Origin of the sequence: Streptomyces sp. NPDC006551 (assembly GCF_040611675.1) — a bacterium.
In the GTDB taxonomy this organism is placed as follows: Bacteria; Actinomycetota; Actinomycetes; order Streptomycetales; family Streptomycetaceae; genus Streptomyces.
Genome location: NZ_JBEXOT010000005.1, coordinates 1 through 55562, shown reverse-complemented (window position 1 = coordinate 55562; position 55562 = coordinate 1). Strand labels below are relative to the sequence as shown.

At 71.8% G+C, this 55562-nt stretch carries 56 protein-coding genes and 1 pseudogene (1 of these 57 running past the window's edge); 15 read left to right on the top strand and 42 right to left on the bottom strand.

The window, feature by feature from the left end; all coding sequences use genetic code 11:
• From ABZY12_RS07775 to ABZY12_RS07750, 6 genes are all read right to left on the bottom strand, one after another.
• A protein-coding gene (locus tag ABZY12_RS07775; RefSeq protein ID WP_356888260.1) for an aspartate kinase crosses the window boundary here: on the bottom strand, positions 1 to 396 show its start. It extends 876 nt beyond the left edge of the window; only the first 396 of its 1272 coding nucleotides appear in the window; it begins with the start codon at positions 394 to 396; its stop codon lies off the left edge, out of view.
• Positions 397 to 500: 104 nt separating this feature from the next.
• On the bottom strand, positions 501 to 2534 hold the full coding sequence (locus ABZY12_RS07770; protein ID WP_356888258.1) for a tetratricopeptide repeat protein: 2034 nt from the start codon (positions 2532 to 2534) through the stop codon (positions 501 to 503).
• On the bottom strand, positions 2531 to 2983 hold the full coding sequence (locus tag ABZY12_RS07765) for a hypothetical protein (RefSeq protein WP_356888256.1): 453 nt from the start codon (positions 2981 to 2983) through the stop codon (positions 2531 to 2533). Before ABZY12_RS07765 ends, ABZY12_RS07770 begins: the two co-directional genes overlap by 4 nt.
• Positions 2984 to 3073: 90 nt before the next feature.
• Positions 3074 to 3736, bottom strand: coding sequence for a DUF5063 domain-containing protein (locus tag ABZY12_RS07760; RefSeq protein ID WP_356888254.1), 663 nt, complete (start codon positions 3734 to 3736; stop codon positions 3074 to 3076).
• Between the two features lie 56 nt (positions 3737 to 3792).
• Positions 3793 to 4392, bottom strand: coding sequence for a recombination mediator RecR (recR, locus tag ABZY12_RS07755; protein ID WP_356888252.1), 600 nt, complete (start codon positions 4390 to 4392; stop codon positions 3793 to 3795).
• Positions 4393 to 4476: 84 nt separating this feature from the next.
• Entirely contained in the window at positions 4477 to 4812 is a 336-nt protein-coding gene (locus ABZY12_RS07750) for a YbaB/EbfC family nucleoid-associated protein (RefSeq protein WP_356888579.1), read from the bottom strand.
• A 267-nt stretch (positions 4813 to 5079) separates the two neighbouring features.
• On the opposite strand from ABZY12_RS07750, the gene ABZY12_RS07745 reads away from it, so the two are divergent.
• Complete coding sequence (locus tag ABZY12_RS07745) at positions 5080 to 5787, top strand: SLATT domain-containing protein (RefSeq protein ID WP_356888578.1); 708 nt, start codon at positions 5080 to 5082, stop codon at positions 5785 to 5787.
• Between the two features lie 151 nt (positions 5788 to 5938).
• Here ABZY12_RS07745 and ABZY12_RS07740 read toward each other — a convergent pair whose 3' ends face one another.
• The 3 genes from ABZY12_RS07740 to ABZY12_RS07730 form a co-directional block, all read right to left on the bottom strand.
• Complete coding sequence (locus ABZY12_RS07740; RefSeq protein ID WP_356888250.1) at positions 5939 to 6589, bottom strand: hypothetical protein; 651 nt, start codon at positions 6587 to 6589, stop codon at positions 5939 to 5941.
• A 137-nt stretch (positions 6590 to 6726) separates the two neighbouring features.
• The gene (locus ABZY12_RS07735) at positions 6727 to 7449 is read right to left on the bottom strand and encodes a GntR family transcriptional regulator (RefSeq protein ID WP_356888248.1); all 723 of its coding nucleotides are present in this window, start codon (positions 7447 to 7449) and stop codon (positions 6727 to 6729) included.
• A 69-nt stretch (positions 7450 to 7518) separates the two neighbouring features.
• Positions 7519 to 7914: a DUF6463 family protein gene (locus ABZY12_RS07730; RefSeq protein WP_356888246.1), complete on the bottom strand. Its 396-nt coding sequence runs from the start codon at positions 7912 to 7914 to the stop codon at positions 7519 to 7521.
• Between the two features lie 61 nt (positions 7915 to 7975).
• Here ABZY12_RS07730 and ABZY12_RS07725 point away from each other — a divergent pair, with 61 nt between their 5' ends.
• Entirely contained in the window at positions 7976 to 8635 is a 660-nt protein-coding gene (locus ABZY12_RS07725; protein ID WP_356888244.1) for a TetR/AcrR family transcriptional regulator, read from the top strand.
• Positions 8636 to 8674: 39 nt separating this feature from the next.
• Here the strand turns inward: ABZY12_RS07725 and ABZY12_RS07720 are convergent, their stop codons facing one another.
• Complete coding sequence (locus ABZY12_RS07720; protein WP_356888242.1) at positions 8675 to 10036, bottom strand: aspartate aminotransferase family protein; 1362 nt, start codon at positions 10034 to 10036, stop codon at positions 8675 to 8677.
• A 169-nt stretch (positions 10037 to 10205) separates the two neighbouring features.
• Between ABZY12_RS07720 and ABZY12_RS07715 the strand changes: the two genes are divergently transcribed.
• The 3 genes from ABZY12_RS07715 to ABZY12_RS07705 all read left to right on the top strand — a co-directional run bounded on the left by ABZY12_RS07715 (position 10206) and on the right by ABZY12_RS07705 (position 11790).
• A complete protein-coding gene (locus ABZY12_RS07715; protein ID WP_356888240.1) occupies positions 10206 to 10814 on the top strand; it encodes a DJ-1/PfpI family protein in 609 nt (202 codons plus the stop codon).
• A complete protein-coding gene (locus ABZY12_RS07710; RefSeq protein WP_356888238.1) occupies positions 10811 to 11314 on the top strand; it encodes a MarR family transcriptional regulator in 504 nt (167 codons plus the stop codon). Before ABZY12_RS07715 ends, ABZY12_RS07710 begins: the two co-directional genes overlap by 4 nt.
• A gap of 176 nt (positions 11315 to 11490) precedes the next feature.
• Entirely contained in the window at positions 11491 to 11790 is a 300-nt protein-coding gene (locus tag ABZY12_RS07705; protein WP_356888236.1) for a hypothetical protein, read from the top strand.
• A 69-nt stretch (positions 11791 to 11859) separates the two neighbouring features.
• Here the strand turns inward: ABZY12_RS07705 and ABZY12_RS07700 are convergent, their stop codons facing one another.
• Both ABZY12_RS07700 and ABZY12_RS07695 read right to left on the bottom strand, forming a co-directional pair.
• Complete coding sequence (locus ABZY12_RS07700) at positions 11860 to 12747, bottom strand: glycoside hydrolase family 19 protein (protein WP_356888234.1); 888 nt, start codon at positions 12745 to 12747, stop codon at positions 11860 to 11862.
• Positions 12748 to 12844: 97 nt separating this feature from the next.
• Entirely contained in the window at positions 12845 to 13312 is a 468-nt protein-coding gene (locus ABZY12_RS07695; protein WP_356888232.1) for a MarR family transcriptional regulator, read from the bottom strand.
• Between the two features lie 146 nt (positions 13313 to 13458).
• Here ABZY12_RS07695 and ABZY12_RS07690 point away from each other — a divergent pair, with 146 nt between their 5' ends.
• Positions 13459 to 16878 carry a hypothetical protein gene (locus ABZY12_RS07690; protein WP_356888230.1) on the top strand — a complete coding sequence of 1140 codons (3420 nt, stop codon included), beginning with the start codon at positions 13459 to 13461 and terminating at the stop codon, positions 16876 to 16878.
• A gap of 128 nt (positions 16879 to 17006) precedes the next feature.
• On the opposite strand, the gene ABZY12_RS07685 is transcribed toward ABZY12_RS07690, so the two are convergent.
• Positions 17007 to 17951 carry an NADP-dependent oxidoreductase gene (locus ABZY12_RS07685; protein WP_356888228.1) on the bottom strand — a complete coding sequence of 315 codons (945 nt, stop codon included), beginning with the start codon at positions 17949 to 17951 and terminating at the stop codon, positions 17007 to 17009.
• Between the two features lie 155 nt (positions 17952 to 18106).
• Here ABZY12_RS07685 and ABZY12_RS07680 point away from each other — a divergent pair, with 155 nt between their 5' ends.
• Positions 18107 to 19630, top strand: coding sequence for a substrate-binding domain-containing protein (locus tag ABZY12_RS07680; protein ID WP_356888226.1), 1524 nt, complete (start codon positions 18107 to 18109; stop codon positions 19628 to 19630).
• A gap of 59 nt (positions 19631 to 19689) precedes the next feature.
• Positions 19690 to 21609: a serine/threonine-protein kinase gene (locus ABZY12_RS07675; RefSeq protein WP_356888224.1), complete on the top strand. Its 1920-nt coding sequence runs from the start codon at positions 19690 to 19692 to the stop codon at positions 21607 to 21609.
• Positions 21610 to 21615: 6 nt separating this feature from the next.
• Here ABZY12_RS07675 and ABZY12_RS07670 read toward each other — a convergent pair whose 3' ends face one another.
• The 3 genes from ABZY12_RS07670 to ABZY12_RS07660 form a co-directional block, all read right to left on the bottom strand.
• The gene (locus tag ABZY12_RS07670) at positions 21616 to 21975 is read right to left on the bottom strand and encodes a hypothetical protein (RefSeq protein ID WP_356888222.1); all 360 of its coding nucleotides are present in this window, start codon (positions 21973 to 21975) and stop codon (positions 21616 to 21618) included.
• Positions 21972 to 22592, bottom strand: coding sequence for a DUF6232 family protein (locus ABZY12_RS07665; RefSeq protein WP_356888220.1), 621 nt, complete (start codon positions 22590 to 22592; stop codon positions 21972 to 21974). The genes ABZY12_RS07670 and ABZY12_RS07665 overlap by 4 nt, the downstream gene beginning before the upstream one ends.
• Before the next feature lie 85 nt (positions 22593 to 22677).
• Positions 22678 to 23595 (bottom strand): LysR family transcriptional regulator, encoded by a 918-nt coding sequence (locus ABZY12_RS07660; protein WP_356888218.1) that lies wholly within the window; start codon positions 23593 to 23595, stop codon positions 22678 to 22680.
• 93 nt (positions 23596 to 23688) lie between these two features.
• Between ABZY12_RS07660 and ABZY12_RS07655 the strand changes: the two genes are divergently transcribed.
• Entirely contained in the window at positions 23689 to 24519 is an 831-nt protein-coding gene (locus tag ABZY12_RS07655; RefSeq protein ID WP_356888216.1) for an oxidoreductase, read from the top strand.
• 82 nt (positions 24520 to 24601) lie between these two features.
• Here ABZY12_RS07655 and ABZY12_RS07650 read toward each other — a convergent pair whose 3' ends face one another.
• On the bottom strand, positions 24602 to 25885 hold the full coding sequence (locus ABZY12_RS07650) for an adenylosuccinate synthase (RefSeq protein WP_356888214.1): 1284 nt from the start codon (positions 25883 to 25885) through the stop codon (positions 24602 to 24604).
• Positions 25886 to 26027: 142 nt separating this feature from the next.
• Here ABZY12_RS07650 and ABZY12_RS07645 point away from each other — a divergent pair, with 142 nt between their 5' ends.
• Entirely contained in the window at positions 26028 to 26831 is an 804-nt protein-coding gene (locus ABZY12_RS07645; RefSeq protein ID WP_356888212.1) for a diacylglycerol kinase, read from the top strand.
• Positions 26832 to 26899: 68 nt separating this feature from the next.
• Here the strand turns inward: ABZY12_RS07645 and ABZY12_RS07640 are convergent, their stop codons facing one another.
• The 17 genes from ABZY12_RS07640 to ABZY12_RS07560 form a co-directional block, all read right to left on the bottom strand.
• Entirely contained in the window at positions 26900 to 28105 is a 1206-nt protein-coding gene (locus ABZY12_RS07640) for a cytochrome P450 (RefSeq protein WP_356888210.1), read from the bottom strand.
• Positions 28106 to 28123: 18 nt separating this feature from the next.
• A complete protein-coding gene (locus ABZY12_RS07635; protein ID WP_356888208.1) occupies positions 28124 to 28783 on the bottom strand; it encodes a response regulator transcription factor in 660 nt (219 codons plus the stop codon).
• Positions 28780 to 30144 carry a histidine kinase gene (locus ABZY12_RS07630; RefSeq protein WP_356888206.1) on the bottom strand — a complete coding sequence of 455 codons (1365 nt, stop codon included), beginning with the start codon at positions 30142 to 30144 and terminating at the stop codon, positions 28780 to 28782. Before ABZY12_RS07630 ends, ABZY12_RS07635 begins: the two co-directional genes overlap by 4 nt.
• A 102-nt stretch (positions 30145 to 30246) precedes the next feature.
• Entirely contained in the window at positions 30247 to 31116 is an 870-nt protein-coding gene (locus ABZY12_RS07625) for an alpha/beta hydrolase (RefSeq protein WP_356888204.1), read from the bottom strand.
• Positions 31117 to 31219: 103 nt separating this feature from the next.
• Positions 31220 to 32422 carry a kynureninase gene (gene kynU / locus ABZY12_RS07620; protein ID WP_356888202.1) on the bottom strand — a complete coding sequence of 401 codons (1203 nt, stop codon included), beginning with the start codon at positions 32420 to 32422 and terminating at the stop codon, positions 31220 to 31222.
• Positions 32415 to 33263 (bottom strand): tryptophan 2,3-dioxygenase, encoded by an 849-nt coding sequence (locus ABZY12_RS07615; RefSeq protein WP_356888200.1) that lies wholly within the window; start codon positions 33261 to 33263, stop codon positions 32415 to 32417. Before ABZY12_RS07615 ends, kynU begins: the two co-directional genes overlap by 8 nt.
• A 109-nt stretch (positions 33264 to 33372) precedes the next feature.
• Positions 33373 to 34188, bottom strand: a complete 816-nt coding sequence (locus ABZY12_RS07610) for a DUF3152 domain-containing protein (RefSeq protein ID WP_356888198.1) — start codon at positions 34186 to 34188, stop codon at positions 33373 to 33375.
• Positions 34189 to 34496: 308 nt separating this feature from the next.
• Positions 34497 to 34910, bottom strand: coding sequence for a DUF3151 domain-containing protein (locus ABZY12_RS07605; protein WP_356888196.1), 414 nt, complete (start codon positions 34908 to 34910; stop codon positions 34497 to 34499).
• 63 nt (positions 34911 to 34973) lie between these two features.
• The gene (locus ABZY12_RS07600; RefSeq protein ID WP_356888194.1) at positions 34974 to 36428 is read right to left on the bottom strand and encodes an MFS transporter; all 1455 of its coding nucleotides are present in this window, start codon (positions 36426 to 36428) and stop codon (positions 34974 to 34976) included.
• A gap of 137 nt (positions 36429 to 36565) precedes the next feature.
• On the bottom strand, positions 36566 to 37732 hold the full coding sequence (locus tag ABZY12_RS07595; protein WP_356888192.1) for a MalY/PatB family protein: 1167 nt from the start codon (positions 37730 to 37732) through the stop codon (positions 36566 to 36568).
• A 91-nt stretch (positions 37733 to 37823) separates the two neighbouring features.
• Complete coding sequence (gene fbaA / locus ABZY12_RS07590; RefSeq protein WP_356888190.1) at positions 37824 to 38846, bottom strand: class II fructose-bisphosphate aldolase; 1023 nt, start codon at positions 38844 to 38846, stop codon at positions 37824 to 37826.
• A 223-nt stretch (positions 38847 to 39069) separates the two neighbouring features.
• Positions 39070 to 39609, bottom strand: coding sequence for an orotate phosphoribosyltransferase (gene pyrE, locus ABZY12_RS07585; RefSeq protein ID WP_356888188.1), 540 nt, complete (start codon positions 39607 to 39609; stop codon positions 39070 to 39072).
• Between the two features lie 36 nt (positions 39610 to 39645).
• Positions 39646 to 40437 carry an aldose 1-epimerase gene (locus ABZY12_RS07580; RefSeq protein ID WP_356888186.1) on the bottom strand — a complete coding sequence of 264 codons (792 nt, stop codon included), beginning with the start codon at positions 40435 to 40437 and terminating at the stop codon, positions 39646 to 39648.
• Between the two features lie 45 nt (positions 40438 to 40482).
• Positions 40483 to 41346: an SRPBCC family protein gene (locus ABZY12_RS07575; protein ID WP_356888184.1), complete on the bottom strand. Its 864-nt coding sequence runs from the start codon at positions 41344 to 41346 to the stop codon at positions 40483 to 40485.
• 86 nt (positions 41347 to 41432) lie between these two features.
• Positions 41433 to 43091, bottom strand: coding sequence for a polyamine aminopropyltransferase (locus ABZY12_RS07570; RefSeq protein WP_356888577.1), 1659 nt, complete (start codon positions 43089 to 43091; stop codon positions 41433 to 41435).
• 96 nt (positions 43092 to 43187) lie between these two features.
• The gene (locus ABZY12_RS07565) at positions 43188 to 43706 is read right to left on the bottom strand and encodes a DUF2617 family protein (protein WP_356888182.1); all 519 of its coding nucleotides are present in this window, start codon (positions 43704 to 43706) and stop codon (positions 43188 to 43190) included.
• A gap of 328 nt (positions 43707 to 44034) precedes the next feature.
• Positions 44035 to 44229, bottom strand: coding sequence for a hypothetical protein (locus ABZY12_RS07560; RefSeq protein WP_356888180.1), 195 nt, complete (start codon positions 44227 to 44229; stop codon positions 44035 to 44037).
• Positions 44230 to 44330: 101 nt separating this feature from the next.
• On the opposite strand from ABZY12_RS07560, the gene ABZY12_RS07555 reads away from it, so the two are divergent.
• Positions 44331 to 45503: a pyridoxal phosphate-dependent aminotransferase gene (locus ABZY12_RS07555; RefSeq protein ID WP_356888178.1), complete on the top strand. Its 1173-nt coding sequence runs from the start codon at positions 44331 to 44333 to the stop codon at positions 45501 to 45503.
• A gap of 198 nt (positions 45504 to 45701) precedes the next feature.
• Positions 45702 to 46808, top strand: a complete 1107-nt coding sequence (locus ABZY12_RS07550) for a glycosyltransferase family 39 protein (RefSeq protein ID WP_356888576.1) — start codon at positions 45702 to 45704, stop codon at positions 46806 to 46808.
• A gap of 13 nt (positions 46809 to 46821) precedes the next feature.
• On the opposite strand, the gene ABZY12_RS07545 is transcribed toward ABZY12_RS07550, so the two are convergent.
• Entirely contained in the window at positions 46822 to 47355 is a 534-nt protein-coding gene (locus ABZY12_RS07545) for a YbjN domain-containing protein (RefSeq protein ID WP_356888176.1), read from the bottom strand.
• Positions 47356 to 47571: 216 nt separating this feature from the next.
• Entirely contained in the window at positions 47572 to 50160 is a 2589-nt protein-coding gene (clpB, locus tag ABZY12_RS07540) for an ATP-dependent chaperone ClpB (protein WP_356888174.1), read from the bottom strand.
• A 97-nt stretch (positions 50161 to 50257) separates the two neighbouring features.
• On the opposite strand from clpB, the gene ABZY12_RS07535 reads away from it, so the two are divergent.
• Positions 50258 to 50671, top strand: a complete 414-nt coding sequence (locus ABZY12_RS07535) for a pyridoxamine 5'-phosphate oxidase family protein (RefSeq protein WP_356888172.1) — start codon at positions 50258 to 50260, stop codon at positions 50669 to 50671.
• 148 nt (positions 50672 to 50819) lie between these two features.
• On the opposite strand, the gene ABZY12_RS07530 is transcribed toward ABZY12_RS07535, so the two are convergent.
• Together ABZY12_RS07530 and ABZY12_RS07525 are read right to left on the bottom strand one after the other, a co-directional pair.
• Positions 50820 to 51137 carry a (2Fe-2S)-binding protein gene (locus ABZY12_RS07530; RefSeq protein ID WP_356888170.1) on the bottom strand — a complete coding sequence of 106 codons (318 nt, stop codon included), beginning with the start codon at positions 51135 to 51137 and terminating at the stop codon, positions 50820 to 50822.
• Positions 51134 to 51376, bottom strand: a complete 243-nt coding sequence (locus ABZY12_RS07525) for a hypothetical protein (protein ID WP_356888168.1) — start codon at positions 51374 to 51376, stop codon at positions 51134 to 51136. Before ABZY12_RS07525 ends, ABZY12_RS07530 begins: the two co-directional genes overlap by 4 nt.
• Positions 51377 to 51508: 132 nt before the next feature.
• On the opposite strand from ABZY12_RS07525, the gene ABZY12_RS07520 reads away from it, so the two are divergent.
• Both ABZY12_RS07520 and ABZY12_RS07515 read left to right on the top strand, forming a co-directional pair.
• Entirely contained in the window at positions 51509 to 52489 is a 981-nt protein-coding gene (locus ABZY12_RS07520; protein WP_356888166.1) for a helix-turn-helix transcriptional regulator, read from the top strand.
• 2 nt (positions 52490 to 52491) lie between these two features.
• On the top strand, positions 52492 to 52965 hold the full coding sequence (locus tag ABZY12_RS07515; RefSeq protein WP_356888164.1) for a hypothetical protein: 474 nt from the start codon (positions 52492 to 52494) through the stop codon (positions 52963 to 52965).
• A 65-nt stretch (positions 52966 to 53030) separates the two neighbouring features.
• Here ABZY12_RS07515 and ABZY12_RS07510 read toward each other — a convergent pair whose 3' ends face one another.
• From ABZY12_RS07510 to dnaK, 4 genes and pseudogenes are all read right to left on the bottom strand, one after another.
• Positions 53031 to 53483 carry a helix-turn-helix domain-containing protein gene (locus ABZY12_RS07510; protein WP_356888162.1) on the bottom strand — a complete coding sequence of 151 codons (453 nt, stop codon included), beginning with the start codon at positions 53481 to 53483 and terminating at the stop codon, positions 53031 to 53033.
• Positions 53484 to 53487: 4 nt separating this feature from the next.
• Positions 53488 to 54672: a molecular chaperone DnaJ gene (gene dnaJ / locus ABZY12_RS07505; protein ID WP_356888160.1), complete on the bottom strand. Its 1185-nt coding sequence runs from the start codon at positions 54670 to 54672 to the stop codon at positions 53488 to 53490.
• Positions 54673 to 54702: 30 nt separating this feature from the next.
• Positions 54703 to 55353, bottom strand: coding sequence for a nucleotide exchange factor GrpE (gene grpE / locus ABZY12_RS07500; protein ID WP_356888158.1), 651 nt, complete (start codon positions 55351 to 55353; stop codon positions 54703 to 54705).
• Positions 55353 to 55562 (bottom strand): annotated as a pseudogene (gene dnaK / locus ABZY12_RS07495) (molecular chaperone DnaK); the annotation flags it as partial. The gene grpE and the pseudogene dnaK, both read right to left, overlap by 1 nt.

The window sequence follows — 55562 nt, the reverse complement described above, 5'->3', positions numbered from 1 at the left end:
GATCGCGATGTTGCCCTCGTCGAGGGCGGTACGGATCCGGCCCGGCGTGACATCGATGATGCGCGCTTTGTTGTGGACCGAGTCGGTGATGACACCGGCCTGGCTGCCCGTGAACGACTGGGCTTCGTGGCCCAGGTTTTTGATCGCCATGGCCAGCAGGGCCATGGAGATCCGCTCTCCGGCGGTCAGCAGCATGTCGAATTCACGCCCGGCAGGGATCGGGGATACCTGCTCGGCGAGATCGATCAACTCGTCCGTCGTGTCGCCCATCGCGGAAACCACGACGACCACCTGGTGGCCGTTCTTCTTGGCATCCACGATCCGCTTGGCGACGCGCTTGATGCCTTCGGCATCGGCAACGGAGGAGCCTCCGTACTTCTGCACGACAAGGCCCACGTGCGCTCCTCGCTCGGTCTCTGCCGCAGTCATCACTGCGGTCGGCTCAGTTTAACGAGCAGCCCGGAATCGCCGACCGTATATCACATCCTGAGATGTCCCGCTCAATCAGTGATCTCGGCCGTTGGCCCGGACTGCCCGTGGTCGACCCCCTGCCCCAGGGGCGGCGCTGTACGCGGAGTTGTGGGAGGGGTCACATGCAGAAGGTGCGCGGTGAACGGGTGCTCGTGCCCCAACTCCCGGACGCTGTCGGCCACCACCGCGTCGAAGTCCGCCGCCGCCCGCTCCGTCCGGCCCACCGCCGCGTACAACCCGACCAGGTTCAGCCGCGAGGTGAGCGTCTCCGGATGGGCCGGGCCGAGCAGCTCCGTGCGCGCACCCAGCGTCCGCTCGTGCAGGGTGATCGCCTCCTCCAGGCGACCGGCGTCCTGGTAGGCGACCGCCAGGTTGTTCCGCAGCCGCAGGGTGTCGCGGTGGGCGGCCCCCAGCACCCGTTCCAGCCCCGCCAGCGCGCCCTCCAGGAGCGCGACCGCCCCGTCCTTGTCCCCCAGGTGGCGCCAGGTGACCGCGAGCCGCCCCCGGGCGACATGCGTCTCGGCCCGGTCCTCGCCGAGCCCCCGCTCCAGATCGGCGACGACCCGCGCCTGGAGGTCCGCCGAGGCCTCCAGGTGCCACGCGATGGCCCAGCACTCGGCGAGGCCCTCGCGGCTGCCCGCGGTCCGCGGATGGTCGTCGCCGAGGACACGCTCCCGGCACGCGACGGCCCGCTCGAACCAGAGCGCCGCCTGGTACGTGTCGGTCTGCTCCAGCAGGAACCAGGCCGCCGCGTCCAGCAGCGCGGCCGTGCCGGCCGTGTCCGCCGAGGGGTCGGTGTGCTGGGCGTACGCCTCGACGTGCGGGAGCAGCTCACGCCACGCGCCCCACTCGGCCACGCCCCCGGCTCCCTTCGGCGTGGCTGCCGCCAGCGTCTCCTCGGCGACCACCCGGGCGGCGTCGATGTCCTCCACCCGCCGATGCGGATCGCTCTCGTCCGCCGTACGCGCGACCGCCTGCACCAGCCGGTGCACGGACACGGCCCCGTCCTCGTGCAGCGTGACCATGCTGTGCGCCGCGAGCCGGCCCACCGCGCGCCGCACCGAGAACGCGGGGCCGAGCCGTTCCAGCAGCGGGCGGGGGATCCGGTCCGGGCCCCACCAGGCGAGGACCCGCAGGATCGTCCCCGTGAGCGGATCGGCGGCCACGAGCCGGTCCAGGGTCAGCCGCCAGGTCCACGCGACCGCCTGCCCGCCCTCGGTGGTCCGCTCGACCGGGATCTCGTACACCTCGCCGGGGTAGCGCCGTAGCTGGTCGAGGTACTCGCCCGGTGTCGTACGGGTCTCGGCGCAGTAGGCCGCGGCCTGGGCCACGGCGAGCGGCAGATGTCCCAGCGTCCCGCAGAGGGTCCACACCTCGGCCGTGTCCCTTGGCCCGAGGTGGGTGACGGCCCGCGTGAACATCTCGGCCGAATCCTCGCGGCCGGGGACCGTCAGCTCCATGACCTCCGCGATCCCGTCCCACCCGCCCGCCTGCCGCGTGGTGATCAGGATCCGCCCCCGGACGACCCGCGCGAGCAGCGCCTCGACGTCGGCCGCTTCGGTGACGTTGTCGAGTACGAGCAGCCAGTCGTCGTGAGCCGCCAGCCACTGCAACGCCTTCTCGCGCAGCGCCTCGCGCGGCAGTACGTCGATCAGCGCGGGCTGCATGGCGCCGGCGAGGGCCGCGAGCCCGGCGTCGAGATCGGCCCGGGTCTCGGCGGTGATCCACCAGACCGGGTTGTGGTCGTCGGTGCGCCGGGACGCCCAGTGGGCGGCGAGCGTCGACTTGCCGACGCCTCCGAGTCCCCGGACGGCGACGACACGGTGGGCCCGTATGTCGAAGGCGTCGTCCAGCCACCGGGTTTCACGGTCACGCCCGACGAACCGCACGGCCTTGCGCGGTATTTTGACGAGCCCCTCCGGGCACCACGCCGGCGCCAGAGCCTCCGGTGGCAGCAGGACCGCCCGCTCCACCTGGGTGAGATGGTCCCCGGTGTTGACGTTGCCGATGCTTCCGCCGGCCGCGACCGACCGCTCCCCGGCGGCCTCCACGCCGTCGCTCACGCGTCGCCCGTCGACACGCTGCCGATGTCACCACCGGCGGCGACGGACCGGTCCCCGGAGGCGGTCACGGGGCCACCCGGCTCCCGCGAGGCCGCAGGCGTCGAGGCCGTGGGCGTCGAAGGGGCGGGCATCGAGGGCGCGGGCGTCGCAGGCGCGGGCATCGAGGGCGCGGGACCGGCTTGCGCACCGTTTCCCGTGGTGACGGACCCGATGTTCCCGCCGGCCGCGACGGAGCCCGCGCCGGACGCGGTCACCCCGCCGGCCCGCCCGAACTGCCCCCACAGCGAGAGCCCGAGGCCCACGGCGGCCAGCACGGCGCCGACGACGCTCGCGATCTGATCGGCCTTGCCCAGATCTGCGACGGCCACGACGACAAGGGCGACGGCTCCGGCCGCCCCGACACCGACGCCGGTCCACAGCAACGCTCTCGACTCCCCCTGGACGGTCATGACGCCATCATGGCAGGGGCCATGGCTCCGGACCGGGGGTTTCGGGCCGGGGGGTTTCCGACCCGGGGTTCGAGCGCCGCCCCCGTCTTCCTACTTCTTCAGCGATCCGAGGCCCAGCGGGCCCGCGATCTCCGCCGCCATGACGCGGCCCGCCTCCTCCGCGAGGTCGTCCTCCGTCAGGTCCTCGTCCGTGTCGAGTCCGTCCAGCGCGGCCAGCGGCTGGTCGAGGCGGACGTGGGAGACCAGCGACTGCAGGGCGCGCAGGGTCCCGGAAGCCGTCGGGCCCCAGTTGGAGAAGTAGGAGAACTGCCACCACCACAGCGCCTCGCTCGTCCGGCCGGCCCGGTAGTGGGCCAGGCCGTGGCGCAGATCCATGACGATGTCGGCGAGGTTGTCGGAGATGCGGCACGGCACCGGCGCCTTGCGCGGCTCGTACGGGTCGAAGACCTCCGAGAACACGTCCACCGGCTCCAGGAGCGCCGCGAACCGCATGCGCAGGTCGTCGACGTCCAGGTCGGGGCCCGTGTCCGGCTCGTAGCGCTCGTCCGGGACGATGTCCTCGTGCGCGCCGAGCCGCCCGCCCGCGAGCAGCAGCTGCGAGATCTCCAGGAGCAGGAAGGGCACCGCGCTGTCGGGCTCGTCGCCCTTGGCCACTTCCGTGGTGGCCACGATGAAGGACTCGATCGAGTCGGCGATCTGGACCGCGAAGTCGTCCGGGTCCTGCATGATGGAGTGCAGCGTGGGGTCAGACATCGAGGGTGCCTCCCTTGAGCTCACGAGCGAGCGCACGAGCCGTGTCGGCCCTGTCGTCATACATCTAGCAGGCGCCGCCCCTCGAAGGCACGGCCGAGGGTGACCTCGTCGGCGTACTCCAGATCACCGCCGACCGGCAGGCCGCTCGCGAGACGCGTGACCTTCAGTCCCATGGGCTTGATCATCCGCGCCAGGTACGTCGCGGTGGCCTCGCCCTCCAGGTTCGGATCGGTCGCCAGGATCAGCTCGGTGACCGTGCCGTCCGCGAGCCGCGCGAGCAGCTCCCGGATGCGCAGATCGTCCGGGCCGACGCCCTCGATCGGACTGATGGCGCCGCCGAGCACGTGGTACCGCCCACGGAACTCGCGCGTCCGCTCGATCGCCACGACGTCCTTCGGCTCCTCGACCACACAGATGACCGACAGGTCCCGGCGCGGGTCGCGGCAGATGTTGCACTGCTCCTGCTGTGCCACGTTGCCGCAGACCGCGCAGAACCTGACCTTCTCCTTGACCTCCAGCAGCGCGTGCGCGAGCCGGCGTACGTCGGTCGGCTCGGCCTGGAGGATGTGGAAGGCGATCCGCTGCGCGCTCTTGGGACCGACGCCGGGCAGCCTGCCCAGTTCGTCGATGAGGTCCTGAACCACGCCTTCGTACAACGGAACGCCCTTCTCGGGTCTGCTTGATTCTTACGGTAGTGGCTGAAGCGATGCCTTAGAAGCCCGGGGACGCGAGCGCGGGGCTCAGAAGCCCAGGCCCGGCATGCCGCCCAGGCCCTGCGTCAGCGGGCCCAGCTTGGCCTGCTGCAGCTCCTGGGCGTTGTCGTTGGCGGCCTTGACCGCGGCCACGACCAGATCGGCCAGCGTCTCGGTGTCCTCGGGGTCGACGGCCTTGGGGTCGATCACCAGGCCGCGCAGCTCGCCGGAGCCGGTCACCGTCGCCGTGACCAGGCCACCGCCCGCCTGTCCCTCGACCTCCGTCGCGGCGAGCTCCTCCTGGGCGCGCGCGAGGTCCTGCTGCATCTTCTGGGCCTGCTGGAGGAGCTGCTGCATGTTGGGCTGACCACCACCGGGAATCACGGTCACTCCTGGCATTTCGACGACTGATGTTCGGTACGCCGAGCCTACGTGGTCCCCGCACGAGCCGCCGCCACAACTCTTTCGAGTGAGAAACTGCGGGCTCCTCTACCTGATCAAGACCCTCTTGCGGGCGGAAATCCCGGGATTCCGGGCCCACAGCCCACCATTCGGCGGTAGGAAGGGCAGGCACCACGTGCACCGCATGTCACAGAAGGACACGAGCGCTGAGCTGAACAGAGGAGTCCCCCGGTGAGCCAGCAGCCGGAGATGCAGCCGCCGCCGGGGCAGCCCGAGAGGCCGGTCCGCCGTGATCTGACCGGGACGCCCTTCCCGCTCGGCGACTGGGGCGAGCCCGCGGAACGGCTGGACGAGCTGTACCGCTGGGTCGAGTCCAACGCGCTGCGCACGGCGGAGTGGTATCTGTCCGACCGCGTCTGGAAGCGCCGCTGCGCGCGGGCGCTGCGGCTCGGTACGGCGCTGGGCGTCATCGCGGGCGCCGCGCTGCCGCTGCTCGACCTGACGGAGGTCGCGGACGGGGCGGCGGGGTGGGGGTACCTGTCCCTGCTGCTCGGCGCGGCCTGCATGGCGTGCGACCGGTACTTCGGGCTGACGTCCGGCTGGATAAGGGACGTGGCGACGGCACAGGCGGTGCAGCGCCGGCTGCAGACGCTGCAGTTCGACTGGGCGTCGGAGAGCGTACGCGAGGTCCTCGGGCCGACGGAGGGGACGGCGAGCGAGGCCGCGGAGCGGTGCCTGGGGGTGCTGCGGCGCTTCTCGGAGGACGTGACGGAGCTGGTACGGGCGGAGACCGCGGACTGGATGGTCGAGTTCCGCTCCGGCCCGGCGCCGCCGGCCCTCCAGGCGGTGGGCACCCCCGCGCCCCGTCAGGAGGCCGGCCAGCCCCCGGCCCGCTTCCCGCTGCCCCCGGGCACCCGCCCGAACATGCCGAGACAGCGCCCGCCGGAGCCGCGCTGACCAGGCCGAAGCGGCGGTGCTCCCGGCGGAGCCGCGCTGAACAAGCCCGAGCCGCGCTGACCCCGGCGCGGCCGTGCTGAACAGGCGCGAGCCGCGCTGACCCCGTTCCGTGGAGGGCGACGAGGAGCGAGCCGCCCTCCACGGCGAAGGCTCAGCTGAGGATGATCATCGAGCCCTGTCCGAGGCTCCGGGTCGCCGCCGCGTGCAGCCCCAGCCACACATGACGCTCCCGCGCGAACGGACTGTCGTCGTACGGAATGGGTCCCGCCGGTTCCTCCAGCTCGGTCGGCCGCTCCGGTGGCAGCGGCGCGGCCGGCGGGTTGGCCGGGTCGATCCCGATCGCGGGCGCGACGAACTCCAGCTCCCGCAGCAGCCCGTGCGAGGACCCGAGCGGGCCGCCACCCTCCAGGAGTTCGTCGTTGGAGAGCGGGGCGGGGAAGTCCACGGGGACGTACGCACCGGCGTGGTCGTAGTGCCAGACGAGGTGGGACTGCTGGGCGGTCGCCTCGAACATCTCCAGGAGCTGCTCGTAGTCCCCGCCGAGCTCGTCGACCGGTTCGACGGGGAGACCGCAGATCCGCAGCAGATAGGCGCGGCGCAGGAAGTGCAGGGCGTCGTAGTCGAACCCGGCGACGGGCGCCACGTCACCGGAGAGCCCCGGCATGTAGGCGAAGACGGGCACGGTGGGCAGACCGGACTCGGTGAGGGCCTGGTCGTAGGCGGCGATCTCTTCGGCGAAGGGATTGTCGGGGCTGTGGCACAGCACGTCGACAAGGGGGACCAGCCACAGGTCACAGGCCAAGGGAGGCTCGCTCTCCGTCAGTTGCAGGGACGGCCAGGGTAATCGGCGCGGTCCGCGTCGCACACCCGCTGGTGACCTGCCCGCCGGCGTCCCCGGTCAACCCGGGCTCCGCTCGGTCCGGCTCCGCTCAGCCCCGCTCAGACCCGCGCCGCCCGGCCGCCGCCGGGCCGCTCCAGCCGGTCCGCCCACTCCAGCGACTGCGTGTTGTACGCCCGTACGACGGCGACCGCCGCCTCCGGGTCCCCGAGCGTGATCGCGTCGACCAGGTCCACGTGGCCGCTCCACAGCCAGCCCCGCAGATCCGGGTCGGAGCGCAGATACGGCACGGAGAAGACCCACGCCTGGATCCGCAGCCGGTGGAGGAAGTCGGCGATGTAGTCGTTGGCGGACACCAGCCGGCCCAGCTCGCGCCAGTAGCGGATGTCGTAGCCGATGAGGATGTCCAGGTCCCCGGCACGGGCCGCCCGCGCGGCCGCCTCGCCCCGGCGCCGTACGGAGACGAGCGCGACCCCGAGCCCCACGTCCGGCACGGCGGCCGCGAGCGGGGCCGGGGCGGGCGCGTGCCGGCGGAAGATGCCGTCGACGACGAGCATGCGGGCCTCGACCATCCCGCGGTAGTCGTCGACCGAGAACTCGTGGACACGGAAACCGCGGTGCTGGTCGGAGTCGAGAAGCCCCTGCGCGGACAGGTCGACGAGGGCTTCGCGTACCGGCGTCGCCGACACCCCGTACTGCTCGGCTATCTGCTTGACGGTGAATTCCTGTCCGGGCTGGAGACGCCCGGCGAGCACTTCGTCACGCAGCGCGTCCGCGATCTGCTGTCGCAGGGTGTTGCGGGTGACGGCTCCGCTCGCGGGCATGATGGTCGGCTCCCCCTCCGTCCGGTTCCGGACACCCTAGTCCAGCGGGGAACGGGGCCGGTCGGAGCGCTACGCCGCCTTCGGGCCGGCGACCGACGTCTTCTGGTTCTGCCGGATCAGCATCACCGCCGGAACGAGGACCAGCGGCATCGGCGTGGGAACGACGACCACCGCGCAGACGGCACACCACAGCGCGAGCCCCCAGCCGATGGAGGGCGGCACCGGCACGCCCGCCTTTCCGAGGTACGAGACCAGGAGCCCGAGGAGCAGCAGGGGCAGGGCGAAGCTCCCCAGCGAGATCCAGAAGGCGCTCGCCGCGCCGGTCGGCTCGAAGAACGCGTCTCCCTTCAGGAACCACATGGCCCCGCCGAACCAGTCGTCGAGGCGTCCGGCGCTCATCGCCAGGAGCAGGACGAGATGCAGCGTGCCGAGAAAGACCAGGATGCGCCCCGCGCGTACGACCATGACCGTGCCCCCACTTTCGAAACCAACAGTTTCGGAACTGTGGGTACCGTAACATGGGGTCATGGCAGCCGGAACAGGACGACCACGGGATGCTCGGGTGGACGCGGCGATCCTCGACGCCACACGCGAACTCCTCGCCAGGGACGGGTACGCCCGGCTCACCATGGACGCGGTGGCCGAGCGCGCGGGAGTCGGCAAGGCCGCGATCTACCGACGCCACGCCACCAAGCAGGAGATGGTCTTCGCCGCCACGGTCCACGCGGCGGAACCGCTCGATCCGGCCGACACGGGCAGCCTCGTCGGCGATCTCACCGCGCTCGTCGAGGAGATCGCGGTCACGCTGAGCAGCCCGGCGTCCTCCGCCGCGGCGCTGGGGCTACTGGCGGACATGAGGCCGGACACCAGCCTGGGGGCCCGTTTCCGTGAGCGGTTCCTCGTCGGCGAACTGGCCGGTGTCGAGCGGCTGCTGGACCGCGCGGTCGCCCGAGGCGAACTTCCGCCACCGCCGGACCGCCCGGACGTCCACGTCGTCCACGCCTTGGTGACCGGGCCGATCTTCACCACGCTGTTCCTTCAACACCGCGACCCGCTGGGGCTGGCGGAGCCGTTGGGCGGTCTGATCGCGGCCGCACTGACCGCGCCGCGCCAGGCGGCGACCGGGTCCGCGACCGCGACCGCACAGCGAAGGGGCCGTCCGGGACACAGTCCGGACGACCCCTGAGACCACTGCGACCTCGGAGACCTCTGACGGTCTACGCCGTCACACCGTGTGCTCGTCGGCCGCGCTCAGCGCGGCGTCCAGGGCGGCGAGGCCCTCCTTGACCTCCGCCTCGGAGACGTTGCAGGCGGGGACGGCATGGGTGCGGTTCATGTTGATGAAGGGCCACAGGCCGTGCTTCTTGGCCGCCGCGCCGAAGGCCGCCATGGGGGCGTTGGCCTCACCGGCCGCGTTGTACGGCACGAGCGGCTCGCGCGTCTCCTTGTTCTTGACGAGGTCGAGCGCCCAGAACACTCCCAGGCCGCGCACCTCCCCGACCGACGGGTGGCGCTCGGCGAGCTCGCGCAGACCGGGCCCGAGGACGGTCTCGCCGATGTGTGCGGCGTGCTCGACGACCTTCTCGTCCTCCATCACCTGGATCGTGGCGACGGCGGCGGCGCAGGCCAGCGGGTGCCCGGAGTAGGTCAGACCGCCCGGGTAGGGGCGCTTGTCGAACGTCGCGGCGATCTCGGCGCTGATCGCGACACCGCCGAGGGGGACGTAACCGGAGTTCACGCCCTTGGCGAAGGTCATCAGATCGGGCACGACGCCGAAGTGGTCGGCGGCGAACCACGCGCCCGTACGGCCGAAACCGGCCATGACCTCGTCGAGGACGAAGACGATCCCGTACCTGTCGCAGATCTCGCGGACGCCGGCGAGGTAGCCGGGTGGCGGGGTCATGATGCCGGCGGTGCCGGGGACGGTCTCCAGGATGATCGCGGCGATGGTGGCCGGACCCTCGAAGGCGATGGTGTCCTCCAGGTGCGCGAGCGCCCGCTCGCACTCCTGCCGCTCGTTCTCGGCGTAGAACGGCGAGCGGTAGAGGAACGGCGCCCAGAAGCGCACGACGCCCGCGGAGCCGGTGTCGGACGCCCAGCGGCGCGGGTCGCCGGTGAGGTTGATCGCGGTGGAGGTGCCGCCGTGGTACGAGCGGTAGGCACTCAGGATCTTGTGACGGCCCGTGTGCAGACGGGCCATCCGGACGGCGTTCTCGACGGCCTCGGCACCGCCGTTGGTGAAGAAGATCTTGTCCAGGTCACCCGGCGTGCGCTCGGCGATGAGGCGTGCGGCCTCGGAGCGTACGTCGAGGGCGAAGGCGGGCGCGAAGGTGGTGAGCTTCGCGGCCTGCTCCTGGATGGCGGCGACGACCTTCGGGTGCTGGTAGCCGATGTTGGTGTAGACGAGGCCGCTGGTGAAGTCGAGGTAGCGGTTGCCGTCGTAGTCCCAGAAGTACGAACCTTCGGCGCCGGCGACGGCGAGGGGGTCGATCAGGCCCTGGGCGGACCAGGAGTGGAACACGTGCGCACGGTCGGCGGCCTTCACGGCCGCGCCGGCCTGGGGGTCGGGTTCGACATGAGGGGTCATGTCGCCAGGGTAGGTACGCGCAGGTCGGAGCGGCCATGACCATCTTGTCCACCGAGACCCGGAGGGACCCGACACGTTGCCGGGGCCGTATCACCATTGACAGCACTCTGTCGTCATGACAGCCTTCTGTCATACAGGGAACGGCACCGACACGAGCAGGAGGCCCGTCATGGCCCGCACCGTCCACCTCGCCGTCTACGACACCCTCGCCGACTGGGAGCCCGGCCACGCCACCGCCTGGCTCGCCCGTGCGGGCCACGAGATCCGCACCGTCGGGCCGACCACCGACCCCGTCACCACCATCGGCGGGATGCGGATCGTCCCCGACCTCGCCCTGGAGGACCTCCGGCCCGAGGACAGCGCGCTCCTGATCCTGCCGGGCGGCGACCTCTGGGACACGGGCGACGACCTCGCCCCCTTCGCGGCCGCGGCGCGCCGCTTCCTCGACGCGGGCGTCCCCGTCGCCGCCATCTGCGGCGCCACGGCGGGACTGGCCCGCGAGGGCCTCCTCGACGACCGCGCGCACACCAGCGCCGTCTCGTTCTACCTGGCCGCGACCGGCTACAAGGGCGGCGAGCACTACGTCGACGCGGACGCGGTCACCGACAAGGGCGCCGACGGCGCCGGCGACCTGATCACGGCCGGACCGACCGAGCCGGTGGCCTTCGCCCGCGAGGTGCTCGGACGGATGGGCGCCTTCGAGGGCGCCCGACTGGACGCCTGGTACCGCCTCTTCCACGACTCGGACCCGGCGGCGTACGAAGAGCTCAACTCGTGAACCGCGAGCAGCAGGACGCCCTCACCCGCACGGCGCTCGGCGTCTTCCGTCTGAACGGCCAGTTCCTCGCCGTCTCCGAGGAGCTGGCCCGCCCGGTCGGCCTCACCGCCGCCTGGTGGCAGGTCCTCGGAGCCGTACTGCGCGACCCCCAGCCGGTCGCCGGCATCGCCCGCACCATGGGCATCACCCGCCAGAGCGTGCAGCGCGTCGCCGACCTCCTGGTGGAGCGTGGCCTCGCGGTGTACGAGCCCAATCCGGCCCACCGCCGCGCCAAGCTCCTGACCCCGACGGCCGACGGCCGCGCGGCCGTCGAACGCCTCGACCCGGGCCACGCGGCCCTCGCGGCCCGCCTCGCGAACGCCCTCGGCGGCCAGGCGGAGTTCGAGGAGACCGTACGGGTCCTGGAGCGGCTCTCCCGGGCACTGGAGAAGGTCAGCGGGAGCGACCCCGCTCCCCCGGTCGGTTCGTGGCCCCCCGCGCGTACGCCCTCGCCCGAGTGAACACCGGGTCCCGACGCACAGGAGGGCGTCCCGGACAGGTTCGGGGCGTGTCCGGGACGCCGTCGTGGATGTCCCGGACGGGGAAGGGCCTTTCGCCCGCTTCCGTCGGGCGGCCAGAGTGGCGCCGCGTCGGGCCCCGGAACGCCGGGGCCCAAGCGACGGAGGAGTCACTCAGCATGATGGTTCGCACGTTGTTCGCGAGCGCGGGGGTGGGTGCCATGCTCGCGGTGGGCGCCATGGCCGCTCCCGCGTCGGCCGCGCCGGCACAGGCGTCGGTGGCCGATGTCGTGATCATGTCCTGCCCGCCCCCGCCCACCTCACCGACGCCTCGAGCGGGCTACCGCTGCCTGTCGTCGTACTGGAGCGAGGCCGAGTGCGATGCCGGCGTCCGGCGTCACATCGCCGCCACTCCCGCGACCTCGGGCTACTGCCAGAGGAGCGGCGCGAGCTGGTGGGGCTTCGTCAACAAGTACTGACGAACACTGCGGTTCCCGGGACCCTCCGCCAAGGGCCCCGGGAACCGACGTCGTACGCGGTCGTGCGGCTCAGCAGTACAGGTTCGAACCCGTCGGAACGCCCAGGAGCTGGGCGAACTGCTGGTACTTGCTCACCCGGCTCTGGACCTGCGCCGGGTTCTTGCCGTCGCACTCCAGCGCGCCGTTGATCGAGCGGATCGTCTGGCCGAAGCCCGCGCCGTTGACCATGGCGTTGTGGCCGGTCATCGTGCCGGGGCCGTTCTGGGTGTTCCAGTACCAGAGGCCGGTCTTCCAGGCGACGGCCGCCTCGCGCTCGACGCGGTACGGGTTGTTGAGGAGGTCGATGCCGAGGGCGTCACCGGCGGCCTTGTAGTTGAAGTTCCAGGAGAGCTGGATGGGGCCGCGGCCGTAGTAGGCGGCCCGGCCGGCGGGGCAGCCGTAGGGCTGGCCGCTGTCGCAGTAGTGGGGGTAGTTGGCGGTGTTCTGCTCGACGATGTGGACCAGGCCGCCGGTCTCGTGGCTGACGTTGGCGAGGAAGGCCGCGGCCTCCTGCTTCTTCACGGTGTCGCTGCCGGTGTTCGCGAAGGCCGGGTAGGCGCTGAGGGCCGCCGTCAGACCGCTGTACGTGTAGAAGGAGTTCCGGCTCGGGAACATCTGGTTGAACTGGCCTTCGGTGACGACGAATCCGGAGGACGGAGGCGGCGTCGTACCGCCACCGCCGCCGCACGTGCCCTCGTCGCGCCAGACGTCGGCGGTGCCGGGGCGTTCGTTCTGCGTCCACCACTTCGCGTACCAGTTGTGGCCGTTGTACGAAGCGGTCATGCCGCCCGTGTAGACGCTGGAGGAGTTCCAGCCCGCCACACAGGCGGGGGCCGCGCCCGCGTTCGCGGGGAGGAGTACGGCGAGACCGATCGCCGCGCAGAGGGCGGCCATGAGAGTGAGCAGGCGTCGCAGCATGCGCTCGTCCTTCCGTGGGGGAAGGCCAGGGAAGCGCCTTTGGTCTGGACCTGTCAAGGTCTAGACCAGCTTTTGTGACACGCGTGGCCAGACGCCCTCAGCGGTGGAGCAGGCGCTCCAACAGGCTTGTCAGCACGGCGCGTTCGGCCTGGGAGAGCGGCTCCAGCAGCTCGTCCTGGACCTCGGCGAGGATCCGGTCGAGGCGTTCGAGATGCTCCCGGCCCCGCGCGGTGAGTGTGACGACGTTGCGGCGGCGGTCCTCCGGGTCCGTGGTGCGCTCGACATGGCCGCGTTCGGCGAGTTCGTTGATGACGGCGACCAGGTCGCTGCGGTAGATGCCGGTGCGACGGCTCAGGCCGGCCTGACTGGTCGGGCCGAAGTCGTCGAGGGAGACGAGCACCGCGTAGTGCCACTTGCGGGCGTCCTCGCCCGCGAGTCCGGCACTGACGAGGCGGTCCGCCCGCGCGGCGGTCAGGGCGAGCAGACGGCTCGGCAGCGCGCGAAGGCGGGCCGGGGTCTGCCGCTCGTCCGTCTCGTGGGCATGGTCCCCGGCCTCTGCGCTCATGTCGCGACTCATGCCGCGCAGATTACGGCCTCATCCTTTGAACGGGTTCGAAACACCGACAGATTCGTCTGATCTGGCTGTTACGCTCCCCTGACCTGCACGGGGGGCCGGAGCAGGGGGAACGGGGAAACGGGGAGGGAACTCAGTTGGTTCGTCATACCCTCGCGCGGGGCGCGCTCGCCGCCGCGCTGGGCATCGGCTGCACCATGGGCGGTGTGGTGCCGCTCGCGACATCGGCCGCCGCGGACACACCGGTGCCGCAGGAGGTCGTGGTGCCGGCGGCCCACCACAAGGACCCGCGGGAGGCGAAGTTCTTCCGCGCCGGGAGCGCCGTGTCCGGTGACGCCGACTCCGTCGGCGTGGAGGGCGTCTTCCATTCGGAGGCGGGGACCCAGGGCACCCTGTGGACCCGATTCTCGGACGGGAAAAGCTTCCCGGTCACCGCGCCGGAGGGGGGCACCGTCAGGGGCACCGGTACCGACGCCCTGGCGTACGTCCATCCCGACCGCGTCGAACTGCGGCACGCGGACGGCTCCGTCCGCACCGTCGCCGTGCCGGCCGGCCGGACCGGAGTAAAGGTCTACGGCTCCACCGTCGTCGCCTTCGACACCACGGCGAAGACCGCGCACCTGCTGACGCCCAAGGCCGACGGTACGACCGCCGACGTGGAGATCGAGGAGCTTCGGGGCTTCGACTACACGACGGCCGTGGCGGGTGACGCCGAGTCGATCGTGCTGCCGGGCCCCGCCGGCAACGGGAAGCACCGCTTCGTCGTGGTCTCCGCCGTCACCGGCAGGATCCAGGGGCTCACCCCCGAGGTGTACTCGTGGGACACCGACGTGCTCCTCTCGCCCAAGTACATCGCGATGTACGACGGCACCCGGGGCAGCAGCGTCGAGATCGCCTCCCGCACCGACCTGTCGGCACCGCTCATCACGAAGTACCTGAGCAGCGCCCGCACGCCGATGGACCACCTGGGCATCGTCGGCGACCGGCTGACCTTCAACGCTTCGGGCAAGGACTCGTTCAACCTCAGTTCCGTGCCCATCAAGGGCACCGGCCTGGTCGAGCTGATCAAGGACAGCTACCGGTCGGCCGTCGGGCCCGACGGCACGGTCGTCGCCGTGGGTGGTACGGGACCGGCCGACTGGGGCATCCGGCGCGTCACGGCCGGAGTCGACGGCAAGCCTGTCGTGTCGCTGGTGAAGAAGCTGCCGCCTCACACGGCGCGCATCGAGAGTCTCGCCCTCGCCCAGGGAGAGCTCTCGGTCCTCGACCACAGCGACTCCTTCAGCTGGCAGACCGCCGCCACCCCCAGCCGGTGGAACCGGCTGGTCAGCACGACCGGGCCCTTGAGCTACGGCGAGCGCAAGCAACAGCACAGCATGTCCCTGTGCTTCGCGGGCAAAGTCGTGTGCTCCGAGTACTGGGCCACCGGCGACGGACGATTCGTCTCACGCTCCGGCGGCATGTTCTTCCTCAGCGGTCCTGACGTCTCCAGCTACACGCGCCAGGACGACACCGCCCGGCTGCGGGACGTCAACGGCCCGTACCTGATCGTGGACACCACCGTGGGATCGGTCCCCACGCAGCGCGTCCTGCACCTCGCGGAAGGTGCCGGTGACGGCACCGGCGCCGGCACCGTCCTGGAGGAGCGCGCACCGGTCGCCGCCGCCCTGTGGGGCTCCGTGCTGTGGAGCGCCGAGAAGGAGAAGGGCGCGGTCACGGCCAAAGACCTGAAGACCGGTCAGACCGTCGAGACGGTGAACACGGGCGCCCCGTGCGTCCCCGAGGAGCTCCAGAGCACCGGCCGTTGGCTCTACTGGAGCTGCGGCGGGAACGGGCCCGCCGGGGTCTACGACCGTACCGCGAAGTCCTCCCAGGCCGTCCCTTCGGACGAGGCCCTGCTCGGCGACGGCTACGTCGTCACCCACGACAAGGCCGCCGGCAAGCTCGTCCTCACCGGCACCGACGCCGCCCACCCGGTCAGCCGCGTCGTCGGCGACCTGCCCGACACCGGCGTCTCCCAGCGGCGCGCCCGCTGGACCGTGGACAAGTTCGGCGGCCACATCGCCTACGCGGACGCCGAGGAGCAGGTGCATCTCGTCCGGAGCGGCATCGCGCCTCAGCCCCTCCAGGTCCTCTCCCGGCAGGACTCCCCCCTCACGCTCCCGGGCAACAACACGCCGCTGACCGCGGTGACGGCGTCGCGGCCCTTCGGGGACTGGTCCCTGACGGCCCGCCACCTCCTCACCGGCAAGGTCAGCGTGCTGGCCTCCGGGACCGACGCTCACTACCTGCGGCCGATCTGGACGGGCTACGACAAGGACTGGAACCACCTGGCCAACGGCGAGTACGCCTGGACCCTGACCGCGCGGCCCGCCGACGGCGTCGGCGGCGACGTGAAGCTGACCGGCACCACCATCCTGCGCGGGGGCAGCTCGCCCGCGAGCGATTCGTTCACGAGCCTGCCGACCCGGCGCGTGATGGACACCCGCGACGGCACCGGAGTCTCCAAGGCCAAGCTCGGCCCCCGGGGCACGGTCACGCTGGACCTGACGGACCTCCCGGGCATCAGCGAGTACACCACCGAGGCCGTGGCGCTGCACGTCACCGCCACCAACGCGACCGCGGGCACGTTCGTGTCCGCATACCCCGCCCACACGACCCGCTCCAGTGCGTCGAACCTGAACGTGCCGGCCGGCGAGACGGTCTCCAACCTGGTCGTGGTTCCCCTCACGTACGGGAAGGCGACCTTCTACAACCACGGCGGCACGGTCGACCTCATCGCCGACCTCGCCGGCGCGTACGCCCATTCCGACGAGGAGGGCTCCCTCTACCGGCCGATGACGCCCTGGCGGGCCCTGGACACCCGCAGCGGCCTGGGCGTGCCCAAGGCGAAGGTGCAGGGCGGCTCGCGGGCACATCTGTCCTTCAAGGGCACCGCCGTGGGCGGCGAGGACGTGACCGCGGTCGTGCTGAACCTGACGGCGACCAACGTGACGAAGCCGACCTTCGTCGCCGCCCTGCGCACCGGTGACCCGGTCGTCGGTTCGCACCTGAACCCGAGCGCGGGCGAGACCCGCTCGAACCTCGTGGTCGTGCCGGTCAAGGACGGCGGGATCGACCTGTACAACCACAACGGGGCGGTCGACCTGATCGCCGATTTGGCGGGGTACTACACCGGCGCGAACCTGGGCTCGCTCTACGAGCCGCTGGCCCCGACCCGGCTGATGGACACCCGTGACGGCACCGGTGTCGCCAAGGCGAAGGCAGGCGCGAAGGGCACCGTCACGCTGAGCGTCGCCGGGAAGGCGGGCATTCCGGCCACCGGGGTCACCGCTGTCACCCTGAACGTGACCGCGACCAACGCGACCGCGTCCACGTTCGTCTCCGTCTACCCGTACAACACCACCCGCACCAGCGCGTCCAATCTGAACGTGCCGGCCGGGGGGACCGTGTCCAACCTGGTGACCGTGCCCGTGAAGGACGGGAAGGTCACCCTCTACAACCACGCGGGCAGCGTCGACCTGATCGCCGACGTCCAGGGCTTCCACGCCCTCTGACCCCGCCGTGAGGCCGGTCCGGCCGGGCGCTCCTCAGAGCGGCCCGGCCGGGCTCCTCAGGGCCGAGCCTCTCAGGCCGGGCTCCTCGGAGCGGCTTCTCAGGGCAGGCTTCTCACAGGCCGGGCTTCTCAGACCAGCAGCACCAGACGGCCGGGGCGGTGGCCCGCCTCCACCCTGCGGTGGGCCTCGGCCGCCTCTTCCAGGGGCATGACGTCCGCAACGCGGGTGATCAGCTTCCTGGCCGCCACCTGCTCCAGCATCTCCTTCAACCGCGCCTGGTCCGGCCTGCCCCGTACCGCCGAGACCGAGATGCCCCGCTCGGCGGTGGGCATCCGCTCCTGCGAGGCCGAGACGAAGACACCGTCGTCCTTCAGCACCGACAGCAGCGGGGGGCCGAGCAGTGCCGCGTCGAAGATGCCGTCCACGGGTTCCGGGAGGGACGTGAGCACTCCCGTGATCTCGGCCGGCGACGCGCCCCGGGGCACCGGCAGAACGTGCGCGGCGCCGAGCACACCGAGTTCGTACTCGTCGCCCGGGAGGCCGAGAGCGATCACCCGCAGGCCGTCCGCCACCGCGTGCTGCACCGCGAACCGCCCCACCACACCACTCGCACCCGTGATGAGCACGGTCGAGCCCGAGGGGAGCCCCAGTTGGTCGACCGCCTGCCGGGCGGTCACGGAGGACAGCGGCAGCGACGCCGCCGCGGTGTAGTCCACGTCGTCCGGGATCGGGGCGAGCCACTCCGGCTCGACCAGGATGATCTCGGCGTACGTGCCCTGGCCGCCCGTCTCCATCCAGGGCACGAACCCGGCCACGCGGGTTCCCGTCGGCATTCCGGGCGCCGGGTCGAGGAGGGTGCCCGCGAAGTCGGAGCCGAGGACGAGCGGCGGAGCGAGGGCGCCTAGGGCGGCGGCCCGCGCGCCGGAGCGGATCTTCAGGTCCTCCTGGTTCACGGAGGCCGCCTTGAGACGCACCCGTACCCGGCCCGGGACGTCGCCGGGCTCCGGCTCGGGCCGGCGGGCGATCCTCAGGACCTCAGGGCCGCCGTAGGCGGTCACTTCGACGACACGCATGGGGTTCCTCTCCGACGGCGCCCCCTCGTGGCCATTACACCCACGCTCCCCACCCCCAGCAACAGAAGCGCCGCCACCTGAAGGAAGGGAGAATTCCCGGTGGCGGGCCGCGACACCGCCCCCCGAGGCGCACAGGCGTCCGTACCGTCGCGGCCATGGAGTGGATAACCGCAGAGAACGTCATCGCGGTGGTCACCGCGCTCGTCGGTGTCCTCGTCTCGGCGGGCGTCGTCGCGTACGAACGCTTCATGCAGCGGGGCAGCCGGCTCGGCTACCGCGTCCAGCTCAACACGCCCCTTCGCGACGGGGACCAGACCGTCGGCGACCTGACCGTGCGGGTCGGCGAGGTCGGCGGCACCGAGGGCTCCACCCTCGTCCTGCTCCGGATCGAGAACGACGGCCTGCGCGACATCACCCACGCGGACTACGACCGGTCCGACGGCTTCGAGGGGCTGAAGGTCACCTTCGACGACAAGACCGTGCAGGCCGTCGTCGCCACCGTCCCCCAGGCCTTCGAGCGGGTCAAGCGCCACCTGGAGGCGGAGCCCGGGCTGCGCAGGGAGGGCAACGCCGTCCTGATGCCCAAGGTGTCGCTCGGGCGCAAGCAGTACTTCAAGCTGCTCGTCCTGCTCTCCGGCAGAGTCGCCCTCGACGAGATCGAGCTCACGGGCACGCTCAGGGAGACCGACGTCCACCGCAACCACAGCCGGAGCGTGGACGACAGGACGCCGACGTTCAGCCCCGCGGCCCGCAACATCGCCCTCGTCCTCGCCGCCTGCGTGGTGACCCTCGCCGCGATCATCGTCCGGGACGAGACCCCGCCGCCCATGGGCTGCGCCCGGGGCACGCTCACCGTCACCGGATCGACGGCGTTCGCCCCCGTCGTACGGGAGCTGGCGGAGAAGTACGAGCAGGAGTGCGAGGGCGCCACCGTCCTCGTGGACGCGCACGGCTCGACGGCGGGCATACGGGAGCTGGCCGCGGCCGGAGCCAGGAGCGGGAAGGGCTCCCCGGCCGTCATCGCGCTCTCCGACGGGCGCAAGCCGGGCGGCTACCCCCAGCTGCGCGAGAGCATGGTCGCCGTCTCCCTCTTCACCCTCGTCCTCAACGACGAGGTACCGATCGAGAACCTCTCCCTCGAGGACGTCCGCCGCCTCTACCGGGGCGAGATCACCGACTGGAGCCGGCTCGGGGGCGGCCCCGCCCGGCGGGTCCTGCTGGTGAGCAGGGACGCCAACTCCGGGACCCGGGAGGTCTTCCAGCGACGGGTGCTCGGCCGCAACGAGCCCGCGAACTCCTCGCGCGACTGCGAGACCCGGGACGACCCGGAGGCGCCCGTCCTGCGCTGCGAACTCGACAGCACCGAGCAGGTGCTGTCGACGGTCGCCCGGCTGCCCGGGGCCATCGGCTACGCCGAACTCCGCGCCGCGAGCGGCCTGAAGGGCCTGCACCGGGTCGCCATCGACGGCCGGGTGCCGAACGTGGACGAGATCGGCGAGTCGACGTACCCGTACCGGGAGATCGAGTACGCCTACACCTGGGGGCAGCCGCCGGCCGACTCGCTGACCTCCAGCTTTCTCACCTATCTGAGCCGGGGCGGCGGCCAGGACATCATCCGTACGCATGGCCATCTGCCGTGCGCGACGCCCAAGGGCCTGCGGATCTGCGGGGAGGGATGACCGGCGGGACGCCCCGAGGGTGAGAACCGGCTGCGGGCCGTCTGGCATCCTCTTTCGACGTGGAGCCATTGAACGCGGAAGACCCGGTCAGCATCGGCCCGTTCCGCCTGCTCGGCCGTCTGGGGGTCGGGGGGATGGGACGGGTGTTCCTGGCGCGTTCGGCCGGCGGCCGTACGGTCGCGGTGAAGGTCGTGCACGCGGAACTGGCCGCGCAGGAGGAGTTCCGGCGCCGGTTCGCCCGCGAGGTCGCCGCCCTGGAGCGGGTCGGCGGCACGGGGACGACTCCGGTGCTCGGCTCGGACACGGCGGCCGAACCGCCCTGGGTCGCGATCGGCTACGTCCCGGGCCCCTCGCTGCGGGAGGTCGTGGGCGAGGAGTCGGGGCCCCTGCCGCCCGCGAGCGTACGGGCGCTGGCGGCCGGGCTCGCCCGGGCGCTCACCCATGTGCACACCGCCGGGCTGGTCCACCGCGATCTCAAGCCCTCCAACGTCCTGCTCACCGTCGACGGCCCGCAGATCATCGACTTCGGCATCGCGCGCGCCGTGGACACGGTCACCGACGGCGGGCTGACCAGCACCGGCGCGGTGGTCGGATCGCCCGGCTTCATGTCGCCCGAGCAGGTACGCGGAGAGAAGCTGACCCCGGCCTCGGACATCTTCTCGCTCGGCTCGGTCCTCGCCTACGCGGCCACGGGCCGCTCCCCGTTCGGCACGGCGGACAGCGGCGTCCACGCCACCATGTTCCGCATCGCCCACGACGAGCCGGACCTGACCGGACTCGCGCCCGAACTCGCCGGGCTCGTACGGGCCTGTCTCGCCAAGGATCCGGCCGGACGGCCCGCGGCGACGGAGCTGGTCGAGACGATCACGGTCGCCGAGCCCTGGCTCCCCGCCGATCTGCTGGCCCGCCTCGGCCGGCACGCGGCGCGGCTCCTGGAGACGGAGACGATGGCGGCGGCGGAAGCGGGGACGGAACCGAAGGCGGGGGCGGCCCGAGCGGACTCCCGGACCGGTGGCGCCCTCCCCGTCGGCACCGGCTCCGCGGGCGACCCCACTCCCGTACCCGCTCCGAAACCACCGCGCCACCGCCGCACCGGTCCGGTCCTCGCCGCCGCCACCGCGCTCGTCGTCGCGGTGGCAGCTTCCCTCACGTATGTCTTCTGGCCGGACTCGGCCACCGGTGCCGACGAGCCGAAGAACCGCGCCCGGGGCGAGACCGGCGATGTCTCCGCCCGCCCGGCCGGCATCGTGCCGGCCGCGTTCCTCGGCGCCTGGGAGGGCGCGCTGCGGGGCTCCGCCGACCACCCCCGCGAGACCTCCCGGATCGAGATCGCCCAGGGCGCGGCGGGGGCGAAGAACGTCGTCTACGTCCATGTCACCGAGGAGCGGCTGTGCATGGGGCGCTCCCGGCTGGTCTCCGCCGACGAGGACAAGGTCGTCCTCGGCGAGTCGGACGTGACGACGAGCGTGCCCGCCCAGCGCTGCACCGCCGCCGCCCACCAGACCCTCACCCTGCGCTCGCCGGACGTCCTGGAGTGGAGCTCGGGGGCCGCGAGGGCCACGTTCCGCAAGGCGAAGGCCGGCGCGGAGGTCGTCCCGGCGGGGTTCGTCGGCGTCTGGAAGACCGAGCCGGACCCGGTGGTGTACGGGCCGAACGCCGACCGCTACTCCGACGAGGTGACCGTCACCCAGGGCCCTGTAGGGGCTCCCCTCTTCCATTTCCAGCGCGGCTTCCCGCGCCTGGACGAAGAGGGCAATCCCACGGCAGACGCGGTCAACTGCTCCTCCACGGCCCTTCTCGCCGGCGCCGGCACCCCGCTGATCATCGGCCCGGCGACGTCCGACCCGGACTCCTCGGACCGCGACTGCGATCAGGCCGGCACGTCCGGCTATGTGATGGTGGACCGCTTCAAGGGTCGAGAGCGGCTGCTCGTCTACCCGATGTTCGACGGGGAGCCGGGCGAGTACTACCGCCGCTGACGGCCGTCAGGCGCCGATGAGTTCGAGGACCGCGCGGACGGAGTCGAGGACGGGCTGGCCGATCGCCCCGGCCGTCGCGGCGATGCCCGCGACGGTCATGAGCGCGCGGCGCCGGTCCTCCGGCGGTGCCTCGGAGGCGGGCGCGGCGAGGGCCGGGAGCGCCTCGTCGATGGACTGCGCCGTCACCGGCGTCACGTTGCTCCGCAGCTCCTGGAGCAGTTGGATCAGCTCCCGCACGGCCGCCTCCAGCGCGGGCGAGGAGGCCTGAGCCCCGACCGTCCCCGACTGGTGATTGACCATGCCGATATTGCCCGTCCCGCCGTGCATGTTGACGGTGTTGCCGTAGTAGTGGTTGTTCTCGCTCATGCGCCCGCCATCCCCACGTTGCCCGATCCGCCGTACATGTTGACGTTGTCGCCGAAGTAGTAGTTGGTGGGATTGATCGTCAGGGTCTCCACCCGCACCTGGAACTCCGTCTCCGGATGCTCGATGGCGTGGGTGATGGAGTGGACGAGCTGCCGCAGCTGCTCGGGGTTCTGGGCGGTGACCAGGGCGGTCGACGCGCCGGACGTCTCGACGGCCAGCACGAAGTGGGACTGCGCCGACAGCACGGTGATCATCTCGACGAGGGCGTAGATCATGACGCCGAAGGCGACGAACCAGACCCAGGTGAGGATCGTCTCCCCGCCCTCGCTGCCCATGGTCGCCAGACCGCCGAGCAGGGTGAGCACGGCCGCCACCGCGAGCGTGAGGGCCACCCTCTTCAGGAAGAGCAGGACGGCTTCCTTGCGTCGGGGGCGCAGCGTGAAGGTGTAGACCCGGGCGATGTTGTGGAGCGGGTACGCCGCTCCACCCACCCACAGAATGCGCTTGCTGATGGTCAGGTCGATACCCCTCGCGGGCGCCGCCGGAGTGAAGGGGGCGTGCTGCGGTGGAGGTGGCGGCGGTGGTGGTGGCGGTAATGCCGACCCGGTGGCTTCCATGATTCCCCCTCGAGGTGAACCGCTTCGTCGAATGAAGCCACTATTAAGTACCTGACATGATCTCAGCACAAGTTCCGCTCACGCCTCAAGCGGGTTGCCGGCTATCTGAGTTGACGCCATGCGCTACCGCGCGGGAGTAGTCGCGAACCAGTTCGCTGGGGTCGTCCGCGCGCCAGGCGAGGGCGAAGCGGCTCGGCATCACCCCGTGGACGGGGAGCGTGACGACGCCGCCGCGCGTGAGCAGGGGCGCGTTGCCGGCGGCCACCAGACAGATGCCGAGGCCGTCGACGAGCGCCTCGTAGGTCTCGTCCGTACTGGCGATCTCACCTCCGACGACCGGGGGACGACCGTCCCGGGCGTCGATCGCCAGCCAGTGGTCGCGCAGTTCGGGTGTGCTCGCCGGCAGGGCGAGGAAGGGTTCGTCGAGCAGCTCGGTGAAGTCGACGCTCGCACGGCCCGCGAGCCGGTGCGTCTCCGGGAGGGCCACCAGCCGTGGCTCGGTGGCCACCACGATCCAGCGGAACCGTTCGGGAGCGGCGAGCGGCAGCCAGACGAACGCCACGTCGCTCGTTCCGTCGGCGAGGCCGGCGGTCGGGTCCTCCCAGCCCACCTGGCGCAGCTTCAGCCGGGCCTCGGGGCGCAGCGCGGTGAAGCGTGAGCGGATGGCGGGCAGCAGCCCGCCCCGGCCCGGGCTGGTGCTCATCCCGACGACGAGGGTGGCGCTCGCGGCCTCCCCGGCGCGCCGGGCCGCCGCCCACGCCTCGTCCCAGGCGGCGAGCACCGCGCGGGCGTGCGGCAGCAGGGCCGTACCGACGGCGGTGAGCCGCACGCCGTGCCGGTCGCGGTCGAAGAGGGGCGCGCCGAGCTGCCGCTCCAGGACCCGGATCTGCTTGCTCACCGCCGGCTGGGAGACGAACAGCCGGTCGGCGGCCCGGGTGAAGTGGAGCTCCTCGGCGACGGCGACGAAGTACCGCAGCTCCCGCCCGTGCACGTCCATGGTCATGACCATGGGTTATCACGACAGATCTTGGACGCACAACGCCTTCGTGCCACAGGCTGGTTGAGCCACCGAGGGAACGAACGAGGGAGTACGGACATGAGCAAGGTCTGGCTGATCACGGGCGCCAACAGCGGCTTCGGGCGCGCCTTCGCCGAGGTGGCGATCGCCGCCGGCGACGTCGTCGTCGCCGCTGCCCGCCGCGTCGAGACGCTGGACGACCTGGTCGCCGCCCACCCCGACCAGGTCGACGCGGTCACTCTGGACGTCACGGACGGCGCGGCGATCGACACGGTCGTCCGGGAGGTCGCCGAGCGGCACGGCCGGATCGACGTCCTGGTGAACAACGCCGGCCGCACGCACGTCGGCTCGGTCGAGGAGACCGGCGACGCCGAGCTGCGTTCCCTCTTCGACCTGCATGTCTTCGGCCCGTGGGCGCTGACCCGCGCGGTCCTCCCCCACATGCGGGCCCGCCGCTCGGGCGCGATCGTGCAGCTCAGCAGCGTCGGCGGACAGATGTCGATGGCCGGCTTCGGCGCCTACAGCGCCACCAAGTTCGCCCTGGAGGGCATGTCGGAGGCGCTGGCCGACGAGGTGCGCCCGCTGGGCATCGACGTCCTGATCGTGGAGCCGGGCGCCTTCCGCACCAGCCTGTTCGGCAACCACAGCATGAGCGAGGACGGCATCCCGGACTACGCGGAGTCGGTCGGTGCGACCCGCCGCTATGTGGAGACCGGCGGCGGCACCCAGGCCGGTGACCCGGTGAAGGCGGCGCAGGCGGTCCTGGCGGCGCTGAACGCGGAGAAGACCCCGCTGCGCCTCGCGCTGGGCGACGACTCGATCGACACGATCCTGGGGCACCTGGACCAGGTGCGGTCGGACCTGGAGACCTGGGAGAAGGTCGGCCGCGACACGAAGCTGGACGCGTAGGCCGGCGGTCCGCGACCACGGGAGCGGGACGACGTGAGGGCCCGTACCCCGGCCGGGGTACGGGCCCTCCACGCGCGTGTCCCTACAGGAACGAGTTGATCTCGATCGTCTCGGTACGGCCGGGGCCGACGCCGATCGCGGAGATCGGGGCGCCCGACATCTCCTCCAGGGCCTTCACGTACGCCTGCGCGTTCTTCGGCAGGTCGGCGAAGGTCTGGGCCTTGGAGATGTCCTCGGTCCAGCCCGGCAGCATCTCGTAGATCGGCTTCGCGTGGTGGAAGTCGGTCTGCGAGTACGGCAGCTCCTCGACGCGCTTGCCGTCGATCTCGTACGCGACGCAGACCGGGATCTGCTCCCAGCCCGTCAGCACGTCGAGCTTGGTGAGGAAGAAGTCGGTCAGGCCGTTGACGCGGGTGGCGTACCGGGCGATGACCGCGTCGAACCAGCCGCAGCGGCGGTCACGGCCGGTGGTGACGCCTCGCTCGCCGCCGATGCGGCGCAGCGCCTCGCCGTCCTCGTCGAACAGCTCCGTCGGGAACGGACCGGCGCCGACACGGGTCGTGTACGCCTTGAGGATGCCGATGACCCGGCTGATCTTCGTCGGGCCCACGCCGGCGCCGGTGCAGGCGCCGCCCGCGGTCGGGTTCGAGGAGGTGACGAAGGGGTACGTGCCGTGGTCGACGTCCAGGAGGGTGCCCTGGCCGCCCTCGAAGAGCACGACCTTGTCGTCGTCCAGCGCCTGGTTCAGGATCAGGGTGGTGTCGGCGACGAAGGGCTTGATCTGCTCCGCGTACTGGAGCATCTCCTCGACGATCTGCGCGGCGTCGATCGCGCGGCGGTTGTAGAGCTTGGCGAGGAGCTGGTTCTTGCCCTCCAGCGCCGCTTCGACCTTCTGGGTGAGGATCGACTCGTCGTAGAGATCCTGGACCCGGATGCCGACGCGGTTGATCTTGTCGGCATAGGTCGGGCCGATGCCCCGACCGGTGGTGCCGATCTTGCGCTTCCCGAGGAACCGTTCCGTCACCTTGTCGAGGGTGACGTTGTACGGCGTGATGAGATGCGCGTTGCCGCTGATGAGGAGCTTGGACGTGTCGACGCCGCGCTCGTTCAGCCCGCTCAGCTCGGAGAGCAGGACCGCCGGGTCGACGACGACACCGTTTCCGATCACCGGGGTGCACCCCGGGGAGAGGATTCCGGAAGGGAGAAGATGCAGCGCGTACTTCTGGTCGCCTACGACGACGGTGTGGCCGGCATTGTTGCCGCCCTGGTAACGCACCACATAGTCAACGGATCCACCGAGGAGGTCGGTGGCCTTTCCCTTGCCCTCGTCACCCCACTGAGCACCGAGCAGCACAAGTGCGGGCACAGGCGTACACCCCTTCCGGGCGGGGCATGTCAAGGTCAGCGGGCTTCCGCCGCCTCACCGGTGTGCCCCGGAATAGACGAAGCCCCTGGCGCAATAGCGCAAGGGGCTCTTGCACAAAGATGCTACCCGAGGAAGGACCGAGGTGTCGGCTCACGACCAGCTGCTGGTGGTCATCGACCCGGTCGCCCGCCGAAGTGACGGCGAGTCCGTACGGATCGCGAAAGATGTGCTGTGTGCGGGAGCGGAAGCGAAGATCTGCCTCCCGGACAGCCCGGAAGAATTCTCCCGGGCCCTTGCACGGCGGGGCTCGCGCCGCCCTGTGGTGATAGGGGACGACCGTGCGCTGCTACGCACCGTGACGTTTCTGCACCGGGAGCGTGAGCTCGCGGACGGGATGCTCGCCCTCGTTCCGATCGGCGCTCCGGGTTCCCTCGAAGTGACCCACGCCCTCGGCGTGCCGCAGAGCGCGGTGGCGGCGGCCCGCGCGGTCCTGGACGGGGCCGTACGCCGTCTGGACCTGCTGGTCGACGACAGCGACGGGGTCGTCCTCGGCGACCTGCGCGTCCCCGCCGTGCCGGGCGGCTCCCTGGCCTTCGCCCAGCCCTCCGTGTGGGACACCTGCCGTTCCCTGGTCCGCACGCTGGTGCGCCCGTCGCCCGCGCAGCTGGCGGTGCGCACCCACCGACTCCGGGTGGAGGCGGACGGCGTCCTGCTCAGCGACGTCGGCGCGCCCGTGGAGGGGGTGACGGTCCGCTCGCTGGGCGGAGTGGCCGATGTCACAGTCCACCCGCCGTCCGGGCCCGCCCTCCACGCGACCGCCCGCACCCTCACCGTCTCCGGCCCGGACTTCCGCTACCGGGCCGATTCCGTCGTGTCGGGCCCGGTGCGCCGCCGGACCTGGACGGTCCGGCCGGAGGCGTGGGGCCTGGTCCTGCCGAGGGGCTGAGCGAAGAGGACCGGAGCGACCGAGGGCCCCTTCGCTCGCCCTCGGGGCCGGGCTCGGAACCCGGTGGGTCAGACCTCCACCAGGAGCTCGTGGAACCCCCGGATCACGTAGCCCGGCTTCCGGCGCGGCTCCGCCGCCGCCCGAAGCCTCGGCGCCTGGCGCAGCAACTCGTCGAAGACGGCCGTCAGTTCCAGCCGTGCCAGCGGGGCGCCCAGGCAGTAGTGGATGCCCGCACCGAAGGTGATGTGCGGGTTGTCGGCCCGGCGCAGGTCCAGTTCGTCGGCCGTGGCGCCGAAGCGCGCCGGGTCGCGGTTGGCCGAGCCGAAGAGGAGGGCGACCTCCGAGCCCCGCGGGATCACCTGCCCGCCGATCTCGATGTCATCGAGGACCCAGCGCTCGAACATCTGCAGCGGGGTGTCGTATCGCAGCAGTTCTTCCACAGCTGTGGACAACATTTCCGCGGGATCGGCCCGCAGCGCCGCCAGCCGCTCCGGGTGCCGCAGCAGCGTCCACCAGCCGTTCACGGTCGTGTTCACCGTCGCCTCGTGCCCCGCGTTCAGCAGCAGCACGCACGTGGAGATCATCTCCTGTTCGGTGAGCTCCTCCACCCCGATGAGCGCCGAGATCAGGTCCTCGCCCGGCTCCTTCCGCCGCCGGGCGATCAGCTCCCTCAGATACGCCGAGAACTCGAGCGACGCCCGCACCGCCCGCCGCGCCGTCTCCTCCGACGGGTTCAGCTCGAACATCCCGCAGATGTCCGCCGACCACGGCCGCAGCCGCCCCCGCTCCTCCTCGTCGTCCGGGATCCCCAGCATCTCCGCGATCACGGCCACGGGCAGCGGCTCCGCCACCTCCGCCAGCAGGTCCCCGCCGCCTCTGCCCACCAGGCCGCCGACCAGAGCGGCCGCCAGCCGCCGCACCGTCGGCTCCAGGCGCTCCACCGTCCTCGGCGTGAACGCCTTCGACACCAGCCGCCGGATCCTCGTGTGGTCCGGGGCCTCCAGGTCGAGCAGCCCGTGGTCGTTCAGGGTGTGGAACGGCTCGTGCGCCGCCGGCGGCGCCTCACGGCCGAACTCCTCGTGCGTGAAGCGGTGCGTGTACGTACGGCCCAGGCGCCGGTCCCGCAGCAGCGCCGACACGTCCTCGTGGTGCGGGATCAGCCACTGGCGCGTGGGCGCGTACCAGTGCGCGCGGCCGCGAGCCCGCAGCTCGGCGTAGGCGGGGTACGGATCGGCGACGAACTCGGGGGACCAGGGGTCGAAGGCAACGTCCATGACCGGACGTTACCGGCGCTACCCGCCCACCCGCACCAGTCCCGCCTCGTACGCGAAGACCGCCGCCTGCGTCCGGTCCCGCAGCCCCAGCTTCACCAGGATCCGGCTCACATGCGTCTTGATCGTCGACTCGGCCACCACCAGATGGTCCGCGATCTCCGCGTTCGACAGACCTTGGGCGATCAGCACCAGGACCTCAGTCTCCCGCTCGGTCAACTCACCGACCTGCGACAACGCCGGCTGCCTGGGCGTCTCGGCCGCCTTCGCGAACTCGGTGATCAGCCGTTTCGTGACGGTCGGCGCCAGCAGCGCCTCACCGGCCGCCACCACCCGCACGCCGTCGGCCAGCTGCCGTGCCGACGCGTCCTTCAGCAGAAAGCCCGAGGCTCCGGCGCGCAGCGCCTGGTACACGTACTCGTCGAGGTCGAAGGTCGTCAGGACCAGCACCTTCGCGTCCGCGTCGGCCGCCACGATCTCCCGCGTCGCCTCGATGCCGTTCAGCTCCGGCATCCGGATGTCCATCAGGACCACGTCGGGGCGCAACGCCGCCACCTGCGCGATCGCCTCCCGGCCGTTGACGGCCTCGCCGACGACCTCGATGTCCGGCATGGCGCCGAGCAGCACCGAGAAGCCCTCGCGGACCATCATCTGGTCGTCGACGATCAGTACGCGGATCACTTCTCGGTTCCCTCTCGCGTCACGGGGATGAACGCCGTCACCTCGTAGCCGCCGTCCTCGGTCGGCTCGGCGGTCATCTCGCCGTTGAGCATGGTCACACGCTCCCGCATGCCGGTGATGCCGTGGCCGGCCCCGATCGGTGGGGGCGGGCGAAGCCCTCCCTGAGGGGTGGTGGCCGGGTGACGGGCGGGCTTGACGAGGCCGCGCGCCGGGCCGTTGACGATCCGCAGGCCGAGCCCGCCGAGGACATAGCTGACCTCGACCTTCGCCGCCGCGCCGGGCGCGTGCCGCAGGACGTTGCTCAGCGCCTCCTGGATGATCCGGTACGCGGAGAGCTCGACGCCCTGCGGAAGCTCCCGCACCGCGCCCGTGACCGTCTTCTCGACGTCGAGGCCGGCGTCGCGGACGTTGGCGACCAGCCCTTCCAGGTCGGCGAGCGTGGGCTGCGGGGCGTCGGGGGCCTCGTAGTCCTCCGCCCGTACGACTCCGAGCACGCGCCGCAGCTCCGTGAGGGCCGCCACCGCGTTCTCGCGGATGGTGGCGAACGCCTGCTCCAGCTCCGGCGGCGGGTTCTCCACCCGATAAGGGGCGGCCTCGGCCTGGATCGCGACCACCGACATGTGGTGGGCGACGACGTCGTGCAGTTCGCGGGCGATGGTGGTGCGCTCCTCCAGGAGGGTGCGGCGGGAGCGCTCGTGGGCCGTCACGGTCTGCTGGGCGGTGACCTCCTCCTCGGCCTGGCGGCGGACCTGGAGAACGGTCACGACGAGCAGGGCGAGCGCGGAGAAGAAGAGGAGCTGCGGGGCGTCGGTGCCGTCGCCGACCCCGAGGAAGAACTCGGCGAAGACCGCGTACCCGCAGGTCAGCAGCCACATCCAGCCCGCGGTGCGGGGCCGGGTGCGGGCGGCGACCACCGTCAGGACGACGACGTGCGCGGCGAAGGAGTTCGGCGCCCAGGGCCAGCCGTCGCCGGATTCGCCCATGTACCCGAGGAAGGGGGTGGAGGCGAGCGAGGCCCAGAAGGCGAGGACCGGGCGGACCAGGGTGAGCAGCACGATGACCGCGGGCAGGAAGGCGTACACCACCATCACGGGGGGTGCCTCCCCGTCGGCGACCGCCGCGCCGATCAGGAAGACGAAGAACGCGCAGACGGCGACGGCCGCGTGCGGGGCCCACGCCATCCGGCCCCGTATCCGCTCCGGGAGCCGCCGGAGCAGCCGTCCGTCCTGCGTCGACGGCAGCAGCGGCCGGTACGCGAAGGCGTTGTGGAAGAGGTCCTTGCGCAGCCCACCGAGTGCGCCCTGGGCCAGGCGGAACTCGGGGCTGCGGCTCGTTTCACGGGTCTGGGTCACGCCGTCCACGGTAGGCGGGCCGGGGGGACGCGGTCGTCACCAGGAATGGGGATCCTTCCGCGTCCTCCCTGAGTACTACCGGGCCCTCCGCGCGGAACGCGTCCGGCCCTGTCAGAAGGCGAGCTGGGCGATCTCCTCCGCCACCACCGCGCACGCGTCCGCCGCCGGATCGATCAGCGGGAAGTGGCCGACGTCCTGGAGGAGTGTGAACCCGACCGTCTCCCCGGCCTTCGCCGCCGCCTCCACATAGGCCTCGGCGACGGCCTGCGGGACGACGATGTCGTCCCGGCCCTGGACGACCGTGGTCGCGATCCCGGTCGGCAGCAGCAGCGCGGGGTCGGCGTACCGCGCCCGCACGTCGAACTCACCTTGTCCACCGAGGAGTTGCGTCACCGCGTCGCCGCACACGTCGAGCTCCACCGCCCGGTCGAAGTGCGCGATGGGGGCCAGGGCCACCACCCCGCGCAGCGCGGGCGGCACCGGCAGCCGCCAGGGCGAGTCCGCCGGGACGACGTGCCGGGCGGCGGCCCACAGGGCCAGGTGGCCACCCGCGGAGTGGCCGGTGAGCACGATCCTCCGCGCGTCGGCCTGCGGCAGATGTTCCTCGGCCAGCTTCGGTACGGCGTCCAGGGCGGCGGCCACGTCGTGGAACGTCTCGGGCCAGCGCCCGGCGACCGGTGCCGTACCGCCCTGCCGGGGGATGTCGCTGCCGCGCCGGTACTCGACGTTGGCGACGGCGAAACCCCGGCGGGCCAGGAAGTCCACGAAGGGGGTCAGGTGCGTCCGGTCGTACGGTGCCCGCCAGGCGCCGCCGTGCAGCGCGACGACGAGCGGGGCGCGCTGCCGGCCGTCGCGGGGGGCGTAGAAGTCGACGACCTGGTCGGGGTGTTCGCCGTACGCGGCGGAGGCGTCCGGGGGGACGGCCGGGTGCGAGAAGGCCGATGCCTCTTCGGCGGCGTCGCGCGCGGCAGGGTCCGGCATGCTGTTCCAACCTCTCGGTGACGGGGCCGAATTGGCCTGACCTGCGGGGACGGTACCAGGAGTACGGCCCCCACAGATCAAGCGATCATCGGACCTTCCGACCTCAGGAGGCGGGCACGTCACCGAGAACGTCCGCGAGGACGCGCGCGGCCCGCTCGGTGTCGGCGAAGCCGACGTACAGCGGCGTGAAACCGAACCGCAGCACGTCCGGGCGGCGCAGATCGCCCACCACCCCGCGCCGGATCAACTCCGCCATGACGGCGGGCGCTTCGGCGCAGCTCAGGGCCGTCTGGCTGCCGCGCTCGCCGTGCGGCTCGGGCGTCAGCGACGTGACACGGCCGGCCGGCACGTACTCCCGCACGCACTCCGCGAAGAAGTCCGTCAGGGCGAGGGACTTCTCCCGGACGTCCTCGATCGCGACACCGTCCCACACGTCCAGCGCCGCTTCGAGCGCCATGAGGGAGAGGATGTCCGGGGTGCCGACGCGGCCGCGGAGCGCGCCCGCCGCCGCCTCGTAGCCCGGGGTCATCCCGAACGGGTCGGCGTGCGAGTTCCAGCCGGGCAGCGGGGAGTCGAAGGCGGCCTGGTGCCGCTCGGCGACGTACAGGTACGCGGGCGAACCGGGGCCGCCGTTCAGGTACTTGTAGGTGCAGCCGACGGCCAGGTCGACCCCGTGCTCGTCCAGGCCGACCGGCAGGGCGCCCGCGCTGTGGCACAGGTCCCAGACAGCGAGCGCGCCCGCCGCGTGCAGCGCGGCCGTGATGCCGGGCAGGTCGTGGAGACGACCGGTGCGGTAGTCGACGTGGTTGACGAGCGCGGCGGCCGTGCGCGGGCCGACGGCGTCGGGTACCTCGGCGGGTGCGACCGGCACGACCCGGTGCCCGGTCATCCGGGCCGCGGACTGGGCGATGTACCCGTCGGTGGGAAAGGTCGTCGCGTCGACGAGGATCTCGTCCCGGTCGTCACCGGCGAGCCGGGCGGCCCCGACGACGGCCTTGAAGACGTTCACGCTGGTCGAGTCGGAGACCACGACCTGGCCGGGGGCGGCGCCGACGAGCGGCGCGATCCGGTCGCCGATCCGCTCGGGCGCGGTCCACCAGCCGCTCTCGTCCCAGGAACGGATGCGCAGCTCGCCCCACTCACGGGTGATGACGTCGGCCATCCGGGCGGGGACGTGGGCGGGCAGGGCACCGAGCGAGTTCCCGTCGAGGTAGGTCACCTCGTCGAGGGCGAACTTCTCGCGCAGCTTGCCCAGTCCGTCCTCGGCGTCCAGGCGCAGCGCCTTCTCGCGCAAGGTCTCAGACATGGCTGCGCGCCGTCCACAGCTCGGGGAACACGTTCTTCTGCGCGCGCTTCTCCAGCCAGGCCACGCCCGCGGAACCGCCGGTGCCCGTCTTGGAGCCCATGGCCCGCCGGGTCGCCACGAGATGGTCGTTGCGCCATCGCCAGACCAGCTCGGCGACATCGCTCAGCGCCTCGCCGAGGCGGACGAGTTCACCGTTCTGGTCGGGCTCGGCGTAGATCCCGGCCCAGATCTCCTCGATCTCGGGCGACGGCTCGTACTTCTTCGCCAGGTCGCGGTCCAGGACGGCGGCCGGCACCGGCAGTCCGCGCCGGGCGAGCAGCCTGAGCACCTCGTCGTACAGGCTGGGCTCCTGGAGCGCCTTCTCCAGCTCCGCGTGGACGCGGGGCGCGCCGCGGTGCGGCACCAGCATCGACGCGGACTTCTCGCCGAGGAGGAACTCCATCCGCCGGTACATCGCCGACTGGAAGCCGGAACCCTCGCCGAGGGCGCCGCGGTAGGAGTTGAACTGCGCCGGGGTGAGCTGGGCGAGCGGTCGCCAGGAGTGGTTCAGCGCCTCCAGCTCGCGGACGGACCGCTTGAGCGCGTCCATCGCGACGGGTATGCGGTCCTCGCGCAGCGCGCGGCTCGCGGTCTCCCACTCGTGGACGATGACGGTGAACCACAGCTCCATGACCTGGGTGGTGACCAGGAAGACCATCTCGCCCGGATCGTCGGAGCGCAGATGCTGGAGGTGGGTGAGAACGTCCGCCTGGACGTAGTCCTCGTACGGCGTCGTGCCCGCGAAGTCGAGGTTCGGGTCATCGACCGAACCGGCTCCGGAGGCATCGGGGAAGGTGGACATCGCTGTCTCCTCGATACGTACTACCGGGTAGCGGTCCGCTCCTTCCGTGTGGCAGTGGAGCCCCGGTCCCCTCGGGTCCGCGCGCTGCGGGCACGCGGTCCCACGCGCATCATGACACGATCGGACCGGTGATGTAGGTGCCGTCTTCGTCATACGGAAACGCGTTCGAACGGCAGCCGTCGAGCCCCTTGATCTGCTGCATCATCACGGGCGCGAGCCGGCCCGGCCCGGGACACCCCATGTGCTGCCGGATCCCGATCTCGTGGCCGACCTCGTGGTTGATGATCAGATGGCGGTACTCGGACGGCGGACCGGCGAACTGCGGCGAGCCCAGCACCCAGCGCTTGAGGTTCACCACGACACCGGTGGTCGTCTCGCAGTTCAGCTCGCCGCGGGTGTTGAGTCCATTGGCGAGGCAGAGCCGGTCGGCGGTGGCGGGCGTGGCGATCCTGATGACGAAGTCGGCGTTCTCCGAGACCAGTTGGAACCTGCCACGGCCGTGGGCCGCCCAGCTGCGCGGGTGGGCGAGGATCTGCTGGATCTCGGCGGCGGCATCGCGGGCGGAGAGGTCGATGCCGTCCTCGACCTGGACGCGGTAGCGGCGCAGCGAGCCACCGGTACCGACGGGGTCGCCGCTGGACCGGGCGGTGGTGAAGGTGCCCGCGCCGGAGGCGGGAACCGTCGTCTTCTTCGGCGTGGGCTTCGTGCTCGGCTTGGGCTTGGGCTTGGGCTTGGGCTTCGCGGGAGGCGTCGGCGTGGGCTTCGGCTTCGGCGGTGCGGCTCGCGGGATGGGGGCCTCGGTGGTGGGCTCGGGCGGCCTCGCAGCGGTGTCGGCGTTCCCGCCGCCGTGGAAGTGGGCGAGGGCGGCGCCGCCGCCGAGGGAGAGCACGACCAGACCGAGCGCGAGGAAGAGCAGCCGCGCCACCGGACGCCGCCCGGACCGCCCCCGGCCGCGTCCGCGGCCCCGCGCTCGTCGTCTTCCCGTGGGTGCGGCGGCACGCTTGCCCAAGACAGACTTCTCCCCTGCGTCGGCCGGAATGGGGGGAGAGGGTGGGGCCTCTGTGCCGGCGGATCGGTACAACGGTCCGGAGGATCGTAACCGTCCCTTCGAACGGCTCTCGAACGCTCGCGGAACTATGACCGGTTTCCTCCGGCGCCCCAGGGCCGGGGGCGCAGGGTGGCACCAGAACCGGGGCTGACCCGGGGGCGGGCGCGCCCCCGGGTCACCGCGCCTCAGCCGAGGGTGTCGGCCGCCGTCTGCGAGGAGTCGCGCAGGAACGTCGAGCAGCGCTCGTACTCGTCCTTCTCACCGATCTCGCCGGCCGCCCGCGCCAGCGCGTGCAGCGCCCGCAGGAAGCCCCGGTTCGGCTCGTGCTCCCACGGGACCGGGCCGTGGCCCTTCCAGCCGCTGCGGCGCAGTGCGTCCAGGCCGCGGTGGTACCCGGTACGGGCGTAGGCGTACGACTCGATGACCCGGCCGCCCTCGTACGCCTCGTCGGCGAGCTGGGCCCAGGCCAGCGAGGAGGTCGGGTACTTCGCGGCGACGTCCGCCGGTGCCGTGCCGTTCGCGAGCAGCTCGCGCGGCTCGGGATCGTCGGGCAGGTGGGTGGGGGGAGGTCCCCCCAGCAGGTTCTCGTGGATGGCCATGGCCCCAGTCTGCCTCAGCGCCCCACCGCGCCGGCCCCCGGAGTCCGCCCGTTCATCCTCGCTTCACCGGCCCCGGGAGTCGTGTTGTTCGCCCGGGTCGAGCGGCGGCGAGGTCACCCCGCAGTGGACCCGGCACTCGGGGTGGCATCCCGGGGCCGCGACCGGCATCCGGAACGTCGCCCACGCCAGCACCGCACCGGCCACCAGGATCCCCGCGCACATCGGCATCGCCCGCCGGAACGTCTCCCCGAACTCGGCCGCCGACCGGTACGCCTCCGGGCCCATTCCGGCCAGCATCGGCAGCGCCGCCACCGCCAGCAGCCCCGCCGCCCGCGCCGCCGCGTTGTTGATCCCGCTCGCCAGGCCCGCCCGGGAGACCTCCACGGACGACAGCACGGTCGCGGTCAGCGGCGCCACCAGGACGGTCATGCCCAGGCCGAGCACAACGAGCGCCGGCAGCGCATCGCGTACGTACGAGGTGTCCTCCCCCACCCGCAGCATCAGCAGCATCCCGGCCGCGCACAGCAGTGGGCCCACGGTCAGCGGGATCCTCGGCCCGATCCGCTCCCCCAGCTCGCCCGACTTCGCCGAGAGCAGCAGCATGAGCACGGTCGTGGGCAGCAGGGCCGTGCCCGCGCCGAGCGCGCTGTAACCGGACACCACCTGGAGCTGGAGCGCGGCGAGGAAGAAGAAGCCGCCGAACGCCGCGTACACGCACAGCGTCACCAGATTGACCGCGGTGAACTGACGGGAGGCGAAGATCGAGGGCGGCACCATCGGGTCCGCCCGTCGCCGCTCCACCCACACGAACGCGGCACCCACCACGGCGCCGAGCGCCCCGGGCCACCACGCCTCGACGATCAGGGCGTAGGTGAGGAGCGCGAGAGCCGAGGCACCGAGGGCGGCGCCGGTCACGTCGAAGCGGCCGTGGGCGCTCTCGTCGCGCGACTCGGGGACGTGCCGCAGGGCCACCGGCACGCACAGCGCCGCCAGCGGCACGTTGAGCAGGAAGACCCACCGCCAGCCGGGTCCGTCGACCATCCAGCCGCCGACGAACGGACCGACCGCCGCCCCCACGCCGCCGAACCCCGACCACAGCCCCACCGCCCGCGCCCGGTCGTCCGGGTGGAAGCTCGCCTGGATCAGCGCGAGGGACCCGGGGGTGAGCAGGGCACCGCCGACGCCCTGGAGGGCGCGGGCGGCGATCAGCACCCCCGCGTTCGGGGCGAGCCCGCACGCCAGCGACGCGGCCGCGAACCACACCACGCCGACGACGAAGACCTTCCGCCGCCCGTAGCGGTCGCCGAGCGCCCCGCCCAGCAGGATCAGGCCGGCGAGCGTGAGCATGTAGGCGTTGACGGTCCACTGAAGGGCGGCCATGTCGGCGTCGAACTCCCGGCCGATGTGGGGCAGGGCGATGTTCACGACGGTGGAGTCGAGGAGCGCCATCCCCGATCCGAGGACGGTGGTGAGCACGATCCACCGGCCGGTCCCCGAGGCGAGCCTGATGTCCTCCATGACTGCATGCTGCCCCCGACGCGACGACTCCGCCCAGCGACTCACCGGGCCCGCAGCCTCCCTCCCCGCCCACCGACCCGCCCGGTCCGCAGCCTCCCTCCCCGCCCACCGGCCAACCGGCTCACCGGGTCACCGGGTCACCGGGTCCGCAGCCTCCCCGCCGCCCGGACCAGCGCGTCCACGCCCCGCTCCGCCTTCTTCCGCGGGCAGCCGACGTTCAGCCGCACGCATCCCGGCGCTCCGTACACCGCGCCCGGCATGATCGCGACCTTCTCGCTCTCGATCAGCTCGCGCTGGAGGGCGCTCTCGTCGATGCCGAGCGGCCGCAGATCGATCCAGGCCAGATAGCCGGCCTGCGGAGGCGTCCACTCCACCCCGGGCAGGCCGTCGGCCAGCCGCTCCGCGAGCATCCGCATCGTGCCGGCCACATACCTCCGCAGCTCGTCCAGCCAGGGAGCGCCGTGCCGGTAGGCGGCGATGTGCGCGGTCAGGGAGAGTACGCCCGGGGAGGCGAGGCCCTCACCCGTCTCCATGCGGCGGACGAACGCCTCCCGCTCGCCGGGGTCGCCCACGATCCCGTACGAGCCGGTCAGCGCCGGGAAGTTGAAGGCCTTGGTGCCCGAGGTGATCAGGGCCCACCGCCGGCCGTGTCCGGCCTCGACGAAACGGCTGAACGGCAGATGGCGGTGGCCGTCCGCGACCAGGTCCGCATGGATCTCGTCACTGACGACCGCGACGCCGTGCCGCTCGGCCAGCCGGGCGAACTCCGCCAGCTCGTCCTCCCGCCACACCCTCCCCGTGGGGTTGTGCGGCGAACAGAGCAGCAGCATCCGGGCGTCCGGCCGCGCCAGCTCCGCCGCCAGCGCCTCGGTGTCCCCGACGGGTACGCCCCGCAGGTCCCGCCCCAGACCGGTGACCGCCTTGCGGAAGCCGTCGTACGTCGGGGTGTGCACGACCACCCCGTCGCCGGGCTCCGTCCACATCCGCAGCAGCTGGGACAGCTGGCTCAGCACCGACGGGGCGTACACCAGGGTCGAGACGTCGAGAGCGGTGTCGTACCGGGTGGCGTACCAGTGCCGTATCGCCTCCCGGAACTCTCCCAGCCGCCAGTCCGTGTAGCCGAACACCCCGTGGTCCACGCGCTCTCGCAGGGCGGCCAGGACCTCGGGCGGGGAGGCGAAGTCCATGTCGGAGATGGTGAAGGGAAGAAGGTCGCCGACGCCGAAGCGGTCCGCGATCCCGTCCCACTGGACCGACCAGGTGCCATGCCGGTCGATCTCTCGGTCGAAGTCGTACGTCGTCACTCGCAGCCTCCAGACATGCGGAGGGCCCGGCACCACCGCGGTGGCGATGGTGCCGGGCCCCTTCCCGCGAAACGCGGAACGTGAAACGCGCTTACTTCAGCTTGGTGCCGGTCGAGCGCAGCGCCGCGCACGCCTCGGTCACACGCTTGGCCATGCTCGCCTCGGCCAGCTTGCCCCAGGTGCGCGGGTCGTAGGTCGACTTCTTGCCGACCTCGCCGTCGACCTTCAGCACACCGTCGTAGTTCTTCAGCATGTGGTCGGCGACCGGACGCGTGAAGGCGTACTGGGTGTCGGTGTCCAGGTTCATCTTCACGACGCCGTTCTCCAGCGCGGTGGCGATCTCCTCGGCCGTGGAGCCGGAGCCGCCGTGGAAGACGAAGTCGAACGGGGAGGCCTTGCCGTACTTCTCGGCGACGCCCGCCTGGAGGTCCTTGAGCAGCTCGGGGCGGAGCACGACGTTGCCCGGCTTGTAGACGCCGTGGACGTTGCCGAAGGAGGCGGCCAGCAGGTAGCGGCCCTTCTCGCCCAGGCCCAGGGCCTCGGCGGTGCGGATGGCGTCGTCGACGGTGGTGTACAGCTCGTCGTTGATCTCGTGGCTGACACCGTCCTCCTCGCCGCCGGTCGGGGTGATCTCGACCTCAAGGATGATCTTTGCGGCGACGGCCTTGGCCAGCAGCTCCTGGCCGATGGCCAGGTTGTCGGCGAGGGTCTCGGCGGAGCCGTCCCACATGTGGGACTGGAACAGCGGGTCGCGACCGGCCTTGACACGCTCGGCGGAGATGTCGAGCAGCGGGCGGACGTAGCCGTCCAGCTTGTCCTTCGGGCAGTGGTCGGTGTGCAGGGCGACCGTGATGTCGTACTTCGCGGCGACGATGTGCGCGAACTCGGCCAGGGCGACGGCGCCCGTGACCATGTCCTTGTTGTACTGGCCGCCCAGGAACTCGGCGCCGCCGGTCGAAATCTGGATGATGCCGTCGCTCTCGGCCTCCGCGAAGCCGCGCAGCGCAGCGTGCAAGGTCTGGGACGAGGTCACGTTGATGGCCGGGTAGGCGAACTTGCCTGCCTTCGCCCGGTCGAGCATCTCGTTGTAGACCTCGGGGGTTGCGATGGGCATTCGTCCGCTCCTTGTGATGTGCGGTGTGTGCGTGGCGTGCTTGGCCCTGACCTGGGGCGACGTCATCGTCGGGCCCCATCTTTCCAGACTCTCTCCCGGACACCATGACGAAGGGGTGGACCGTTCCACGTGAAACAGTCCACCCCCTGTCAAAGCCGCAGGTCAGACCCGTTGGGCATGCGGCCCGGAACCTACGTCACGACTTCGCGTCGGTCGGCGCCGCTCAGGCGAGACCGAGGTCGGTCAGCTCGTACCCCGTGAGGTACGGCAGCCCGGCGTCGGCGATCGCGCCCGCCGCGCCCCGGTCCACGATCGTGGCCACGGCCACGACCTCGCCGCCCGCCTCGCGGACCGCCTCCACGGCGGTCAGCGGCGAGCCGCCGGTGGTGGAGGTGTCCTCGACGACCAGGCAGCGGCGGCCCTTGACGTCCGTGCCCTCGATACGGCGCTGCATACCGTGCGCCTTCTGCGCCTTGCGGACCACGAAGGCGTCCAGGCGCTGCCCGCGCGCGGCGGAGGCGTGCAGCATCGAGGTGGCCACCGGGTCGGCGCCGAGCGTCAGGCCGCCCACGCAGTCGAAGTCCAGATCGGCGGTGAGGTCGAGCATGACCTGACCGACCATCGGCGCGGCCTCGCCGTCCAGCGTGATCCGGCGCAGATCGATGTAGTAGTCGGCTTCCCGACCCGAGGAGAGGGTCACCTTGCCGTGCACCACGGCCTTGTCCTTGATCTGCTGGAGCAGGTCAGCGCGTACGTCAGTCATGCCCATGAGCTTAGGGCGTGTCCTCGCGCCGCACGCTCAGAGCCTGCGCCAGGCGAAGGTCGCCGTGATCTCCAGGGGGTCGATCGGGGTGACGTGGCGCGGGTGGGTGTTGAGGCCGTTCGGTGGGCCGGACTGCGGTTCCACGCAGACGGCCTCCTTCTGCTCGTCGTAGATCACGACCCACTCCGCCCGGCTGGTCACCTTCAGCTCCAGCTGCTCCGGCCAGGTGAGGGTCACGTCGACGCCGTCGGGCATGCCGAAGCAGTCGTCCCAGGGGCCGGGAGTGGGGCCGATCCGGCGGCCGGTGGGGAGGTGGTCCGAGCCGCGCTCCTCCTGCCAGTCGGCGGTGAAGTCGATCCGTACGTCCGCGCCGCCGTCGCCCAGGTTCCGCAGGAACCAGGGGTGCCAGCCGGCCTGGGCCGGGAAGGAGTCGTCGACCGTCTCGACCCCGAGGGTGAGCGTGAGGGCGTCCTCGGTCAGCTCGAAGAGCTGGGTGACCCGACCGGTGTACGGCCAGGGCTCCGCGAGGTCGTAGGTGAAGGCGGCCTCGCGTTCGCCGGCGCGGGCGGTCTTCCACGCCGTGTCGCGGCCGGTGCCGTGGACGGCGTGCGGGGGCGCGTTGAGGGGCAGCTGATGACTGGTCGCACCGTTCCGGAAGCGCCCGTTCGCGGTGCGCCCGCACCAGGGCACCATCGGGAAGCACCCGTACCGCTCGCCCTGGCGCAGCAGTTCGGTACCGCCGATGCGCAGGCTCTCGATCCGGCAGCCGTTGTCGGGGCTGATGGTCAACTCGGCGTCGCCCGCCGTCAGTCGCGTCTGCTTGCTCACGACTCCGACCTTAGAGCCTGTCCGGCGGCTCAGGGGCGTACGGGATCAGCGGCGGCGGCGCAGGGCCCGGCCGACGACAACCGCGGAGGCGAGGGCGAGCGCGGCGGCGGGGGCGATCCAGCGCAGCGTGGCGCCCGCGGTGGAGGAGTCGGGGGCGGGGACGGGGGCGTACCGGCCGCGCGGCGGGGCGTGGTCGACCTCCTCCGCGCTGCGTCCGATCATGGTCCGCCGGGCGTGGGCGGCCTCGGCGGCGGGGGCTTCGGCCGGGTACTCGACCGTCGCCTCGTCGAACTCTTCCTCGCCGAGCGGGTCGAGCGAGGGCGGGGGGACGGGGGTGTCGTAGACGGAGGGGCGGTGGGGTTCCTCCACGCCGTCGTCGACCCCGTCGCTGTCGACGTCGTCCTCCGCCTCCAGGTCGGCGTCGAGGCCGGACGTGGTGGGGGCTTCGGCGTCGTCGGCGTCGGCATCGGCGCGCAGGTGGTCGATGGCCGCGGCGGCCAGGCTCTCCGCGAACCTGTCGAGGAGCCGCCCGCCGGCCGCCGCGCGCGTCTCGGCGGAGAGGTCGGCGAGGCGGCCGTCCGAGGTCAGCGCACCGGTGAAGGTGAGCGTCGTACCGTCCGGCACCGGGGCGAGCGCGATCGTCAGGGACAGCTGGGCCGAGCCCTTGCCCCGCACCTCGGCGCCCTTGCCCTCGACGGCGACGACGCCGTCTCGTTCGGTCAGCCGGAGCGTGCCCCGGTAGGTGATGGTGTTGCCGCCGGCCCGGATCCTGAGGCGGCCCGAGAGGGGGCCCGCCTCCGTGTCGGCGTCCTGCTGGAGGCCGGGGACGCAGCGCGCCACCCGGGCCGGGTCCGTCAGCGTCTCGCGCAGGACCTCGGCCGGAACCGGAACGAACACCTCATGCTCCATGGAAGCCGAGCCTACTCAGCCCCGCCCGCCCCGTCGCCTGTTTCGACGGCCCGGCCTCGTTCGCGAGTCCTCGCGTCCCACCGGTCTCAGCCGCCGTAGCGCGGGTGCACCAGGGTCGACGGGGGCAGGTCGCCGCCCCGGGTCCGCTCCACGGTCCGTGCCCCCGTCGCCAGGGCTTCGGCCGTGAGGGATCGCAGCGGGGGTGTGCCGGCGGCGAGACCCAGTGCGGGCGGGTGCGGTCCCCGGGCCGCGAGGAGGAATCCCCAGTCCGCCGGCCCAGCGCCCTCGCCCCCCGCGCCCTCGTCCCCGGCGCGGTCGTCCCGGTCGGGGCCCGCGACGAATCCGGCTTCCCGCCCGCTCGCGCCGTAGGGCCGGACGGCGAAACCGGCGGCCCGCAGGGTGGAGTCCACGGTCCAGTACGTACGGGGGCGGGCCGAGGCCGATCCGGCGTGGACCACGAGCCGTCCGCCGTCCGCGAGGATCCGCGCCGCCAGTCCGTAGAACTCCTCCGAGTACAGCTTGGTGCTGGAGGTCATCCCCGGGTCGGGCAGGTCCGAGATCATCACGTCGTACCGCTCGCGGGCGGCGGGCCCCGCTTCCGCCCGTTCGCCCGCCCCGCGCAGCCAGTGGAAGGCGTCCGCGTACACGACCCGTACCCGCGGGTCGCGGAGCGCGTGCTCGTTGAGCGTGGCGAGTTGGGGGTCGGTCCGGGCGAGGCGTACGACTCCGGGGTCGAGTTCGACGACGGTGACCGAGCGGACCCCGGGATGGCGCAGCACCTCGCGCGCGGCGAGGCCGTCGCCGCCGCCGACGATCAGCACGCGCGCGTGCGGCCCGTTCATCGCCGGGTGCACCAGGGCCTCGTGGTAGCGGTACTCGTCCTGTCCGCCGACCCTCAGCCGCCCGTCGAAGAACAGATCCGGCGGCCCTCCGGGGGCCCCCGTGACCACGACCTCCTGCATCTCGGTCTGTACGGCGACCCGCACGCTGTCGCCGTACACGGCGCGCCGCGCCGCTCGTTCGAAGTCGTCGACGAGGACGGTGGCGGTGGCGAGGACGGTGAGGACGGTGAGGTTGGCGCCGATCAGCAGCGCCCGGGACCGGGCGGTCAGGTCGCGTCGGAACAGCCACAGCACCAGGCCGCCGCCCGCCACGGCGTTCACCGCCCCCGTGACCAGCGCTCCCGTGAGCTGGCCGAGCCAGGGCAGCAGCAGGAAGGGAAAGGCGAGGCCGCCGACCAGAGCTCCGACGTAGTCGGCGGCGAACAGGTCGGCGACCGTCCCGGCCGCGTCGTCCTCGTCCCCCGCACCGGGGGCGCGTGTCGACTCCGCCCGCTGGATCAGGGACATCAGCAGCGGGATCTCGGCCCCGATGAGCACGCCGATGGCGAGCGAGAACGCCACCAGGACGTACCGGGACTCGCCGAGCCAGGCGAACGCCGCGTACAGGACGAGCGCCGAGCAGCCACCGATCAGCGCGAGGCCGGCCTCGACCAGGCCGAAGCCGACCGCCGCGCGACAGCGCAGCCGCTTGGCGAGCAGCGAGCCGACGCCCATCGCGAAGACCATCACGGACAGCACGACGGACGCCTGGGTGACCGAGTCGCCGGTCAGGTACGAGGCGAGCGCGACCAGTTCCAGCTCGTAGACCAGTCCGCAGGCGGCGCAGACGAAGACCACCGCGAGGACCGGATACCGCACCGCACCCGGACGCACGGGCTGCCGTGTCACCCTCTTGGGTGGCATGGTCACGGGCGAATCGATCATGCGCGTAACGCTACGTGACACCCGTATCGCTGCTTGTCACCCACACGAGTGCACCTGATGCGTCCCGGCGGCGCATCAGAGTGAAGCAGGCGTACGACCGCCGATCCGGGTCCGCGTGACGACCAACTGTCCCTCCTGTGGATAGGCGTGCCAGGTGCGCCACCGCACCTGGCCCTCGTGGCGCTGCGCCAGCATCGCCGTGAAGGCGTGCGGCGAGCCGGGGAACGTCCCCGCGAGGCCGTTGGGATGGTCGGCGACGAGCGCGAGCAACTCCTGGGCACGGCCCGCGAAGGAGCCGTGCGACAGCGTCTCGACGCGCGCCGCGAATTCGTACTCCCACTCGCCGACGCGCTTGGAGACGCCCAGCGGCAGCGGCGTACTGCTGCCGGGCATACAGGCGACGGTCTCCGAGCAACTGCGGCCCTCCTCTTGCAGAAGTACCTGATGGGAGGCGCCGAGCAGGCGCAACTGCAGTTTCGCTCCGGTCAGTTCGAGGTCGAGCACGGCGAGGGCGGGCAGCGGCTCGCGCCCCAGCGCCCAGGCCAGGTCGGCCGCGCGCGTGTCGGTATAGGAGGTCTTCAGGGTCGTGAGCATGGGTCGGCTCCGCAAACACGGTTTGACGGGTGGGCCGGGGGCGCCCCGGAGAAAGGGTTCAACGGGAGTGGGGGATCGCCGACTCGGGTCCACACACGGTCCGAGGGCTGGATGTTCTCAACAGCGAGGGAATCATGAACTACGGGAAGCTCACAGCGTTTTTACCCAACTTGGCGTGGTTTCCATCCCCTCGGGGGCCCCACGGTTCAACTGTTCAGTCGGAATCGCTCGCGCGCCTTCAACAAGAAGGTGCCCGTGGGGCGTTGGCCCACCGGGCACCTCGGCCCCATCGGGCACCTGTCCGGGATCGCGGCGCGACTGCCCCGTGTCAGTCGCCGCCGCCCCCTCCGCCGCCGCAGCTGCTCCCGCAGGAGGAGCCGCACGACGAGCCGCCACCGCAGGAGGAACCGCCCCCCTCCCACCAGCTGCGCCGCCGCCCGCGCCGCCCGCCCCGGCTGCCTCCGCCGGCCAGCAGGGACAGCGCGATGATGAGGATCACGCCCCCGATCAGCAGTGCCGCCATCAGTTTCACCCCCGTGTGTCTGTGTGAAAGGGGGATGCCCCGCGCCACTCGAGCCCAAAGCGCACTTGAGGAAGTCCAGAGCTTCCACCCACGATGGCGGCATGACACGACCGCTGCTCAACCGCCGACTCGCCGAGTTCGGGACGACGATCTTCGCCGAGATGTCCGCGCTGGCCGTCCGGACCGGGGCGATCAACCTCGGCCAGGGCTTTCCCGACACCGACGGCCCGGAGGAGATCCGCGAGGCCGCCGTACGGGCGCTGCGCGACGGCCGCGGCAACCAGTACCCGCCGGGGCCCGGCGTCCCGGAGCTGCGCACGGCCGTCACCGAACACCAGCGCAGGCGGTACGGACTGGAGTACGACCCCGACACCGAGGTACTGGTCACGGCGGGTGCGACCGAGGCGATCGCGGCCGCGCTGCTCGCCCTCGTGGAACCGGGCGACGAGGTGATCGCCCTGGAGCCGTACTACGACTCGTACGCCGCCTGCGTCGCGATGGCCGGCGGCACCCGCGTCCCGGTCACCCTCCGCCCGGCGGCCGGCCGCTTCGTCCTCGACCTGGACGAGCTGCGGGCCGCCGTCACCGACCGGACCCGGCTGATCCTCCTCAACACCCCGCACAACCCGACCGGCACGGTCCTCACCCGAGCCGAACTCACCGCCGTCGCCGAACTGGCGGTCGAGCGCGATCTGCTCGTGGTCACCGACGAGGTCTACGAACACCTGGTCTTCGACGACGCCGAGCACCTCCCGATCGCGAGCCTCCCCGGCATGCGGGAGCGCACGGTCACCATCGGCTCGGCCGGCAAGACCTACTCCTTCACCGGCTGGAAGGTCGGTTGGGTCACCGCGAGCCCCGCCCTGACCACGGCGGTCCGCTCCGCCAAGCAGTACCTGACGTACGTCACCTCGGGCCCCTTCCAGTACGCGATCGCCGAGGCGCTGCGGCTGCCCGACACGTTCCTCGACACCCTGCGCGCCGATCTCCTCGCCAAGCGGGACCTGCTGAGCGACGGGCTCGCCCAGGCCGGTTTCGCGGTCTACCGCCCGGCGGGCACCTACTTCATCACCGCCGACATCCGTCCGCTCGGCGAGTCCGACGGCGTGGCCTTCTGCCGCGCCCTGCCCGAACGAGCGGGCGTGGTCGCCATCCCCAACGCGGTCTTCTACGACCACCGCGACGCGGGCGCCCCCTTCGTCCGCTTCGCCTTCTGCAAGCAGCGCCCCGTGCTCGAGGAGGCGGTCTCCCGGCTGAAGACGCTGGCCGCCTGACCCGGACAACCCGGGAATCTTTCACCCGGGTGGCCTCACCGTGCTCGCGCGCCCCCTCCGTGCCGTGCCGATCGTCAGGTAGACCGATTTGTCGGGCCGACCTGATTCCCGCGCGCACGGAGGTGCACCCTGTCCGCCGAGACTCTCGACCGCCCGGCGTCCGCCGGTGTCAGGAGCGTCCCCCGCTGGCGGGCCTCCCTGCACCGGGCCGCACCCGCGCTCGGTCTCTTCGCCGCCGCGCGGCTGACCGGGACGCTCGCTCTCGCGCTCTGGGCCTGGCACGTCGGACGCTCACCGCGCGCGCTGCTCGCCACATCTTGGGACTCCGACTGGTACATCCGGATCGCCGCCCACGGATACGGCCGCACCCTGCACTGGCCCAACGGCATGGTCCAGTCCGACCTGGCGTTCTTCCCGCTCTACCCGGGGCTCGTCCGGGCCGTCACCACCGTCCTTCCGGTCACCGGCGGCACCGCCGGCCTGCTCCTGTCGTGGCTCGCGGCCGGCGCCGCCGCCTGGGGTGTCTACCTGGTCGGTGAACGGCTGTACGGGCGCCCCACCGCGGTCGTCCTGGTGCTCCTCTGGGGGCTGCTGCCGCACTCGGTCGTGCTGACCATGGCGTACACCGAACCGCTGATGACGGCCTTCGCCGCCTGGTCGCTGTACGCGCTGCTCACCCACCGCTGGCTCTGGGCGGGCACGCTCGCCGCCCTGGCCGGCCTGTCCCGGCCCAACGGGATCGCCGTCGCGGCGGCCGTCCTCGCCACGGTCGCCTGCGAGCTGTGGAGGCGGCGCGGCAGGGTGAGCGGACGGATGTGGGCGGCCGCGGCGCTGGCTCCGGCCGGGTGGCTCTCGTACCTGCTGTGGGTCGGCGCCCGCCGCGGTGATTTGCTCGGCGGCTACTTCGCCGTCCAGGACGGCTGGTCCTCACGCTTCGACCTGGGGGCCGGCGCGCTGCTCTTCGTACGGGGCATGCTGAAGGGACCGACACAGTTCGGCTTCGCGATGGCGCTGGTGATCACGGCGGCCGGCGTGCTTCTCTTCGCGCTGCTCGCGCTGGTGGAGCGCCCGCCGCTGTGCGTCCTGGTCTACACGGGCGTGCTGGTCCTCATCGCCGTCGGCGGGTCCGGCTTCTTCGAGTCCAAGCCGCGCTTCCTGCTCCCCGCCTTCCCGCTGCTGCTGCCGCTGGCGCTGGCACTGACGAGAGCCCGGCCGAGAGCCGCGATCGTGGTGATCACGGCCCTGGCCGGGCTCTCGTCCGGCTACGGCGCGTACATGCTGCTGTTCGCGCACATGGCGCTGTGAGTCCGCGCGCGTCCTACTCGGGCGCGCCGGGCTCCTTGTCCTCGGGGGACTCCAGACCGAACTGCTCCACGAGCCACTTGTCGAACTCGATCGACGCGCGGACCCAGCTGACGGTCGAGGACACGAAGTGCTCCAGGGCGACGCCGGTGCCGATCAGCATCTGCGCCTCGCCGATGAGCCGGAGGGTGGCGGAGCCGTCCTCCTCCTCGTGCAGGTGGGTGTAGACCTTGGGCCACAGGGTGCGGCGGTTCCAGTCGTCGATCGCGTCGAGGACCTTGGCGCGGTCGTCCGCCGAGTGCGGGCGGTCGTAGAAGGTCCGTACGGAGAAGACCTTCTGCTCGTCGTCACCGCGGAACATGAAGTACGTACGGAATTCCTCCCACGGCGCCGCGAGGTCACCCTCGTCGTCGACGACGTACTTCAGCTCCATCTGGTCGAGGAGCTGCTTGACCAGGTCCTGGTCGGGGACGACGGGGCCCGCCGGTCCTGCGGCCTGAGGCTGGGGCTGGCCCCCGAAATTCGGAATCGAGGACGGGTCGATGCTCACCGTGAATATCCCTTCGTACGGTTGCGGCCATCCTCTCCCATGCCGGGCGGTACGGCGCAAGCCCGACCGCGCCGGATCGGGCGAGATCCGCTGCGGGCGGACACGATCTCGCGCGCGTGGAGTACGGCGTCCGGCCGCCGGCCGCCGGTGTCGGCGTGACCGACGAGGGCGGGGACACCGCCCTCGTCATGGTCGGCACCGCTCGGGTGGGGGCCGTCAGGGAGTGGCCGCGCCCACGATCAGGCCGTCCTCGAAGCGGTCCACGCGGACCGTGTCGCCGTCCTCGACCTCGCCCGCGAGGATCTCCTTCGCGAGCCGGTCGCCGATCGCCGTCTGGATCAGGCGGCGCAGCGGGCGGGCGCCGTAGGCCGGGTCGTTGCCCTCCTCGGCCAGCCACTCCAGCGCCGCCGGGGTGACGTCGAGCGTGAGCCGGCGGTCGGCCAGGCGCTTGGCGAGCCGGTCGACCTGGAGCCGAGCGATCCGGCCCAGCTCGGCCTTGTCGAGCGCCGAGAAGACCACCAGGTCGTCCAGCCGGTTGAGGAACTCCGGCTTGAACGAGGCCCTCACCACCTCCAGGACCTGCTGCTTCTTCACCTCCGCGGAGGTCAGCGGCTCGACGAGGTACTGGCTGCCGAGGTTGGACGTCAGGATCAGGATGGTGTTGCGGAAGTCCACCGTCCGGCCCTGGCCGTCGGTGAGCCGGCCGTCGTCGAGGACCTGGAGCAGGATGTCGAAGACCTCCGGGTGCGCCTTCTCCACCTCGTCGAGCAGGACCACGCTGTACGGCCGGCGGCGCACCGCCTCGGTGAGCTGGCCGCCCTCCTCGTAACCGACGTAGCCGGGAGGCGCGCCGACCAGCCGGGCCACGCTGTGCTTCTCGCCGTACTCCGACATGTCGATGCGGACCATGGCCCGCTCGTCGTCGAAGAGGAAGTCCGCGAGCGCCTTCGCCAGCTCCGTCTTGCCGACACCGGTCGGGCCGAGGAAGAGGAAGGAGCCGGTGGGCCGGTCGGGGTCGGCGATGCCGGCCCGGGTGCGGCGCACGGCGTCGGAGACGGCCTGGACGGCCTCGGACTGGCCGATGAGCCGCCGCCCCAGCTCCTCCTCCATGCGCAGCAGCTTCTGCGTCTCCCCCTCCAGGAGGCGGCCGGCGGGGATGCCGGTCCAGGAGCCGACGACGTCCGCGATGTCGTCCGGGCCGACCTCCTCCTTGACCATGGTGTCCTTGGCGGCCTCCTGCTCGGCCTCGCTGGCCTCCGCGAGCTCCCGCTCCAGGGCGGGGATCTCGCCGTACAGCAGCTTGGAGGCGGTGTCGAAGTCGCCGTCGCGCTGGGCGCGTTCGGCCTGGCCGCGCAGCTCGTCGAGCTTCTCCTTCAGCTCACCGACGCGGTTGAGGCCCTGCTTCTCCTTCTCCCAGCGGGCGGTCAGACCGCGCAGCTCCTCCTCCTTGTCGGCGAGGTCGCGGCGCAGCTTCTCCAGCCGCTGCACGGACGAGGGGTCGCTCTCGTTCTTCAGCGCCAGCTCCTCCATGCGCAGCCGGTCCACGGCGCGCTGGAGCTCGTCGATCTCGACGGGTGAGGAGTCGATCTCCATCCGGAGCCGGGAGGCGGCCTCGTCGACGAGGTCGATGGCCTTGTCGGGCAGGAAGCGGGAGGTGATGTAACGGTCGGAGAGCGTGGCGGCCGCGACGAGCGCGGAGTCGGCGATCTGGACCTTGTGGTGGGCCTCGTACCGGCCCTTGAGGCCGCGCAGGATCGCGATGGTGTCCTCGACGGTGGGCTCGGCGACCAGGACCTGCTGGAAGCGGCGCTCCAGGGCGGGGTCCTTCTCGATCCGCTCGCGGTACTCGTCGAGGGTCGTCGCGCCGACCATGCGCAGCTCGCCCCGGGCCAGCATCGGCTTGAGCATGTTGCCCGCGTCCATGGCGGAGTCGCCGCCGGCGCCCGCGCCGACGACGGTGTGCAGCTCGTCGATGAAGGTGATGATCTGGCCGTCGCTCTCCTTGATCTCGGAGAGGACGGTCTTCAGGCGCTCCTCGAACTCGCCGCGGTACTTGGCGCCCGCGACCATCGCGCCGAGGTCGAGGGAGACCAGGCGCTTGTTCTTCAGGGACTCGGGGACGTCGCCCTTCACGATCCGCTGGGCGAGGCCCTCGACGACGGCGGTCTTGCCGACGCCGGGCTCACCGATGAGGACGGGGTTGTTCTTGGTGCGGCGGGAGAGCACCTGGACGACGCGCCGGATCTCCTGGTCGCGCCCGATGACGGGGTCGAGCTTTCCTTCCCGCGCGGCCGCCGTGAAGTCCGTACCGAACTTCTCCAGTGCCTTGTACTGACCCTCCGGGTCGGGTGTGGTCACCCGGCGCCCTCCCCTGATCTTCTCGAACGCGTCGAGGAGGCTCTTCGCACTCGCCCCCTGCTGGGCGAGGACGTCGCCCGCCTGTCCGCCCTTCGCCGCGATCCCGATGAGCAGGTGCTCGGTGGACAGATAGTCGTCCCCGAGCTCCTTGGCGCGCTCGGCGGCATCGGCGATGACGGCGAGCAGCTCACGGCTGGGCTGCGGCGGCGCGACCGTGGAGCCGGTCACGCTGGGCTGGGCGGCGAGCAGCCGCTCCGTACCGGACCGTACAGCGGCCTGGTCGGCCTCGACGGCGGCGAGCAGGTCGATGATGTTCTCGTTCTCCTGACCCGCGAGCAGCGCGAGGAGCAGGTGCGCGGGGGTCAGGTCGGGATGCCCCTGGGACACGGCACGGCTGGTGGCCGCGTTGAGGGCGTCCCGGCTCCTGTTGGTCAGTTCGGCGTCCACGTGCGGTCTCTCCTCCTGTCGCGGCGCTGTCATCGCGTATGACTCGTCCAGCGTACACAAAGTTGAGTCTATTCCGCTCAAGGATAGGGTTCGCGACATGGCGACTGACCCGAGGAACCCGGACGACTCGTACCTCAGCTTCTGGCGCGAGTACCACATGTGCACCCTGACGACGCCCCGCCCGGACGGCACTCCGCACGTGGTGGCGGTGGGAGTGACGTACGACCCGGAGGGGGGCGAGAACGGGCTGGCGCGGGTGATCACCAACAAGCACAGCCACAAGGTCGCCAACGTCCTGGCGGCGGGTCCGGAGGGCGCGCGGGTCGCGGTCTGCCAGGTGGACAAGGGGCGCTGGGCGACCCTGGAGGGCGTGGCCCGGATCCGCACGGAGGCGGAGGTCGTCGCGGACGCGGTCGACCGCTACGCCGCCCGCTACGGCCGCACGCCCTCCCCGAACCCGGACCGGGTGGTCATCGAGATCGCGCTGACCCGGGCGATGGGCCGCGCGTAGCGGCCACGCCGTGCGGGTCTCGTCGTATGGGTCGGGGCCGTACGGAAATGTGTGCGCACAGCACAGCGGCGCCATCGCGTTTCAGGTCCGCGATGGCGCCGCTGTGTGGGGGTAGTACCTGAGCGATCTACAACGACGGGGGAACCGCTCAGGCACTGCGGGGGGTGGCGGTGATGGTTTCGGACTCGACCAGCTGATGGTCGCGCTGATCGAGATTGACGAAAATCATGCCGTACCGGATGGCACAGCGGACGGGCTGCGGGGCGCCACGAGGCCGCCGCAGACACCGGTAGGCGCGGATGTCCTCGTCCTCTCCTCGCGTGATGATGATCGGCTCACCGAAGAGGGTGACCATCAACGAATCGCCACTGTGCGGCACAGCCGTGACGAGGTCGATGAAATGCCACCCGGAGCGGTACGCCGTCGCCATCTCGCGACGGAAGCGAGAATCGTCAGGAACGTTCATGCGCCCACGGAGGACCAGCCGGGGTCATTCACCGCGGCCGGCGCCACGTGCCAGCCCGGGTCGCCCAGGGCAGTGGTCACGAGCGCCGGCTCGGAGTGCCAGCCCGGGTCGTCAGGAGCGGCCTGCGTGTTCGCCCGCTCCGAGTGCCAACCGGGATCCTCGACCGCCCCCAGCGCTCCCACTGTGGCAGCCGCGATGAAGGCGACTCCGGCCACCGCGCGTATGAGCTTCTTCATCATCACCGAGCAACCTCACTTGAAGGCAACGTCTCTTTCCGACCCCCGCGACTAAGACGATGGCTTACTCTCTCCTCTTCCACCACCAAACCCATGCATCATGTTCCTGAGATGCAGGAGCCTGGGGGTGTACGAATGCAGAAACAACCGGACGAAACCGGTCACCCTCATTCGCATGCGGAACTGTGCAAGGCAGGCGCGGACCTGTACGCGAGCGCCTTGCGGACAGGACGAATACCCCGGTCAGAGGCGGCGGAGACGCCCTGTCTCCTCGATCTCTCGCTCCTCCACCCGGATCCGGACGACGCCCAGTGGCTTCGACCGGTGCCGCCCTCCTCGGCGCTGGCCCAGCTGTTGCAGCCGATCGAGCGGGACATCCTGGAGCGTCGGCGGCTCACGGTCGCGCTCTCCGACGCGTTCGAGCCATTCATGGCGATCAGCGCCCAGGAACAGCCCGCCACCCACGCCATCACGGTGCTCGAAGGCATCGGCAGGATCAACGCGACCCTGGACCGCGTGGTCGCCAACTGCAGCCAGGAGTTGCTGACCGTCCAGCCCGGTGGCGGACGCCCCGCCCACGCCCTGAGCGAGGCCCTCAAGCGGGTGTCACCGCTCCTGGGGCGCGGCATCCGGATGCGGACGCTCTATCAGCACACCGCGCGCCACACCGAACTCACCCTCGCCTACCTCGAACACGTCGGACCGGAGGTCCAGGTCCGCACCCTCGAGGAGATCATCGACCGGCTGATCATCGTCGACCGGGAGGTCGCCTTCATCCCGGCCCGGAGCGACCGTCAGGTGGCCCTGGAGCTGCGCCACCCCGGCCTCGTCGCCTACCTCGTCGGCGTCTTCGACCAGTTCTGGCAGCTGGCCGTGCCGATCAAGGAGGAGATCCCCTACGACATCAAGACCGACGACATCAGCGGAGTCCAGCGCTCCATCGCCAGACTCCTCGTCGCGGGCCACGTCGACGAGGCCATCGCCCGCCGTCTCGGCATGAACGTCCGGACCTGCCGCGCCCACATCGCCAAGCTCGCCGCCGCCCTCGGCAGCGGCAGCCGCGCCCAACTCGGCTACCTCATCGCCCGGTCCGGGATCCTGGAGCAGGACAACTGACGTTGTACGTACAGATCGACCTCGACGGCCCCGCCGGAACCCTGCGCGTGACCGGTCACGACCTGCCGACCGTGGAGCTCGTCCGCGCGCCCGGCGCCACGGTGAACCGGCTCGTCCCCATCGGGACCCGCGACCGCGCCGCCCTCACCCTCACGGTCGACGGGCGGCCCGCCCGCATCCGGCCCGCGCGGGGGCGCCTCCTGCGGCGGTCGTACCGCGTCGACGTCCGCGTCGACGGGACCCGGTACCGGCTCGTGCCCTGCTCGTACGCCGAGAGCCGGCTCACCCGGGACGGCCGCCGGCTGGGGCGGCTGGAGTCCTCGGGCGACGGCACGGTCGACGCGGACTGGGAGACGGGCGCCGGCGTCCGGCCCCGGGACATCGCCGTCGGAACCGCCCTCGCCGCCGCGTTCGGCACCGGCGCCTCGCCGTGGTGGGAGACCGTCGGGGACATCGTCGGCGAACTGATCCCGTAGCGCGGCGACCCGGAGAACACGACGGCCCCCTCCGGGCGGAGGGGGCCGTCGCCGTGCTCGAAGAGCTACTCGCCGCGCTTGGGACGCCAGACCACCAAGGCGCTCGCCTGCTGCACATCCGTGTACGGCACCAGGTCGCGCCGGTACGAGGCGTGCACCTGGGCCTCGCGCTGACGCAGCGTCGCCGCCGCGCCCTCGACCGCCGCCGACAGCTCGGCGACCCGGGCCTGCAGCGCCGCGACCTGGTTCTCCAGCTCGATGATGCGCTTGATGCCCGCCAGGTTGATGCCCTCGTCCTGCGACAACTGCTGGACGGTGCGCAGCAGTTCGATGTCACGGGCCGAATAGCGCCGGCCACGCCCAGCCGTGCGGTCCGGGGAGACCAGACCGAGACGGTCGTACTGGCGCAGGGTCTGCGGATGCAGACCCGAGAGCTGTGCCGCCACCGAGATGACGTACACCGGCGTCTCGTCGGTCAGTTCGTACGGGTTGCGGCTGCGCCCCGGTCGGCTGTCCATCGCGTCAAGCTCCCTTCGCGGCCTGGAAGAGCTCTGCCCTGGGGTCCTCGCCCGCCGTCGCCTCGCGGTACGTCTCGAGGGCTTCGCGGGCCTTGTCGTCCAGTTCCTTGGGCACCGCGACCTCCACCGTCACCAGCAGGTCGCCGCGCGTGCCGTCCTTGCGGACCGCGCCCTTGCCACGAGCGCGCATGGTCCGGCCGTTGGGGGTGCCGGCGGGCAGCTTCAGTGTCACCGCCGGGCCGCCCAGGGTCGGCACCTTGATCTCCCCGCCGAGCGCCGCCTCGTCGAAGCTGACGGGCACCGTGACGGTGAGGTTGTCGTCCTTGCGGCCGAAGACCGGGTGGGCGTCGACATGGACGACGACATAGAGGTCGCCGGCCGGGCCGCCGCGCTCGCCCGGCGTGCCCTTCCCGCGCAGCCGGATCCGCTGCCCGTCGGAGACCCCGGCGGGGATGCGGACCTGCATGGTGCGGGAGGACTTGGCCCGGCCGCTGCCCTTGCAGACCTCGCAGGGGTTCTCGGCGATCAGGCCGCGCCCCTTGCAGTCCACACACGGATCGGTGAGCGAGAAGGAACCGCTGCCGCCGCGCGAGACCTGGCCGGTGCCGACACAGGTCGGGCAGACGCGGGGCGTGCCGTTCTTGTCGCCGGTGCCCGAACACGCCTTGCAGGGCTGCTGCGAGGACATCCGGAGGGGAACGGTCGCCCCGTCCACCGCCTCGGTGAAGCTGAGCGTCACCTCGGACTCGATGTCCTGGCCGCGGCGCGGCTGCGTCCGCGTGCCCGCGCCGCCCGCGCCCCGGTTGAACAGTCCGCCGAAGACATCCCCGAGACCGCCGCCGAACCCGCCGGCGCCCGGGCCGCCGGGACCCTGAGCACCGCCGAAGAGGTCACCCAGGTCGAAGTTGAACGTGCCGCCCGCGCCGCCGGGTCCGGCTCGGAAGCCGCCGTTCCCGAAGAGCGCGCGGGCGTCGTCGTACTCCTTGCGCTTCTTGGGGTCGCCGAGGACGTCGTTCGCCTCGGAGATCTCCTTGAAGCGCTCCTCCGCCTTGGTGTCACCCTTGTTGGCGTCCGGGTGGTTCTCGCGGGCGAGCTTGCGGTACGCCTTCTTGATCTCGGCGTCGGTGGCGTCCTTGGGGACGCCGAGAACCTTGTAGTAGTCCTTCTCGACGAAGTCCTTCGTGCTCATCGACGTCCCTCCTCTCGGACGATCATCGCGTCACCCCTCTTCGGGGCCACCGCTCTCCTCGTCGGCCGTCTGCTCTTCCTTCGCGGCCGGCGTCGCCCCGGGCTGGGGCTCGGCCACCGCCACGCGCGCGGGCCTGATGGTCCGCTCGCCGATTCGGTACCCCGGCTGCAGGATCGCCACGCAGGTCGTCTCGGTGACGTCCGGCGCGTACGAGTGCATCAGGGCCTCGTGGATCGTCGGGTCGAAGGGCTCGCCCTCCTTGCCGAACTGCTGCAGACCCATCTTGGCGACGACGGTCTCCAGCGACTCGGCCACCGACTTGAACCCGCCCACGAGTTCGCCGTGGTCCCGGGCCCTGCCGACGTCGTCGAGCACGGGCAGGAGCTCGGTCAGGAGGTTCGCGACGGCGATCTCCTTGACCGTCACCCGGTCCCGCTCCACGCGGCGGCGGTAGTTCTGGTACTCGGCCTGGAGCCGCTGGAGGTCCGCGGTGCGCTCGGCGAGCGCGCTGCGGGCCTGGTCCAGCTGGGCCGTCAGACCGGCCGTCTGGCTTACGTCCCCGGCCGGGGCCGCCGAGCCCTCCTCCTGGGAGGGGACCTCGGCGGCTTCGGCGGCGTCGTCAGAGGCGGCGCCGGAGGGGACGTCGGGCTTCTCCTCGAAGCCCGGGGTCTCCTCCGTCATCAGGCAGCGCCACCCTTCGGCTTCTCGTCGTCGACGATCTCGGCGTCGACGACATCGTCATCGGCCTTGGCCTCGGCGTGCGGGGCCTCGCCACCGGCGGCCTGGGCCGCCTGCGCGTCGGCGTACATCGCCTGGCCGAGCTTCTGGGAGACGGCCGCGACCTTCTCCGTGGCCGTACGGATCTCCGCGGTGTCGTCGCCCTTGAGCTT

Excerpts from the sequence above, each read along its gene's own strand:
- ABZY12_RS07625 (WP_356888204.1), bottom strand. The coding sequence starts at position 31,116 with ATGCCGGACCCTGCCGCGCGCGACGCCGCCGAAGAGGCATCGGCCTTC.
- ABZY12_RS07535 (WP_356888172.1), top strand. The coding sequence starts at position 50,258 with ATGGCGACTGACCCGAGGAACCCGGACGACTCGTACCTCAGCTTCTGG.
- ABZY12_RS07765 (WP_356888256.1), bottom strand. The coding sequence starts at position 2,983 with ATGACCGTCCAGGGGGAGTCGAGAGCGTTGCTGTGGACCGGCGTCGGT.
- ABZY12_RS07760 (WP_356888254.1), bottom strand. The coding sequence starts at position 3,736 with ATGTCTGACCCCACGCTGCACTCCATCATGCAGGACCCGGACGACTTC.
- fbaA (WP_356888190.1), bottom strand. The coding sequence starts at position 38,846 with ATGCCCATCGCAACCCCCGAGGTCTACAACGAGATGCTCGACCGGGCG.
- ABZY12_RS07570 (WP_356888577.1), bottom strand. The coding sequence starts at position 43,091 with ATGCCACCCAAGAGGGTGACACGGCAGCCCGTGCGTCCGGGTGCGGTG.
- ABZY12_RS07700 (WP_356888234.1), bottom strand. The coding sequence starts at position 12,747 with ATGCTGCGACGCCTGCTCACTCTCATGGCCGCCCTCTGCGCGGCGATC.
- grpE (WP_356888158.1), bottom strand. The coding sequence starts at position 55,353 with ATGACGGAGGAGACCCCGGGCTTCGAGGAGAAGCCCGACGTCCCCTCC.
- ABZY12_RS07680 (WP_356888226.1), top strand. The coding sequence starts at position 18,107 with ATGGAGTGGATAACCGCAGAGAACGTCATCGCGGTGGTCACCGCGCTC.
- ABZY12_RS07725 (WP_356888244.1), top strand. The coding sequence starts at position 7,976 with ATGGCAGCCGGAACAGGACGACCACGGGATGCTCGGGTGGACGCGGCG.
- ABZY12_RS07745 (WP_356888578.1), top strand. The coding sequence starts at position 5,080 with ATGCAGCCGCCGCCGGGGCAGCCCGAGAGGCCGGTCCGCCGTGATCTG.
- ABZY12_RS07510 (WP_356888162.1), bottom strand. The coding sequence starts at position 53,483 with ATGGACAGCCGACCGGGGCGCAGCCGCAACCCGTACGAACTGACCGAC.
- ABZY12_RS07720 (WP_356888242.1), bottom strand. The coding sequence starts at position 10,036 with ATGACCCCTCATGTCGAACCCGACCCCCAGGCCGGCGCGGCCGTGAAG.
- ABZY12_RS07670 (WP_356888222.1), bottom strand. The coding sequence starts at position 21,975 with ATGAGCGAGAACAACCACTACTACGGCAACACCGTCAACATGCACGGC.
- ABZY12_RS07655 (WP_356888216.1), top strand. The coding sequence starts at position 23,689 with ATGAGCAAGGTCTGGCTGATCACGGGCGCCAACAGCGGCTTCGGGCGC.
- ABZY12_RS07665 (WP_356888220.1), bottom strand. The coding sequence starts at position 22,592 with ATGGAAGCCACCGGGTCGGCATTACCGCCACCACCACCGCCGCCACCT.
- ABZY12_RS07715 (WP_356888240.1), top strand. The coding sequence starts at position 10,206 with ATGGCCCGCACCGTCCACCTCGCCGTCTACGACACCCTCGCCGACTGG.
- ABZY12_RS07735 (WP_356888248.1), bottom strand. The coding sequence starts at position 7,449 with ATGCCCGCGAGCGGAGCCGTCACCCGCAACACCCTGCGACAGCAGATC.
- ABZY12_RS07695 (WP_356888232.1), bottom strand. The coding sequence starts at position 13,312 with ATGAGCGCAGAGGCCGGGGACCATGCCCACGAGACGGACGAGCGGCAG.
- ABZY12_RS07605 (WP_356888196.1), bottom strand. The coding sequence starts at position 34,910 with ATGGCCATCCACGAGAACCTGCTGGGGGGACCTCCCCCCACCCACCTG.
- ABZY12_RS07660 (WP_356888218.1), bottom strand. The coding sequence starts at position 23,595 with ATGACCATGGACGTGCACGGGCGGGAGCTGCGGTACTTCGTCGCCGTC.
- ABZY12_RS07600 (WP_356888194.1), bottom strand. The coding sequence starts at position 36,428 with ATGGAGGACATCAGGCTCGCCTCGGGGACCGGCCGGTGGATCGTGCTC.
- ABZY12_RS07685 (WP_356888228.1), bottom strand. The coding sequence starts at position 17,951 with ATGCGTGTCGTCGAAGTGACCGCCTACGGCGGCCCTGAGGTCCTGAGG.
- ABZY12_RS07615 (WP_356888200.1), bottom strand. The coding sequence starts at position 33,263 with ATGTCCACCTTCCCCGATGCCTCCGGAGCCGGTTCGGTCGATGACCCG.
- ABZY12_RS07705 (WP_356888236.1), top strand. The coding sequence starts at position 11,491 with ATGATGGTTCGCACGTTGTTCGCGAGCGCGGGGGTGGGTGCCATGCTC.
- ABZY12_RS07555 (WP_356888178.1), top strand. The coding sequence starts at position 44,331 with ATGACACGACCGCTGCTCAACCGCCGACTCGCCGAGTTCGGGACGACG.
- pyrE (WP_356888188.1), bottom strand. The coding sequence starts at position 39,609 with ATGACTGACGTACGCGCTGACCTGCTCCAGCAGATCAAGGACAAGGCC.
- ABZY12_RS07530 (WP_356888170.1), bottom strand. The coding sequence starts at position 51,137 with ATGAACGTTCCTGACGATTCTCGCTTCCGTCGCGAGATGGCGACGGCG.
- ABZY12_RS07640 (WP_356888210.1), bottom strand. The coding sequence starts at position 28,105 with ATGGACGTTGCCTTCGACCCCTGGTCCCCCGAGTTCGTCGCCGATCCG.
- ABZY12_RS07520 (WP_356888166.1), top strand. The coding sequence starts at position 51,509 with ATGCAGAAACAACCGGACGAAACCGGTCACCCTCATTCGCATGCGGAA.
- ABZY12_RS07525 (WP_356888168.1), bottom strand. The coding sequence starts at position 51,376 with ATGATGAAGAAGCTCATACGCGCGGTGGCCGGAGTCGCCTTCATCGCG.
- ABZY12_RS07565 (WP_356888182.1), bottom strand. The coding sequence starts at position 43,706 with ATGCTCACGACCCTGAAGACCTCCTATACCGACACGCGCGCGGCCGAC.
- ABZY12_RS07575 (WP_356888184.1), bottom strand. The coding sequence starts at position 41,346 with ATGGAGCATGAGGTGTTCGTTCCGGTTCCGGCCGAGGTCCTGCGCGAG.
- ABZY12_RS07730 (WP_356888246.1), bottom strand. The coding sequence starts at position 7,914 with ATGGTCGTACGCGCGGGGCGCATCCTGGTCTTTCTCGGCACGCTGCAT.
- ABZY12_RS07560 (WP_356888180.1), bottom strand. The coding sequence starts at position 44,229 with ATGGCGGCACTGCTGATCGGGGGCGTGATCCTCATCATCGCGCTGTCC.
- kynU (WP_356888202.1), bottom strand. The coding sequence starts at position 32,422 with ATGTCTGAGACCTTGCGCGAGAAGGCGCTGCGCCTGGACGCCGAGGAC.
- dnaJ (WP_356888160.1), bottom strand. The coding sequence starts at position 54,672 with ATGAGCACGAAGGACTTCGTCGAGAAGGACTACTACAAGGTTCTCGGC.